At 42.8% G+C, this 57,671-nt stretch carries 59 protein-coding genes; 51 read left to right on the forward strand and 8 right to left on the reverse strand.

All coding sequences use genetic code 11. From position 1 onward, the window contains the following. The first annotated feature begins 99 nt into the window (after window positions 1-99). The 12 genes from BLT18_RS09590 to BLT18_RS09645 all read left to right on the forward strand — a co-directional run bounded on the left by BLT18_RS09590 (window position 100) and on the right by BLT18_RS09645 (window position 14,571). Window positions 100-315, forward strand: a complete 216-nt coding sequence (locus BLT18_RS09590) for a hypothetical protein (RefSeq protein WP_091273430.1) — start codon at window positions 100-102, stop codon at window positions 313-315. Window positions 316-1,257: 942 nt separating this feature from the next. After that, complete coding sequence (tagD, locus tag BLT18_RS09595; protein ID WP_091273432.1) at window positions 1,258-1,656, forward strand: glycerol-3-phosphate cytidylyltransferase; 399 nt, start codon at window positions 1,258-1,260, stop codon at window positions 1,654-1,656. Window positions 1,657-1,765: 109 nt separating this feature from the next. Next, window positions 1,766-3,013 (forward strand): CDP-glycerol glycerophosphotransferase family protein, encoded by a 1,248-nt coding sequence (locus BLT18_RS09600; protein WP_245705233.1) that lies wholly within the window; start codon window positions 1,766-1,768, stop codon window positions 3,011-3,013. A 14-nt stretch (window positions 3,014-3,027) separates the two neighbouring features. After that, on the forward strand, window positions 3,028-3,834 hold the full coding sequence (locus tag BLT18_RS09605) for an ABC transporter permease (RefSeq protein ID WP_091273434.1): 807 nt from the start codon (window positions 3,028-3,030) through the stop codon (window positions 3,832-3,834). Window positions 3,835-3,881: 47 nt separating this feature from the next. Beyond that, window positions 3,882-4,685: a teichoic acids export ABC transporter ATP-binding subunit TagH gene (gene tagH, locus BLT18_RS09610; RefSeq protein ID WP_091273435.1), complete on the forward strand. Its 804-nt coding sequence runs from the start codon at window positions 3,882-3,884 to the stop codon at window positions 4,683-4,685. 192 nt (window positions 4,686-4,877) lie between these two features. Continuing rightward, on the forward strand, window positions 4,878-5,459 hold the full coding sequence (locus BLT18_RS09615; protein ID WP_091273437.1) for a biotin transporter BioY: 582 nt from the start codon (window positions 4,878-4,880) through the stop codon (window positions 5,457-5,459). A gap of 16 nt (window positions 5,460-5,475) precedes the next feature. Beyond that, window positions 5,476-7,005 carry an AMP-binding protein gene (locus tag BLT18_RS09620; RefSeq protein WP_091273439.1) on the forward strand — a complete coding sequence of 510 codons (1,530 nt, stop codon included), beginning with the start codon at window positions 5,476-5,478 and terminating at the stop codon, window positions 7,003-7,005. Beyond that, entirely contained in the window at window positions 7,002-8,159 is a 1,158-nt protein-coding gene (locus BLT18_RS09625) for a thiolase family protein (RefSeq protein WP_091273440.1), read from the forward strand. Before BLT18_RS09620 ends, BLT18_RS09625 begins: the two co-directional genes overlap by 4 nt. 290 nt (window positions 8,160-8,449) lie before the next feature. Next, window positions 8,450-10,273 (forward strand): sigma 54-interacting transcriptional regulator, encoded by a 1,824-nt coding sequence (locus tag BLT18_RS09630; RefSeq protein ID WP_245705234.1) that lies wholly within the window; start codon window positions 8,450-8,452, stop codon window positions 10,271-10,273. A gap of 218 nt (window positions 10,274-10,491) precedes the next feature. Then, on the forward strand, window positions 10,492-11,688 hold the full coding sequence (locus BLT18_RS09635) for an iron-containing alcohol dehydrogenase (protein ID WP_091273442.1): 1,197 nt from the start codon (window positions 10,492-10,494) through the stop codon (window positions 11,686-11,688). A gap of 40 nt (window positions 11,689-11,728) precedes the next feature. Then, window positions 11,729-13,078, forward strand: a complete 1,350-nt coding sequence (locus tag BLT18_RS09640) for a GntP family permease (protein WP_175487454.1) — start codon at window positions 11,729-11,731, stop codon at window positions 13,076-13,078. 32 nt (window positions 13,079-13,110) lie between these two features. Further along, complete coding sequence (locus BLT18_RS09645; RefSeq protein WP_091273443.1) at window positions 13,111-14,571, forward strand: CoA-acylating methylmalonate-semialdehyde dehydrogenase; 1,461 nt, start codon at window positions 13,111-13,113, stop codon at window positions 14,569-14,571. 179 nt (window positions 14,572-14,750) lie between these two features. On the opposite strand, the gene BLT18_RS09650 is transcribed toward BLT18_RS09645, so the two are convergent. Then, on the reverse strand, window positions 14,751-16,343 hold the full coding sequence (locus BLT18_RS09650) for a C69 family dipeptidase (protein WP_091273444.1): 1,593 nt from the start codon (window positions 16,341-16,343) through the stop codon (window positions 14,751-14,753). A 329-nt stretch (window positions 16,344-16,672) separates the two neighbouring features. Between BLT18_RS09650 and BLT18_RS09655 the strand changes: the two genes are divergently transcribed. The 10 genes from BLT18_RS09655 (at window position 16,673) to BLT18_RS09695 (ending at window position 23,226) form a co-directional block, all read left to right on the forward strand. Beyond that, window positions 16,673-17,122: a MarR family winged helix-turn-helix transcriptional regulator gene (locus BLT18_RS09655; RefSeq protein ID WP_175487455.1), complete on the forward strand. Its 450-nt coding sequence runs from the start codon at window positions 16,673-16,675 to the stop codon at window positions 17,120-17,122. A 66-nt stretch (window positions 17,123-17,188) separates the two neighbouring features. Further along, window positions 17,189-18,118, forward strand: coding sequence for a ring-cleaving dioxygenase (locus tag BLT18_RS09660; RefSeq protein WP_091273446.1), 930 nt, complete (start codon window positions 17,189-17,191; stop codon window positions 18,116-18,118). A gap of 12 nt (window positions 18,119-18,130) precedes the next feature. Next, window positions 18,131-18,736: an alpha/beta hydrolase gene (locus BLT18_RS09665; RefSeq protein ID WP_091273447.1), complete on the forward strand. Its 606-nt coding sequence runs from the start codon at window positions 18,131-18,133 to the stop codon at window positions 18,734-18,736. A gap of 189 nt (window positions 18,737-18,925) precedes the next feature. Next, a complete protein-coding gene (gene wrbA, locus BLT18_RS09670; RefSeq protein ID WP_091273449.1) occupies window positions 18,926-19,537 on the forward strand; it encodes an NAD(P)H:quinone oxidoreductase in 612 nt (203 codons plus the stop codon). A 198-nt stretch (window positions 19,538-19,735) separates the two neighbouring features. Next, a complete protein-coding gene (locus BLT18_RS09675) occupies window positions 19,736-19,954 on the forward strand; it encodes a hypothetical protein (protein ID WP_091273450.1) in 219 nt (72 codons plus the stop codon). A gap of 377 nt (window positions 19,955-20,331) precedes the next feature. Further along, window positions 20,332-20,928, forward strand: coding sequence for a YdcF family protein (locus BLT18_RS09680; protein ID WP_091273540.1), 597 nt, complete (start codon window positions 20,332-20,334; stop codon window positions 20,926-20,928). A 27-nt stretch (window positions 20,929-20,955) separates the two neighbouring features. Next, entirely contained in the window at window positions 20,956-21,531 is a 576-nt protein-coding gene (locus BLT18_RS09685) for a hypothetical protein (protein WP_091273452.1), read from the forward strand. 66 nt (window positions 21,532-21,597) lie between these two features. After that, window positions 21,598-21,834: a hypothetical protein gene (locus BLT18_RS18200; protein ID WP_175487456.1), complete on the forward strand. Its 237-nt coding sequence runs from the start codon at window positions 21,598-21,600 to the stop codon at window positions 21,832-21,834. A 310-nt stretch (window positions 21,835-22,144) separates the two neighbouring features. Continuing rightward, complete coding sequence (locus BLT18_RS09690; RefSeq protein ID WP_091273454.1) at window positions 22,145-22,474, forward strand: DUF4870 domain-containing protein; 330 nt, start codon at window positions 22,145-22,147, stop codon at window positions 22,472-22,474. Between the two features lie 14 nt (window positions 22,475-22,488). Then, on the forward strand, window positions 22,489-23,226 hold the full coding sequence (locus BLT18_RS09695) for a MerR family transcriptional regulator (RefSeq protein WP_091273456.1): 738 nt from the start codon (window positions 22,489-22,491) through the stop codon (window positions 23,224-23,226). Window positions 23,227-23,615: 389 nt separating this feature from the next. Here BLT18_RS09695 and BLT18_RS09700 read toward each other — a convergent pair whose 3' ends face one another. Next, on the reverse strand, window positions 23,616-24,104 hold the full coding sequence (locus BLT18_RS09700) for a small multi-drug export protein (protein WP_175487457.1): 489 nt from the start codon (window positions 24,102-24,104) through the stop codon (window positions 23,616-23,618). A gap of 509 nt (window positions 24,105-24,613) precedes the next feature. Between BLT18_RS09700 and BLT18_RS09705 the strand changes: the two genes are divergently transcribed. After that, the gene (locus BLT18_RS09705; protein WP_091273460.1) at window positions 24,614-25,678 is read left to right on the forward strand and encodes a beta propeller repeat protein; all 1,065 of its coding nucleotides are present in this window, start codon (window positions 24,614-24,616) and stop codon (window positions 25,676-25,678) included. Between the two features lie 113 nt (window positions 25,679-25,791). Here BLT18_RS09705 and BLT18_RS09710 read toward each other — a convergent pair whose 3' ends face one another. From BLT18_RS09710 to BLT18_RS18780, 3 genes are all read right to left on the reverse strand, one after another. Beyond that, on the reverse strand, window positions 25,792-27,057 hold the full coding sequence (locus BLT18_RS09710) for an S-layer homology domain-containing protein (RefSeq protein ID WP_091273462.1): 1,266 nt from the start codon (window positions 27,055-27,057) through the stop codon (window positions 25,792-25,794). A gap of 444 nt (window positions 27,058-27,501) precedes the next feature. Beyond that, on the reverse strand, window positions 27,502-28,659 hold the full coding sequence (locus BLT18_RS09720) for a Glu/Leu/Phe/Val dehydrogenase dimerization domain-containing protein (RefSeq protein ID WP_091273467.1): 1,158 nt from the start codon (window positions 28,657-28,659) through the stop codon (window positions 27,502-27,504). A gap of 199 nt (window positions 28,660-28,858) precedes the next feature. Next, the gene (locus BLT18_RS18780) at window positions 28,859-29,275 is read right to left on the reverse strand and encodes a DUF1450 domain-containing protein (protein ID WP_091273471.1); all 417 of its coding nucleotides are present in this window, start codon (window positions 29,273-29,275) and stop codon (window positions 28,859-28,861) included. Window positions 29,276-29,409: 134 nt separating this feature from the next. Here BLT18_RS18780 and hppD point away from each other — a divergent pair, with 134 nt between their 5' ends. From hppD to BLT18_RS09765, 9 genes are all read left to right on the forward strand, one after another. Next, window positions 29,410-30,531: a 4-hydroxyphenylpyruvate dioxygenase gene (gene hppD, locus BLT18_RS09730; RefSeq protein ID WP_091273473.1), complete on the forward strand. Its 1,122-nt coding sequence runs from the start codon at window positions 29,410-29,412 to the stop codon at window positions 30,529-30,531. A 35-nt stretch (window positions 30,532-30,566) separates the two neighbouring features. Continuing rightward, window positions 30,567-31,547, forward strand: coding sequence for a hypothetical protein (locus tag BLT18_RS09735; protein ID WP_091273475.1), 981 nt, complete (start codon window positions 30,567-30,569; stop codon window positions 31,545-31,547). A 25-nt stretch (window positions 31,548-31,572) separates the two neighbouring features. Then, the gene (gene fahA, locus BLT18_RS09740; protein WP_091273477.1) at window positions 31,573-32,841 is read left to right on the forward strand and encodes a fumarylacetoacetase; all 1,269 of its coding nucleotides are present in this window, start codon (window positions 31,573-31,575) and stop codon (window positions 32,839-32,841) included. 24 nt (window positions 32,842-32,865) lie between these two features. After that, complete coding sequence (locus tag BLT18_RS09745; protein WP_091273480.1) at window positions 32,866-34,017, forward strand: homogentisate 1,2-dioxygenase; 1,152 nt, start codon at window positions 32,866-32,868, stop codon at window positions 34,015-34,017. Between the two features lie 137 nt (window positions 34,018-34,154). Then, entirely contained in the window at window positions 34,155-35,552 is a 1,398-nt protein-coding gene (locus BLT18_RS09750) for a Glu/Leu/Phe/Val dehydrogenase dimerization domain-containing protein (RefSeq protein ID WP_091273482.1), read from the forward strand. 140 nt (window positions 35,553-35,692) lie between these two features. Continuing rightward, on the forward strand, window positions 35,693-37,138 hold the full coding sequence (gene nhaC / locus BLT18_RS09755) for a Na+/H+ antiporter NhaC (protein WP_091273484.1): 1,446 nt from the start codon (window positions 35,693-35,695) through the stop codon (window positions 37,136-37,138). A 293-nt stretch (window positions 37,139-37,431) separates the two neighbouring features. Further along, window positions 37,432-37,734 carry a YerC/YecD family TrpR-related protein gene (locus BLT18_RS09760; RefSeq protein WP_091273486.1) on the forward strand — a complete coding sequence of 101 codons (303 nt, stop codon included), beginning with the start codon at window positions 37,432-37,434 and terminating at the stop codon, window positions 37,732-37,734. Between the two features lie 155 nt (window positions 37,735-37,889). Further along, window positions 37,890-38,021 carry a hypothetical protein gene (locus tag BLT18_RS18670; RefSeq protein WP_281242351.1) on the forward strand — a complete coding sequence of 44 codons (132 nt, stop codon included), beginning with the start codon at window positions 37,890-37,892 and terminating at the stop codon, window positions 38,019-38,021. Window positions 38,022-38,057: 36 nt separating this feature from the next. Then, on the forward strand, window positions 38,058-38,345 hold the full coding sequence (locus tag BLT18_RS09765; RefSeq protein ID WP_091273488.1) for a DUF1871 family protein: 288 nt from the start codon (window positions 38,058-38,060) through the stop codon (window positions 38,343-38,345). 338 nt (window positions 38,346-38,683) lie between these two features. Here the strand turns inward: BLT18_RS09765 and BLT18_RS09770 are convergent, their stop codons facing one another. Together BLT18_RS09770 and BLT18_RS09775 are read right to left on the reverse strand one after the other, a co-directional pair. Beyond that, complete coding sequence (locus BLT18_RS09770; protein ID WP_091273542.1) at window positions 38,684-39,979, reverse strand: hemolysin family protein; 1,296 nt, start codon at window positions 39,977-39,979, stop codon at window positions 38,684-38,686. 379 nt (window positions 39,980-40,358) lie between these two features. Further along, window positions 40,359-41,609: an NAD-dependent epimerase/dehydratase family protein gene (locus BLT18_RS09775; protein ID WP_245705235.1), complete on the reverse strand. Its 1,251-nt coding sequence runs from the start codon at window positions 41,607-41,609 to the stop codon at window positions 40,359-40,361. Window positions 41,610-42,025: 416 nt separating this feature from the next. On the opposite strand from BLT18_RS09775, the gene BLT18_RS18210 reads away from it, so the two are divergent. Continuing rightward, a complete protein-coding gene (locus BLT18_RS18210; protein ID WP_175487459.1) occupies window positions 42,026-42,184 on the forward strand; it encodes a hypothetical protein in 159 nt (52 codons plus the stop codon). 250 nt (window positions 42,185-42,434) lie between these two features. Here BLT18_RS18210 and BLT18_RS09785 read toward each other — a convergent pair whose 3' ends face one another. Continuing rightward, the gene (locus BLT18_RS09785; RefSeq protein ID WP_091273494.1) at window positions 42,435-43,172 is read right to left on the reverse strand and encodes an NADPH-dependent oxidoreductase; all 738 of its coding nucleotides are present in this window, start codon (window positions 43,170-43,172) and stop codon (window positions 42,435-42,437) included. A gap of 390 nt (window positions 43,173-43,562) precedes the next feature. Here BLT18_RS09785 and BLT18_RS09790 point away from each other — a divergent pair, with 390 nt between their 5' ends. From BLT18_RS09790 to BLT18_RS09875, 18 genes are all read left to right on the forward strand, one after another. Next, a complete protein-coding gene (locus BLT18_RS09790) occupies window positions 43,563-44,093 on the forward strand; it encodes a DUF1648 domain-containing protein (protein ID WP_091273496.1) in 531 nt (176 codons plus the stop codon). Between the two features lie 154 nt (window positions 44,094-44,247). Continuing rightward, the gene (locus tag BLT18_RS09795) at window positions 44,248-45,012 is read left to right on the forward strand and encodes a hypothetical protein (protein WP_091273498.1); all 765 of its coding nucleotides are present in this window, start codon (window positions 44,248-44,250) and stop codon (window positions 45,010-45,012) included. 3 nt (window positions 45,013-45,015) lie between these two features. After that, window positions 45,016-45,393: a GntR family transcriptional regulator gene (locus BLT18_RS09800; RefSeq protein WP_091273543.1), complete on the forward strand. Its 378-nt coding sequence runs from the start codon at window positions 45,016-45,018 to the stop codon at window positions 45,391-45,393. Further along, entirely contained in the window at window positions 45,390-46,088 is a 699-nt protein-coding gene (locus BLT18_RS09805) for an ABC transporter ATP-binding protein (protein WP_091273499.1), read from the forward strand. Before BLT18_RS09800 ends, BLT18_RS09805 begins: the two co-directional genes overlap by 4 nt. Before the next feature lie 76 nt (window positions 46,089-46,164). Next, the gene (locus BLT18_RS09810; protein ID WP_091273501.1) at window positions 46,165-46,506 is read left to right on the forward strand and encodes a hypothetical protein; all 342 of its coding nucleotides are present in this window, start codon (window positions 46,165-46,167) and stop codon (window positions 46,504-46,506) included. A 584-nt stretch (window positions 46,507-47,090) separates the two neighbouring features. Continuing rightward, on the forward strand, window positions 47,091-47,408 hold the full coding sequence (locus BLT18_RS09815; RefSeq protein ID WP_091273503.1) for a helix-turn-helix domain-containing protein: 318 nt from the start codon (window positions 47,091-47,093) through the stop codon (window positions 47,406-47,408). Between the two features lie 767 nt (window positions 47,409-48,175). Next, complete coding sequence (locus BLT18_RS09820) at window positions 48,176-48,967, forward strand: hypothetical protein (protein ID WP_091273504.1); 792 nt, start codon at window positions 48,176-48,178, stop codon at window positions 48,965-48,967. Between the two features lie 17 nt (window positions 48,968-48,984). Beyond that, window positions 48,985-49,767 (forward strand): Flp pilus assembly protein CpaB, encoded by a 783-nt coding sequence (gene cpaB / locus BLT18_RS09825; protein WP_091273506.1) that lies wholly within the window; start codon window positions 48,985-48,987, stop codon window positions 49,765-49,767. A 20-nt stretch (window positions 49,768-49,787) separates the two neighbouring features. Then, window positions 49,788-50,912: an AAA family ATPase gene (locus BLT18_RS09830; RefSeq protein WP_091273508.1), complete on the forward strand. Its 1,125-nt coding sequence runs from the start codon at window positions 49,788-49,790 to the stop codon at window positions 50,910-50,912. 5 nt (window positions 50,913-50,917) lie between these two features. After that, entirely contained in the window at window positions 50,918-52,261 is a 1,344-nt protein-coding gene (locus BLT18_RS09835; protein ID WP_245705236.1) for a CpaF family protein, read from the forward strand. After that, the gene (locus tag BLT18_RS09840) at window positions 52,258-53,190 is read left to right on the forward strand and encodes a type II secretion system F family protein (RefSeq protein ID WP_091273509.1); all 933 of its coding nucleotides are present in this window, start codon (window positions 52,258-52,260) and stop codon (window positions 53,188-53,190) included. Before BLT18_RS09835 ends, BLT18_RS09840 begins: the two co-directional genes overlap by 4 nt. Before the next feature lie 3 nt (window positions 53,191-53,193). Continuing rightward, the gene (locus BLT18_RS09845; RefSeq protein ID WP_091273511.1) at window positions 53,194-54,135 is read left to right on the forward strand and encodes a type II secretion system F family protein; all 942 of its coding nucleotides are present in this window, start codon (window positions 53,194-53,196) and stop codon (window positions 54,133-54,135) included. 57 nt (window positions 54,136-54,192) lie between these two features. Continuing rightward, window positions 54,193-54,372, forward strand: coding sequence for a hypothetical protein (locus tag BLT18_RS09850; RefSeq protein ID WP_091273513.1), 180 nt, complete (start codon window positions 54,193-54,195; stop codon window positions 54,370-54,372). A gap of 7 nt (window positions 54,373-54,379) precedes the next feature. Next, window positions 54,380-54,598: a hypothetical protein gene (locus tag BLT18_RS09855; protein ID WP_091273515.1), complete on the forward strand. Its 219-nt coding sequence runs from the start codon at window positions 54,380-54,382 to the stop codon at window positions 54,596-54,598. A 3-nt stretch (window positions 54,599-54,601) separates the two neighbouring features. Continuing rightward, window positions 54,602-55,033, forward strand: coding sequence for a TadE/TadG family type IV pilus assembly protein (locus BLT18_RS09860; protein WP_091273516.1), 432 nt, complete (start codon window positions 54,602-54,604; stop codon window positions 55,031-55,033). A gap of 40 nt (window positions 55,034-55,073) precedes the next feature. Then, a complete protein-coding gene (locus BLT18_RS09865; protein ID WP_175487460.1) occupies window positions 55,074-55,796 on the forward strand; it encodes a pilus assembly protein TadG-related protein in 723 nt (240 codons plus the stop codon). A gap of 20 nt (window positions 55,797-55,816) precedes the next feature. Beyond that, complete coding sequence (locus BLT18_RS09870) at window positions 55,817-57,346, forward strand: hypothetical protein (protein WP_091273519.1); 1,530 nt, start codon at window positions 55,817-55,819, stop codon at window positions 57,344-57,346. Window positions 57,347-57,364: 18 nt separating this feature from the next. Continuing rightward, window positions 57,365-57,670, forward strand: a complete 306-nt coding sequence (locus BLT18_RS09875; RefSeq protein WP_091273521.1) for a hypothetical protein — start codon at window positions 57,365-57,367, stop codon at window positions 57,668-57,670. Window position 57,671: the final 1 nt, after the last annotated feature.

A 57,671-nucleotide genomic window follows, 5' to 3' on the forward strand; every position in this document is an offset into this window, starting at 1 on the left:
ACGAATAGAAATAGAGGATGTTATCCTTTCATGGATAATACAGATTGACAGCCGCTGTATAAGGGGCATTACTTCATTGTGTTGGAAAGGAAGGTTGTTATGGCACAGACCACATCCAAACCAGCCTTAGGTTTTATCGGTTCTCTTTTGTTATTTATTTGGGGGATCTATCGTTTGTCGACCATTACCTATGATTCCTATGTGTGGCTCATTCCGCTTCTATTTACCGCTGCAGGTGCAATAGGCATTGTGTCCAATACCATCTATTACCGGCGTGCCAAACGGTCAAAGGCATTTGAGGCTCCGCCGAAATAAATATGTCATGCGAGGCTGGCCCAAATCTAAAACAGGTTACTCCAAAGCCAGACAACAAGATTTGAAAGTATAGGCCAAGCGTCATCAACATACGGAGACTCCCTGCAGGACGTCGGCTGAGACCAGCCGCATCGTGCGCCGATGCCGACACTAGCACGTCCTGTGCGTCAAAGCACGAGCTGAAGGTTCGCTTGGTAATGGGATTTTCTTTACCAAGTTAAAGCTGTGCCTGCGGAACGCGCAGGATGTTGACGGAGCTATGATAGAAATGGCTAGGATAGACAAATAATCCGAACTGATTTTGATAAATCGTTCGGATTCTTTCGTCGTTCGTATTCTTATGTCCCAGCTTTTTTTAATAGAAAAGTGTACATATTTGGAGGTTTTATTGTCTGGCACAAACGCCTGCTTGCTTGAGGTTCCTGCGGTTCATCCTTGAAGGGCGTGTATGCTTTTTGAAAAATTAATAATAAATATAGAGTTTAACAATATATTAATACGGATAAATAGAAAAAGAATCGACTGGAGACATTCGGATTGTGTTCGGCATGGCAGGTGCACGACACCATCTCTGTGATAATATCGGTCACATAAGAAAAGGATGAAAGCAGAGCACAAGGAAAAAGATACAGGCATCCTTGTCAATTTTGTGACAACGGTGCCTTTTTCCACGTGCGAGCAACAGGATGAAAAGCTTGATTTTTGCGTTGTTCATTGGAATGTACTTCCAGTAACCTAGAGATTTTCCCATACTTTTTTACACAAATGTAGTGATATTTCATGAAAGGTATATAGTGAACTGGTGGCGGTTGTGATATAATTCTGGAAGTCAACTAAATAAAGGTGTTTTTTCTGTAATTTTTATTTTAAGAAAGTAAATAGAAGGTAAACAAGTATAAAGAAAGATGTTCTAGTTTCGTTAGTAGCTAGGAGGGCTTGAACATGAAAAAAGTCATTACGTATGGAACATTTGATTTACTGCATTGGGGTCATATTAATATATTAAAGCGCGCGAAAGCGTTAGGAGATTATCTCATTGTGGCGATCTCCACTGATGAATTTAACGAACTAAAAAATAAAAAAGCATATTATCCTTATGAGCAACGAAAAATGATTTTAGAAGCGGTTCGCTATGTAGATGAAGTAATACCAGAGAAAAAGTGGGAACAGAAAGTGGAAGATATTGTTCACCACAATGTGGACACGCTCGTCATGGGAGATGACTGGGAAGGCAAGTTTGATTACTTGAAGCCGTACTGTGAAGTCGTTTATCTGCCGAGAACGGCAAATATCTCCACGACAAAAATAAAGCAAGAACTGCTTCTTGCCAATGCGTATTAAAGAAAAGAGGGTGCTGCTCTCTTTTTCTTTTTTGTTTCTCGGAAAAAAAACGTATATAATAGACCAAGCAGTATTGCTGTTACGATTCTCTATAGCAGAAGGGTATTGAATGTATATGCTGAAACGTTGGAAAAAATGGAAAAAGAAATGGAAGAAAAGAACGAAAAAAAAATGGAATAAGCTAAGGAAATCGAAAAAAATGCGCCGTTTTTACCGTAATATCTCTATGATCGCCGGGCGTTTGCCAAAAAAGAAAAATATTATTGTGTTTGAGAGTTTTTTGGGCAAACAATACAGCTGCAACCCGCGGGCTGTTTATGAAACGCTAAAACAACAAGATAGAAATTATATTTACTACTGGAGCATTGACCACCGCTTTAAATCACGTTTTGATGAGCACGGTGTACAAACCATTACCCGGTTTACGCTGAAATGGTTTATTGTCATGATGCGGGCGAAATACTGGGTGTTTAACAGCCGGCTGCCAAAATGGATCGCCAAGCCGAATGACACCGTGTATTTACAGACATGGCACGGTACACCGCTCAAAAAACTGGCGCTTGATATGGATGAAGTGTATATGCCGGGAACGACAACTGATATGTATAAGCGCAATTTTGTAGCAGAAGCGAGCCGCTGGGATTATCTCGTATCACCAAACCACTATTCATCGGAGATATTTGAACGGGCATTTGATTTTAATCAGCAGCTTTTAGAGACGGGATATCCGAGAAATGATTATTTGTTTCATTATACAGAGGAAGATGCGGCAAGAATAAAAGAGAGGCTCGGTATTCCGGAAGGCAAAAAAGTGGTGCTGTATGCGCCGACTTGGCGTGACAATGAGTATCACTTTATTGGAAAATATAAATTTGCCGTACAGATGGATATGGACAAAATGTATCAAGAGCTCGGAGATGACTATGTGGTTGTGTTCCGTCTCCATTATCTTGTTTCTGATAAATTGGATTTAAGCGGATATGAAGGGTTTGCAGTGGATGGCTCGAATTATCCTGATATCCGGGATTTATATATTATCGGTGATATATTAATGACTGATTATTCGTCGGTCATGTTTGACTACGGTGTTCTCAAGCGCCCAATGATTTTTTATGTCTATGATATCGAAAACTACCGCGACCAGCTGAGAGGCTTTTATTTTGATTTTGAAAAGGAAGCACCAGGTCCGCTGGTAACGACAACGGACGAAATCATTCAAGAAATCAAACAAGCCGATACAATTCGAAGCCGCTACAAAGACCACATTGACTGGTTTGAACAAACATTTCATTCTTTAGAGGATGGAAAGGCCTCAGAACGTGTGATCAGCCGCGTGTTTGACAGGACGGAAGCATAAAAGAAGGTATAACAATGAAATCTGTTGTAACGATAATCAAAGAATTATGGGAGAGCATGTATTTAATTAACCGCCTTGCTCTGTATGAAATAAAAATAAAACACAATAACAATTATTTGGGGCCGTTGTGGGAACTGATTACACCAGTGTTTTTCATTGCGATTTATTGGTTTGTTTTTGGATATGGAATCCGTGATAACGAAGCAGTGGATGGTGTGCCATTTTTCAGTTGGATGACAGCAGGAATTACGATCTGGTTTTTTGTCCAGCCTGCTGTCACACAAGGGTCCAAAGCTATCTATACGAAAGTGCGCATGGTATCGAAAATGAGCTTTCCAACGAGTGTCATTCCGGCCTACGTTGTCATATCGAAATTGTACCCGCATTTGTTTTTATTGTTTATTATTATGATTTATATGCAATTTGCTGGTCACCCGGTGAATATGTATTATGTACAGTTTCCGTATTTTATTTTCAGCATGATTATGCTTGTGATTGCATTTGTGCTGATTTCTTCCACCATCACAACAGTTATTCGTGATGCACAGATGTTTATTCAGTCAACAATACGTGTATTCTTATATTTAACACCGTTTTTATGGGTAACAAATGTATTGCCGGAGCGCATCCACGCATTGATGCAGCTAAACCCGTTATATTATTTAGTAGAAGGCTACCGAGCTGCCTTTTTTGGAGAGTCATGGTATTTGCTCGAACACGGGTGGTATACGCTCTATTTTTGGGGGCTTGTCGGTGTGCTGTTTGTAATCGGATCCGTACTGCATGTGCGCTTTCGCCGTCACTTTATTGACTTTTTATAATGATGTATCACTTTTTCCGGGCGTAAATTAAAAACGGATGTGATAAAATGCCTAAAGCAATTATTGCAAAAAATGTAACGAAAAAGTTTAAACTGTATCACAACCAGTCAGAACGTCTAAAAGACTTGCTGCTTCCCAAAAGTTTCGGCGAGGAATTCTATGCGCTGCGCGATGTCTCGTTTGAAGCGGAAAAAGGGGATATTATCGGGCTGGTAGGAGTAAATGGTTCGGGGAAATCAACATTGTCTAATATCCTGAGCGGTATCGTCCCGCAAACGAGTGGCGATATTATCATTAATGGTGAAACAGCAATTATTGATGTTTCCGCTGGTTTAAACAACAAGCTGACAGGGCGGGAAAATATTGAATTAAAATGTTTAATGCTCGGATTTACCAAAAGACAAATCCGTGATATGGAACAAGATATCATTGAATTTGCGGAGTTGGAAAAATTTATTGACCAGCCGGTAAAGTCCTACTCCAAAGGGATGAAATCACGGCTTGGTTTTGCCATCAGTGTGAACATCGACCCTGATATTTTTATTGTTGATGAAGCATTATCGGTTGGTGACAAAGCGTTTGCTAAAAAATGTTTGGAAAAAATGAAAGAGTTCAAGCAGCGCGGCAAAACGATGTTTTTTGTCAGCCACTCAATTGCCCAAATGCGCGAGTTCTGCAATAAAATTTTGTGGCTTGAATTTGGAGAAACCAAAGCATTTGGCAATACTGATAAAGTGCTTGGTGAATACGAAGCGTTTTTAAAGAAATATAATAAATGGTCAAAAAAAGAACGGCAAGCTTTCCGACAAAAAGGGTTTGCCAAGCAAAGCAAAGAAAAAGCACTGGTATAGCCAGTTAGAACAGGCTGCTGAAGGGTTTCCCTTTAGCAGCTTTTTTTGTGCGGAGCGGCAGCGGCTTTGTTCCAAATACGGCAAGAGAATGTGTGCTGCGAATAATGTAAACTTATATAATGTGTAAGTTGACATATTTTTAGAATTCGTTTACATTTTCTATAGACATCAAACAAGGGGGGAGCTTTGATCATGAAAACCACATCGATGCTCTATGCAGCAATGTTTGCTGCTGTTATTGGCGTATTAGGGCTGATGCCGCCGATACCACTTCCATTTACACCGGTTCCAGTTACGGCACAAACTCTTGGTGTCATGCTTGCCGGTTCATTGCTCGGGGCAAAGCTAGGTGGAGGAAGTGTGCTGCTGTTTGTGGCGCTTGTTGCTGTCGGAATGCCGCTGTTGGCCGGTGGACGCGGCGGATTAGGCATCTTATTAGGGCCAAGCGGCGGATATGTTTTATCATGGCCGATTGCTGCATTTGTGATTGGCTGGCTGATAGAAAAAACAAAGCCCGCTTTGTATGCGTGGAAAGCTGTTGCGGTTAATTGCATCGGGGGAATACTGATTATTCATAGTATTGGCATTATTTATTTAGCTTTTGTAGCAAACCTTCCCCTATATCAAGCGGCGCTTTCTTCATTAGGTTTTTTACCTGGTGATACAGCCAAAGCAGTTGGATCGGGCTTGCTTACGGTCAAGTTGGCGCGCAGCCATCCGTTTTTAGTAAAAAGTCAGCAATCACGTTTAGAAAAGACAAAACGAGCAGGATAGAAAGGGAGGCGGTAACATGTCAGTTGCCGATTCATTCACAAAACGTGCGAACGCGCATCCGAAGAAAACCGCGCTGATAACAGCGGCAGAAACTGTTACATATGGCGAGCTGCATCAATACACTAGTGATATTGCAGCAGCATTGCTGCAGGAAAGAAAACCACAACAAGCACAAACATATTATCCTCCGAAAGCAGCTCTTCTTTTGCCAAACGGAGTAGAGTTTGTTTCATTGGCAGTTGGGGCTGCGAAAGCAGGATGGCTGACTGTGACGCTTGATAGAAAATGGTCGTTGAAAGAATGTCAGGCGATATTGCAGCAAACACAGCCAGATATCCTGTTTGTGGACAAAGCATGGGAAGCGTTAAAAGATACAAGCGCGGCAGAAAAAGTTATTGTAGTCGAGAACCGCGCGTCTTTGGACCAGTGGCTTTTAACATGTGAAGACAGTGATGCAGCATTTCCGGAAGTGAGCGATGATACACTGTTTTATATGGGGTTTACTTCAGGCACAACCGGTTTGCCGAAAGGATTTCTCCGCCATCACTTGTCATGGAAAGAAAGCTTTCGGGAAGCGGATAAAGAGCTGGAGCTTACAGCCGAAGACGTTATTGCTGTGCCGGGGCCGCTCGTACATTCTCTGTTTCTATTTGCTGTGTTTCATGCACTGCACGTTGGTGCGGTGTGCATTCTTGAAGAACGTTTCAGTGCGAAAGCGGTATTGCAGCGTACGTCCAAACAATACATAACAGTGTTATACGGTGTGCCGACGATGTTTGAAGCAATGGCAAGACAGACAAGTGAACATGATTACAGCCATTCGCTTCGCATGTGTATTATTTCAGGAGCGAAAATGAGAGGTGCACGCAAAACCGTGTTTCAGCAAGTTTGGCCTCATGCAGAGTGGAAAGAATTTTACGGCAGCTCGGAGCTGAGCTTTATTAGCATTTTGCATGAAAAAGACCAGCATAAAAGCAGTACTGCACTCGGTTATCCATTTTCTAATGTTGATGTGCTGGTTCAAAATGAAGCAGGCGAACAGGCACAGCCAGGAGAAATTGGCGAGTTGTATGTGAAAAGTCCGATGGTGTTTTCAGGTTATTACCAACATCCATTTACGGAAAAAGAAGCATTTGTGCCATCAGGAGATCTTGTAAAGCAGGACAAAGATGGATTTTTGCATCTTGCCGGGCGCAAAAAAAACATGATCGTAACCGGCGGTTTAAATGTGTATCCCGAAGAAGTAGAAAATGTGTTAAAAAAGCATCCATTGCTCGTAGATGTATGTGTTGCAGGGGTGGAAAACGATTATTGGGGAGAAGCTTGCGCAGCGATGATGGTTGTCAAACAAGATGCGGCACGTTCGAACGATGACATCAAGCGTGACGTACAAACGTTTTGCAAACGTGAACTTGCCGCCTATAAATGTCCTCGCCACTTTGTTATCACAGATGCATTGCCGCTGACCACAAGTGGAAAACCGAAAAGAAAAATCATTCAAGAACAGTTGAAAGCCTGTGTAGAAAGGCAGGGACAGCCGTCATGAATACACCTTTTATCGTATGGGCAAAACGAACCCCTGTCGGGAAAATCGATGGCATCTTAAAGCAGACTGCCCCAGAATCGATGGCAGCTGTACTGATGAAGCAATTAATAGAAGACTCAAAGATTGAACCTGCAGATATTGATGATGTGATTTTGGGAAACGTGGTGGGTCCAGGAGGAAACATAGCCAGGCTTTCGTTATTAACAGCTGGCATTCCAGTGTCTGTCCCAGGAGTAACCGTGGACAGGCAGTGCGGTTCAGGACTTGAAGCAATTCATCTGGCAGCACGGATGATTCAAGCGGGAGCGGGAGATATCTATATTGCAGGCGGCACAGAGAGCACAAGTTTGGCACCGTGGAAAATGGAAAAACCAAAAAACCTGCACAAAGGCACGCCTAAACTCTATGAACGAGCGCGTTTTTCTCCAGATTTTATTGGAGATCCGAGCATGGGAGAAGCGGCGGAAAATGTCGCACAGCAATACGGCATCACACGCAAAGAACAAGATCAGTTTGCAGTGGACAGCCACAGGAAAGCTGCTGCTGCGGAGGAACAAGGCGTATTTGCCGGAGAAATAGCAGCGGTGCCTGGTGTCAAAAGCGACCGCGATGAATGTGTGCGAAAACGGACAACCATGAAGTTGCTGCAGCGCCTGCCTGCTTTATTTAGAGAAGACGGCACCGTCACAGCAGGTAACTCTTGCCCGGTGAATGACGGTGCATCCGTCGTTTTGATGATGTCAAAACAAAAAGCAGAGCGGCTAGGCTTGAAACCTATCGCAGAAGTGGTCGATACGGCTATTGCCGGAGTAGACCCTAATATATTAGGCATTGGTCCCGTGCCGGCGGTGCAAACGTGTTTAAGAAGAAACGGTTTAACGATGGATGACATCGACGTAATGGAATTTAATGAAGCATTTGCTTCGCAAGTACTTGCTTCGTTATATGAATTACGTATGCCGCTTGCTAAAGTAAACGTCAGCGGGGGAGGCATTGCCCTTGGCCATCCGTACGGAGCAAGCGGTGCCATCATCACAACACGATTGATGACAGAAATGGTGCATCGCTGCGCAACATGGGGGATAGCGACAATGGGGATTGGCGGCGGAATGGGGATTGCTGTTCTTTTTAAACGTATTGCTCACGATGGATAGGAATATTCATCATCTTTTCATCCGTGTGAGCCACCTGTCTTCTTACAAATAGAGAACAGGCGGCTTTTTGTTTTTCAGCATAGACAAAAATAAAGGTATAAATAAAATGTTGACGCCTATGACCAGAAATTCACAGCAATCTGAGTTTTTTCTAATACGAGTAAAAGTCTGGGCAGTTATATGACATATCGTGAAAAGAACAAACCCTCTTACCTGCTGTTTCTTCAGAAAAGCATGTTATGATAATTGCATAATAATAAATATACATCAATGAAAAGGGAGGGAGAAGCTTGCTGCCGCCGTTTGCTGTCGATGATTTAAAAACGGGAACAACAGATAGGCTGAAAATAAAAAACTGGATGATAGAAAATCCCAGTTTTGTCTATCCTGATCAAACTTTTGCGCAAGCAGCCCGGCTGATAGAAAAATTACATGCCAGCTGCTTACCTGTTGTGAGCGAGGGAATGAAACCAGTAGGGCTTGTAACACCTTCATTGTTGATGCGCAGTCTGTTGCATGGAAAACAAGATGAGCTGATTTTAAAAAGCATGACAAAAGAGAACTTTTCGATTATTTCATCTCACGATTCTTTGATGGATTTGCACGCTTTACCATTCGACTATTTTCTCGTTGCCGATGAAGATAACCAATTAATTGGGTTGATTACACAAACCGAAATCTTGCACGGCATTTCTTACTATATCCAAGAATTCCATCTATTTGAACATTCACCAGAAATTATTAATATCATTTTAGAAAGCGCTTATGAAGGGGTGGCAGTGGTAGATGAGCAGGCACGGGTTGTGGCTGTGAATGATGCGTACACCCGGTTTATCGGAATTGATAAATCAGATGCAATGGGAAAGCATGTGACAGATGTGATTGAAAATACAAATCTGCATAATACGGTACAAACAGGGCTGCCAGAGCGTGGTGCCATTCAGTATATTCAAGGACAGCCGATGGTTGTTCACCGGATACCGATATGGAAAAACGACCGGGTTGCAGGGGCCATTGGCATGCTGATTTTTGAAGGATTGACAGAACTTTATGAAATCTATGAACGCATGCAGAAAAATAGTGAACGCACCCCGGCTCCAAAACGAAGTGTTTTTCCCAATACTTTAGAAGGAAGAAGGATCACAACACTTGAACAGATTATTGGAGACAGCAAAAGCACAGCTGAATCAAAATCCATCGCACGAAAGGTTGCTAAAAAAAACGTGACCACATTAATTACTGGAGAGAGCGGTACCGGTAAAGAGATGTATGCGCAAGGCATCCATCATTTAAGCCCTTTTACAAATGGGCGTTTTGTTAGTGTGAACTGCGGTGCTATTCCAGCCTCGCTTGTTGAAGCGGAATTGTTTGGTTACGAAGAAGGAGCATTTACCGATGCTAAAAAAGGAGGAAAGCCTGGGAAATGTGAACTTGCTCAGAATGGAACACTCTTTCTGGATGAAATCGGTGAGATGCCAGTCGATATGCAGACAAAATTGCTGAGAGTTTTGCAGGAAAAAGAATTTGAACGTGTTGGAGGAACGAAGCGATACCCGCTGCATACACGAATCATTGCCGCTACAAATAAAAATCTATCTCGTTTAGTGAAAGAAGGAACATTTCGAGAAGATCTCTATTACCGGCTTCATGTGATTGAGATACCGATCGCGCCGCTGCGGGAACGCAAAGAAGATATCCCGCCGCTTGTGTCGCATTATTTAACGGTACTTTCCAAAAAGCATGAAACAGCTGTCAAAACACTTACACCAGAAGCAATGAACATGTTTGTTCAATATCCTTGGCCCGGCAATATAAGAGAGTTAACTAATGTTATCGAGAGACTGGTTGTGTTAATAGAAAACCAAACAATTGATCGAAAGCACTTGCCGGATTTTCTTTCAAACGAAACATCTGCCTTCAGGGACAACGCCCCCTCTGTCCAGCCGCTTCCATCGTCTGTTCGTGATGTGAAACAAGAAGAGGAGAGGCGAGAAAAAGAAATGATTGCTGCTGCCTTAAAACAAAATAACGGCAATAAATCAAAAACGGCGAAAACATTAGGTATTCACCGCACGACTCTTTATCAGAAACTTAGAAAATATCAGATTGATTGAATGTAGATATATCACTACACAATCAACGTTTTGTAGTGACATCCCTACATTTTTAAGCTGCAGCAGCATTCCTCTTTGTTAACGGATGAAAGAATGAGAAAAGCGGCGCTTTCACTATAAGAACTCGGCGGCAAGCCGAGTTTTTCTTATTTTATGCGCATGCTGGCACACGTATTGCATTGATATAGAGTGACCACGTAAAGAAAGGGGAGATACTGATGAATCACTATGCTTCCTTTCTCACACCGCCAACAATAAGATATGGACGGCATGCGTTTGAGAAAGTAGGGGAAGAAGCGGCGAAAAAAGGGGAACACGTGTTATTAATTAGTGATGATGTGATGAAAGATATCGGCTATGTCGCCCAGTGCCAGAAAAGTCTTGCCAAACAGCGTGTGAAAAGCACAGTCTATACGGGGGTAGGGACAGAACCAACGGATACTTACGTTCAAGAGGCATTAACACTGTTGGAGCAAGAAAAATGTGATGTTATTGTTTCGCTTGGCGGGGGCAGCTGCATCGATACAGCAAAGTCCGCCGCCGTCATTGCTGGCAATGGAGGCTACATCGGCGATTATATGGGCGGTAAAAAGGCAGCATTACAAAAGCCGCTTCCGCATATTGCCGTTCCAACAACCGCAGGTACAGGTTCTGAAGCAACGGATGTGACGGTTATTACAAATACGGCAAATGATGTGAAAATGATGATTAAACAGCCTGCATTTTTACCAGAAGCAGCTATTGTAGACCCGTTACTAACAAAGTCAGCGCCTAAGCCGGTCAAAGCAGCAACGGGGGTGGATGCATTAAGCCACGCCATTGAAAGCTATCTTTCTACTCTTGCTCACCCAATGACAGACATGATGGCTCTTTCTGCGATGGAACGTATTGTTCATAACATTATGCCGGCTTATGACAATGCGGAAAATACAGACGCTTTAGAAGAAATGTCTATCGGGGCGATGCAAGCTGGACTAGCGTTTTCTAATGCATCCGTCTGCTTAGTACATGGTATGTCCCGTCCTATTGGCGCTCTTTTTCACGTGCCGCACGGTTTTTCCAATGCGATGCTGCTGCCGGCTGTATTGGAATATACCAAGGATGCTGCGGTTGAGCGCCTTGCTGACTTAGGGAGAATTTTTGACCCAGAAGCAAAGGGAAAACCTGATAAAACCGCTGCTGACATTGCTGTGGCTTCGGTAAAAGAACTGTGTTCACGCTTGAATATTCCTAATTTAAAAGGATGGGGAATCGATGAGAATGATTTTGTAAGCGCTGTCGATAAAATGGCAGATGATGCTTTAGCAAGCGGCAGTCCCGCCAAAAATCCTAAAGTTCCCAATAAAAAAGAGATAAAAGATTTATATCATATTTGCTACGACTATGATTTTTCCGCAAATATTAATGTGAACTAAAAGAAGGAGTATGCAAGGGAAAAGAGGAGGGGGAAGGGACATGGATATAGTAGGCACCGCGGGGCTTATCATATCCCTGGCACTACTGATATATCTCACCATGAAAGGTGTTAACATCGTCATTGCTGCTCTTATCTGTTCTGTTTTGACAGCGGTTACAGGGGGGCTTAACCTGCAGACGGCAATGATGGAAAATTACATGAATGGATTTACTGATTACTTTGCTTCATGGTTTTTAGTATTTTTACTTGGTGCCATTTTCGGCAAAGTGATGCAAGTAACAAAATCGGCAGAAGCGATTGCCCAATGGATTCAGCGGACACTTGGGACGAAACGTGCTGTTTTTGCGGTTGTAGCGGCAGCTGCCATCATGACGTACGGCGGTGTGAGTTTATTTGTGGTTGGCTTTGCCGTCTACCCGATTGCTGTCTCCTTATTTCGAGCAGCCAACTTGCCGCATCGATTTATTCCAGCAGCACTTGTGTTCGGTTCCATTTCTTTTACGATGACAGCTCCTGGCTCTCCAGAAATTCAAAACATTATTCCGACCGAACATTTTGGTACGACGCCGGCGGCTGGAGGATGGATTGGTGTTGTTAGTGCACTGCTTATTATGGTGGCTGGCGGGCTATGGCTAAGTCTTTTAGTAAAAAAAGCAGTCAAAAATGGTGAAACATTTGAACTGCCAGGCGAGAACTCCTCTCGAAACGAAATGGCAGCCGCTGTAGAAAAAGCAGAGGAACCAGAGCAGACACCAGATAGAAAACAAGAGCTGCCAAATGTGTTTGCTGCGCTATTGCCATTACTTGTTGTTATTGGTGCGTTGAATATTTTATCGATGTTTATGAATCCAACAGCTGCTTTACTGGTTGCACTAGTAGCAGGAATTACATTGGTTTGTACGCTGATGTTTCGATTTTTGCATGCATTTTGGGATTCGATGGCTTCAGGAACCCAAAACGCGTTAGTAGCTTTAGCAAATACATGTGCTGTTGTTGGTTTTGGCAGTGTCGCAGCACAAGTGTCGGCCTTCAGCCGCGTTGTAGACGGCTTGGTGAATATGCCGGGGCCGCCATTACTAGGTTTAGCGATTGGAGTCACTGTTATTTGCGGTATTACCGGTTCTGCCTCTGGAGGTTTAGGGATTGCCTTGCCAATTTTGGCACCCATTTATCTTGGACAAGGCGTCCATCCAGGGGATATGCACCGGGTATCTGCTTTAGCCTCGGGCGGTATTGATTCCCTGCCGCATAACGGTTATGTCGTTACAACGATTCGGGTCATTTGCGGGGAATCTCATGCACGGGCTTATAAGCCAATTTTTCTCCTAAGTGTTGTCGTTCCGTGTATTGTCTTATTCTTAGCTGTTTTCTTATATACCATTTTCTAACATTTACTGAATAAATAGAAGGAGGAAGAATGATGATTGAACATTCCGTAAAAACATTGAAAAATTACATTGGTGGACAGTGGGTAGATGCACAGTCTGATCAAACAGAAAAAGTCTATAATCCAGCAACCGAAGAAGTCATTGCACATGTTCCGATTTCCTCGACAGAAGACGTAAATGGTGCAGTAGATACTGCTGCACAGGCTTTTAAAATGTGGAAAGATGAGCCAGTTCCAAAACGTGCCCGAATGATGTTTACACTTCAGCAGCTGCTCGTGAAGTATTGGGATGAATTAGCGGAAATTATTACAATTGAAAACGGGAAAAACTTTACCGAAGCTCAAGGAGAAGTACAGCGCGGGATTGAATGTGTTGAATTTGCAGCGGGAGCCCCTTCACTGATGAAAGGAGAGCAGCTGTCTTCCATCGCGACTGACTTGGAAAGTGGAATGTATCGTTACCCAATTGGAGTGATTGGAGGAATTACACCGTTTAACTTCCCAATGATGGTGCCGTGCTGGATGTTTCCGATGGCGCTTGCAACCGGGAACACTTTCGTTATGAAACCATCCGAGCGCACACCTTTACTGGCAAATCGTTTGGCAGAAATCGTGGAAGAAGCCGGCTTTCCAAAAGGCGTGTTTAACATTGTTCACGGTGCACATGACGCGGTAAATGGTTTGTTAGACCATAAAGATGTGGCCGCTATTTCATTTGTCGGCTCGCAGCCTGTGGCTGAATACGTGTATAAGCGCGGTACGGACAATTTAAAACGTGTGCAAGCACTGGCTGGTGCGAAAAACCATTCGATTGTGTTAAAAGATGCGAATCTGGATAATGCATCAACGCAGATTTTAAACGCGGCGTTTGGTTCTGCAGGTGAAAGATGCATGGCTGCTTCGGTGGTAGCGGTAGAAGATGATGTAGCAGATGAGTTTATCGCACAGCTTGTTGATAAAGCCAATAATGTGGGCATTGGGAATGGATTAGAAGATGATATCTTCCTCGGTCCAGTCATTCGCAAGCAGCATAAAGAGCGTACGCTGCAATATATTGAAACCGGGGAAAAAGAAGGGGCTGTGCTGGTACGTGATGGCCGCGAAGATAAAGAAGTCCGGGAAAAAGGCTACTTTGTCGGCCCGACCATTTTTGATCACGTCAGCGAAGAAATGAGCATCTGGCAAGACGAAATCTTTGCACCAGTCCTTTCGATTGTACGTGTAAAAAATTTAGATGACGCTGTTCAGACAACGAATCGTTCGCCATTTGCAAACGGGGCATGCCTGTTTACAAGAGATGGAGGGAACGTCCGCCAATTCCGTGAAAATATTGATGCAGGCATGCTTGGGGTGAACATTGGTGTTCCTGCACCGATGGCATTTTTCCCATTTTCCGGTTGGAAGCATTCTTTCTATGGCGATCTTCATGCAAACGGAACAGACAGCGTTGAATTTTATACACGGAAAAAAGTGCTTACCGCACGCTGGGTATAGAGAGGAAACGTGAGAGGAACCAATCGCTGGATTGGTTCCTTTTTTTTGCACTGATTAGAAAAAGGAACATGTCACGAGGAAATGAACCGTCGATGTGATTAACAATGATTGTTTCTACGATAGAAATATAGAAAACCTTGCCGGCCTGTTACATGGTCCAGCAAGGTATAACTATCATATTATGAAAACATTTGTCCGGTATGCATGGAAGGATAGTATCCACAGACGGCGTACTGATTGTAGTATCCGTGCGGACGCGGATAAATATCAAGTCTCGGGTCGTAACAAGTCACCATCTCGTCAATTGTTTCTGCAATCATTTCCTGGCTCCATGGCGGCGTTGTTTCTCCCGGTTTCTTGTTGTCTTCTGGCATGCGAATCCCAAACAAACGCCGTGTTTCCATTTCTACTGTATTGGTCAGCTGCATGCCAAGACAGAGGCTTTCAAACAGGCGCTGATGGACGTTGGCAGATATGAGCTGAATGGCTGCATCTTGCTGGCCGCTTTGCATAAGGGAGAGGAAAGCTTCTTCTATTGCTCGTCTTTCTGCAATCAGCATTTGTTCAAAGCACTCCATCATTCCCGTGACGTAGGGCAAAAAATATACAGGATGCTCGCTTGTAAAATACATGAGTCGTTTGAATTCCCGTGTTGCATAGCGTGTGGCTTCCTGCGGTGCATAATTGGAACTTAAAAATTCTGAGTCGGCGTATTTTGTCATATAACGGTGCTGTACGAACTCAGGCGGCACAGCACAGGGGTCTGCTGCGATGGGAATTGGAACATAGGGTGTCGTGACAGCGCCGGTAACAGCAAGCCACAATGTTTGGAGGCTATTTGGCACATGGGGACGAAGGTGGGCTACTTGGCCGTAGCCGGACCGGTCATTGGACCAGCGCGGGTCGCGGACAAGCGCGAGCATGTCTTCGAGACTGACAGGTGCCATAGCTTTCAGTTCTTCTTCTCTTTCTGGAGGAACGCGCACTGCTGTGAAATGATCGTCTGCTTTATCAACTCCTTCTCCTGGAAACGGTTCTCCATAGACATCTTGTAAGTTCATATAGTCAGGGTGGTCCGTGTCAGGGTTCCACCATCCTTGTTCCCTGGCAAATTCGATGATGTTATCTGACCCCATATAGTTATCGTTGTTTTGAAAATCGACAGGAAAATGATGGATGTAACCAGGATAAGAGACACGAACATCGTCCGGTCCGAGACGTTCTGCTGCCCATAAGCCCTGTCCACCCGCGTATTCAATCATGACCCAGCCTTCATCTTTATCAGCAAAGAGATGGGAGTTTCCTCCATATGTGGCAAAGCCATAGGTATTGATGAGCTCCCCCGTGATTTCCACCGCTTCGCGAGCTGTTGCCGCACGTTCCATGGCAATGCGGGCAAGATCGCTGTAATTCAGTCCGCGCTGGGGTTCAGGTGTCATTTCCACTAATTCGGAGCGTGAGGGCGACCAAATATCTCGTCCAGCCACGCCATGTTCGTTTAATCCGCCATTCGTTAAAGGAGGAGGGAAGCCTGCAAATTCGGAATACGTTGAACTAATGTACTTGTTTGTGTATGGAACTTGTGGAATATCAATCAATTCTCCAGGAAGATCGGCGTTCTCTGTGACCCCAACTTGAATCGTAGACCCCCTTGGATGCTGCTGGGCGGGTACGATATCTATCCAGTGGCTGGATGGTTCGTGTCCGAATCCTCCCAGCAGTGTAGAACCATCGCTTGTTAGATTTTTGCCAACAAAAAAACCAATACTCATTTCCTGCCACTCCTTTCCCCAACACTATTGATTTACTCTATGAACATGCGTGTTGCGTTATGACAACAAGCAGCAGATGCGATTGGCATGGCAGTCATGGTATCGGTGCTGTTTGCTTAACAATACCGTTTTTTGGCAGGTGGAGGCATCATCATAAAAAATATGCAAGAAACAAATGTTTAAACAACGATTAAAACGTGTATACATAACACAACAACCTAAAAGCACAAGCCTTTGATAAGGGCTGCGCTTTTCTGGTTGACATGTTCTGTTGATAAGGTGTATGATTATCTTGAATTCAAGATATTTAATTGAAGGACTTGATAGAAATGACACAATCAGATTACAGCCAAGAGGATTTGTCGTTAAAATCATTGATTGTTCTTTCTCGCGCTCATCACGCCGTCGAGGAGAAAATTAGAGAAGATATTACGAAACATGGATTAAATCCAACTGAATTTGCGGTTTTGGAATTGCTTTACCATAAAGGAGACCAGCCGATTCAGCGAATAGGAGAGAAAATTCTTCTTTCTAGCGGAAGCATCACATATGTGGTGGATAAGCTGGAGAAAAAAGAGTATTTACAGCGCAGACGCTGTCCAAATGACCGGCGTGTTATTTACGCTGCCATTACCGGTGAAGGCACCGAGTTAATGCGTCGTATTTTCCCGAAACACCAGCAAGCTGTACAGGAAATTTTCGGGGAATTAAATGAAGAAGAAAAACAAACATTTATTAGTTTGTTAAAAAGGGTGGGGCTTTCTTTAGAAAGCCGTTAATTTATCAACAATATCTTGAATTAAAGATAAATGAATTGAAGGGAAATAAGAAAGGAGTTATACAAATTGGCAAAAGCTACTGCCGGAATGCACCACATTACTGCTATTGCGGGAGATCCTCAAGTGAATCTGGATTTTTACAGCCGAGTGCTCGGGCTTAGGCTCGTCAAAACAACTGTCAATTTCGATGATCCAGGCACGTATCATTTATATTTCGGCAACGAAACAGGCGAGCCGGGAACGATTATGACATTTTTTCCTTGGGCAGGTGCTCCAAAGGGCCGGGTTGGAACGGGGCAAGTCGGTATTACGACGTTTGTCGTTCCAGAAAATACCCTGTCCTTTTGGGAAGAGCGGCTGCAGCAGTTCGATGTGAAGGTTACTAAAGCACAACGCTTTGAAGAGGAGTTTCTTCAATTTGAAGACCCGCATGGGCTGAGGCTTGAAATTGTCGCAAGAGAAGAAGGACCGAACAGTCAGTGGGAGCGGGAAGGCATCAAAAAAGAGCAGGCAATTAAAGGGTTTGGCGGAGCTGTTTTATATACAGGAGCTCCTAACAAAACCGCAAGTCTGCTTGAAGATGTTTTAGGATTAACATCAGCCGGCCAAGAAGATGAGTATTTGCGTTTTCGTTCGGACGGCGGGTTAGGAAATGTCGTGGATATCAAATTAACAGCAGAACCTAGAGGAGAAATGGGAGCAGGAACGGTTCACCATATTGCTTTTCGGGCAAAAGATATAAATGACCAAAAAGATTGGCAAAAGCATCTTGCAGACAGCGGGTACCACCCGACAGACATAAAAGACAGAGACTATTTTACGTCTGTATATTTCCGGGAATACGGCGGACTGCTGTTTGAAATCGCAACAGACCCGCCAGGATTTACACGCGATGAGTCATTGGAAGCATTAGGGCAAAATTTAAAGCTTCCAGAGTGGCTTGAAGTGCACCGAACACGAATTGAATCGATTTTACAGCCAATTGATAAAAATTAAAGGAGGCGAAGCATGAAACACATATTTGAAAAAGGCAGTGACGCACAAAAAAATACGTTTTTGCTGCTGCACGGAACCGGTGGGACCGAAACAGACCTCTTGCCAGTTGCGGGCATGATCGATGAATCAGCTTCAATTTTAGGTGTTCGCGGAAATGTCAGTGAACACGGGATGCCGCGTTTTTTCAAGAGGCTTGCAGAGGGTGTGTTTGATGAAGAAGATTTGATTGATAGAACGAAGGAGTTGTATGACTTTATTGACACAGCCGCTCATGACCATGCATTTAGCCGCGACCATGTTATAGCGGTTGGGTACTCAAATGGTGCCAATATCGCTGCAAGCTTATTGTTTCACTATCAACAACCATTAAAAGGAGCTGTTTTGTTTCATCCGATGGTGCCTAGAAGAGGAGTGGAACTGCCGGATTTAACAGGTCTGCCTGTCTTCATTGGAGCGGGCACTAATGATCCGATTTGCAAGCCTGAAGAAACAGAAGAATTAAGTAAATTGCTGCAGCAAGCCGGCGCCGCGGTTGATGTTCACTGGGAAAGCAACGGACACCAATTATCACGGAATGAAGTAGAAAAAGCAGCAGAATGGTATCGCAATCTGAAGTAGTAATATAAGGCTTTATCACCTTCATGAAAGGGGGGATAAAAAAGGAGCTGAGACATTTCTTTCCCCCTGAGATGAACAACCTGGCTCCGAAAAAGGAACGACCGTATACACGAAAAAGAAGAAATGGTGGTGTAGTGAGTGGGGATATTTGATTTTCTTAAAAAAGATAAACAAAGGAGCGATTCATCAATGGCAAATGTAAACGTAGCAATTATTTATTATAGTTCAACAGGAACCAACTACCAAATGGCACAGTGGGCAAAAGACGGAGCGGAAGCTTCAGGTGCCGAAGTGAAACTCGTGAAAGTACCCGAGATTGCACCACAGGCAGCTGTAGAGTCCAACCCAGCTTGGAAAGCGCATATAGAAGAAACGAAAGATGTGCCAGAAGCAGCATTAGACGATCTGGAATGGGCAGATGCGATCATCTTCAGCATGCCAACACGTTTTGGCAACTTGCCGGCGCAAATGAAGCAGTTTCTTGATACAACAGGGGGCTTGTGGGCAAACGGCAAGCTTATCAACAAAGTTGTAAGCGGCATGTCCTCTGCCAACAATCCACATGGCGGCCAAGAAGCTACGGTGCAAGCTCTTTATACAACGATGATGCACTGGGGAGCAATCATTGCTTCACCGGGTTATACTGATCCGGTGCAGTTTTCTTCCGGCGGCAACCCATACGGTGTCAGTGTAACAATTGACCAAGATGGCAACATGCAAGAAGATGTAGAAGAAGCTGTGAAACATCAAGCAAAACGTACGGCCGCTGTCGCTTCATGGGTCAAAAACGGCCAGCAATAAACAGGAGCATATGAAAAAGGTGGAGAGGTATTATCTCCGCCTTTTTTTACATGAATAGAAAAGGGGAAAAGACAGCGTTTTTAGTTATGTGCAGCGTAGAAACCAGACGTTGTTTTAAATCGCGCATGGAAGGGAGAAAAGAAATGTGAAACAATGAAAAAATAAAAATGGTAAAAGTGGTGAAAGAGGAGAAGATTTGTGTACACAGCATCAGCAATAAGTAACACATATGTTGGGGATATTCTGTTTTCCCCGTTTTCTTACGTCATCATACTTATAATCATCATTGGTATTATTTCTTTGTTTGTGTTTATTGTAAAAAGTGGAAGGCGGCAAAAACAGCAAAAGCGGCAAAAGCGGCAACTGCAGCGGATAGAAGAAAAATTAGATACGTTGTTGTTAGAAGAAGAACGGTAATTGTTTTAGGTCAAAAAGGCGCGTTTCTTAAGAAATGTGTCTTTTTCATATTTTAGGAACGTTTACCTTAGCAAAACGTCCCGCTTTCAAGACGCTTGCGCTTTTCTTTGTTCTATTTGAATTTTTTCTAGAAGGGAGAAATTGCTTTTTTGACATTTATTTGAAACTTTTTGCCATTTTTTTCGTCTTATATAATACTACTAGTTTTTTGAAAGGAGAAAGGCGGCGCTGAAATAAATGGGCGCATTTTTTCATTCGGCTGAAACGTTTGATGGCATCTGCTGATCAATAAGGTGGGACGATGGATCATGTTCTCGGCCGATGCATTTGGTATATGTAATAGAAACAGTACGATTTTAGCAAAGGGTTTGTGGGCGATGAAAAAAAAGGTATGGAAGAAAGCAGCGATAGACATTACAGCTGTTATTGTTGTATTAGTAGGCTATGCAGCATATAGTATTTGGTCTTTCAGCATGGACAATCAATTAGTGCGGTGTGATGCAGCGATTGTGCTCGGGGCAGCTGCAAAAGGTAATGAACCATCACCGGTATTTCGTGAAAGAATCAATCATTCTATTCGGCTTTATGAGGCAGGTTATGTCGATAAAATAATATTTACAGGCGGGAAAAGCGATGGCAGTACATACGCGGAAGCAGAAGCAGCGAGGAAGTATGCGGTGGAACGTAACGTGCATTCGGATGATATTTACATTGAAACCCAATCAACGATAACAGAAGAGAATCTAGAATATGCGGATGATATCGCTTCGGAGCATAACTTGGATACATTTCTTATTGTCAGTGATCCGCTGCATATGAAACGTGCAATCACGATGGCAGACCATATGGGAATGACGGCTTATTCCTCTCCAACACAAAGTTCGGCTTATGAGACATTGCAGACGAAAATACCGTTTTTCTTTCGAGAATTATTTTTTTACATAGGGTATCTGTTAAGTCTGCCATTTCGGTAAAAAAGCAGGAAGGGGGGAAGTGGTTGCATGATAAGGCCATGGGGAATGTTTTGTATCAGTCTCATAAACACGCTGATTATCGTGTCTCCTTTATTTACTTCGGTGACGGTGGGAAATAAAGGAGACTTAGAACATGCTGCGTTTGGCTGGCCGTTTCCATTTGTTATGCAGGATCTTTCGATGTATGACCCGCCGTATCCGTATAATATGACGTTCGCAACTCCATGGGAAACCCCTACGTCTATTCACCCGTTTTTTTTCATTGCTTCTTTTGTTGTTGTCAATGCTTTCATCTTCGTGGTGATGAAAATATGGTTGAAACGACAGAAGCGAGAAGCGGTGCTTTCGTGGTGGGAAGACATCCGCAAGGAAGGGAAAGCATCGTTTATATGGAACAACACTGCTGCATGCAGTGTACCTATCGGTGTGTTGATTGCTTTTCTTTTATTTTTATCTCAAAAGCTTTTCCTGTGGATGGAAATCATATTATGTGCAATGTTGTTTAGCTTGATTGGCGGATGTTTCGGTCTTCTGTTAGGAGGTATGGCCTGGATCATCAACGAAAGGAAATACCAACGGACAGAAGCTGTGGACCAGCTGTAGACCCAGCTTCTTTCATTGAGGCTAAAAGCGCATAGAAGGGACACAGGGAATAAGGAGAGTTTTGTTGTGGGAAAACATGTTCATTTGAAAGAAACAGGGCGCAGCATGGATAATGTCATTCATAACAATGAACAAAATAATCAAATCATGTTTTGTTTACTGGCGTTGATTTTCACCTCCTTAATGTATATTACTTTAATATACATAAGTTGTATCATATATCACTTTAATACACACGGAGTAATGCATGATGTCTTAAGTTTTAAATTTGCGTTATCCGAAAGAATTATTGAAGCGTATTGATGAATTTAAAGAGAAAAAGGGCTTTACAACCCGTACTCAAACTATTATTTACCTCATTCGATATGCGCTTGAATAGTTGGACAATCGAGATGACAGGTAAGCCATCCCTTGTCCGAAGGCGATTCATTCCCCTGCTTTACACTTCGTAGGAAGTGAGGGGGAGTCTCACCTAAAAAAGATAAAAGCAGCCGATACTTGGAGGAAGAAAGGAAGTGCCAGTTGATGTAAAAATTATTGCTTTATTAGTTGAACCTTCCCGTACGTCACCCTTTAAAATGATAACGAAATGATGGTAAAGGGGACGATACTTATGGACAGAACAAGAAAAGAAACATTTGCCGTTCAATTCATGCTGGGTGTTTCTATTATTCTAGGCTTTATTCCACCGTTGATTATGTATATATTCACGAGGCAACAGAATCGGTTTTATCGTGAATCGAGCCGCAGAGCATTAAATTTTCACCTAACCATCTTTCCGTTCTTTGCGATAACGTATGTTCTCCCTTCTTCTTATGTATATCTAGCTTTTATTGTATTACTTGTTGAAGTGATTGTTATCGTCTATGCGATGATTCGGATTGCTATGAAGAAAGCGTACCGCTATCCGGCCGTTCCTTTTATTCGTGAAATAAAACACTAAAAAGAGGTGCTCTTATGACCAATAACCTTCAGACTATTGGCGAATTAGCCCGAAAAACGGGAGAAACGATTCGAACTCTCAGGTATTATGATGAAATTGGTTTGTTAAAGCCGACACAATATAAAGATGGGGGACACAGACTGTATGGTGATGCTGCTCTTCATCGGTTACAGGAGATACAGTCGCTGAAGTTTATTGGCTTTTCACTTAAAGACATTGCTGATATATTGAAACAACAGTACACACCTAAAAATCAGCTTCATGAGGCCATTACGATAAAAAAAGAGAAGTTAATCCAGCAAATGAATGACATCGAGCGAACGATTCAGCAGCTTGATCATATGACATCCATCATGGGAGAAGAGGATGTTATTGACATAAGAGTTTTCTGTTTTATCATTCACTCCTTTGTTTGGGAGCATGAGCACAATCAAGAATATTTACTGAAACATAAATATACCATTCCTGCTGTGGAACGTCGTCGGCTTGACCAACAATATTATCAATTATTTACGGCCTTGAAAAAATTGGCTGCTGATGGTGCCTCGCCTTCAGATTCTCGATGTCTGGGGATAATGGAGGATATTTTGCTGCTGCATAAAAAATTGATTGCTGCACTGGATGAAGAAACTTGGCAAGCATTGAAACAAGAAGCAGGCTCATCCAACATTCTAAGTCCTTTGGCTGCACAGGAATGGAATTTTTTTGAGAACGTTTATATAGAATACCGAAAATGTCTAACGAACGTGTAAATGTTGTGATAAGGTATACGAGAAACAATCACCCTCCTGAGATTAAAGCTGTAATAGAAGTGCAGGGGAGGGTTGTTTTTGTTTTTAATGGATGATGATGTTTGAGTAAATGTTGATTGATTTTAAGCAGCCATTGACGTGAAGTTAAGGCGGATGTCATTTTTTAAGTTATCTAATAGAGTAGAAACACCATGACTCCGGAAGAACAATACCGGAGTCATTTCATGATACAAACGGTGAGATTTGCTAAACACATAGAGCGGTTGATACAGGATCAGAACGTTGTGTTCAAGTGTAAGCACGCGGCAGGATGAAGTTTACCTCGTTTTGTACATTCATTCTGTCAGAAAAAAGCGGCAGTGATGTTGAAAATATTATTATTCTCTTATTTAGGAGGAGAGCCACTGGTATACGTCCACACCGTATAAAATAAGAATTCCCATTGCGATTCCCCACAGTAAAATGCTGATTGTCTGCCAGATAATGATGTTTCGCTGCCCGGATCTGGCCAAAAGACAAACAATGGCGCTAATATGGTTAGAGCCTATGATTGGTCCAGCTAACGATAATCCCGGCACCCCATATTTATTAAAATATTGCTGGGCTTTTTGCATACGCCGATTTATAAAGGAACCATTGGACTTTTTACGCTTGGAAATAACAGAGGTAATGAAAGATGAAAAGAAAAGCAAGAGTACAATAGACAGCCAATTACCAATTAAACCTAATAAAACGGTTGGAACAAACGGTAAATCAACCACTAATCCTATAGGAATAGCAACAAATGCCTCAATAAAGGGAATAAAGCCCAGCACAAATATAGCTGCAAGCTGGTAAACGATGTGTACTCCCTGAATCCACTGATAAATTTCTTCCATAACCGACATTCTCCTTTGCTCATTTTGCTGTGATGCTGCTTTTTATGACGATAAGGTTAATGTAAAGGATGACGTAAGGGAAGATTCAAGAGCGAGAGATAAAATAACGTAGTGAAAAAGTGAACAATGATAAAGCAATTTGGTACCTTTTAAAAAATTTCTTATTTTTGGTTTTTTACCACTTTTGTCCAATTTACGATATCCAAAAAAGAATCATACAATCAGGACGGGGATGTCTCAAAAGGGTCGTTTACGATGTGGAAATTTATCTAGCTACTGGAATATGCGAGAATCCTGCGGGAAAAGCGAAAGTGTGAAGATCCCTCAATGAGCGATTTTTGCTCACGAGGAGGCTGAACTGCCGCCCACAGAAAGCGAGTATAATTCCAGTTATTTTACCAAAAAAATTGATTGATAGGACAACCCCTGTTTTTTTGTACACAGCAAGAAGAAACTGCTTCGTTTCATTAGAAAATTGCTATTTTTAAAAACGATAGGGAGGGCTGCTCGTGAAAAAGTTTTTTCTAGGAATGGAAAGTGAACTATATATCATAGAAGAGACAGCAAAAGGGTATGTTGGCACATCTCATTTAGAAGGTACGCAGCCTGTACGCGTGGCCGTCGACCCTCAAAACCAAGACCGTATATATTGTGCGACATATGGCCACGGGCTGTGGAAGAGTGAAGATGGGGGAGCGCATTGGAAGGCAATTGGCAAAGTATCTCCCTATCATGAAGCGCCGGCAGGTGACGGCATTCGTTCGGCTCATTTGACATTTGTGGCTGTTCATCCATATAGAAAACGAAATGGAAATTCTGTTGTGTATGCGGGGACTGAACCAGCCGCTCTTTATTGCTCGGAAGACAATGGTGAACACTGGAAGGAGTTTAAAGATATTCAGACTCTTCCTTCTAAAAACAATTGGCAGTTTCCACCGCGCCCTTATACCCATCATATTCGCTGGGTAACTCCTAGCTATGCTGATGAAAATAAGCTTGGTGTATCAGTTGAATTTGGGGCATTTATCCGGACGGAAGACCATGGAGCAACCTGGCAGGACCGTCCGTTTCAAAGTCCGTTAGATACTCATGTTCTGCTTGCTCATCCTCACGCACCTGGACGTTTGTATGCAGCATGTGGAGATGGACTGATATCCCAAGGAAATTCGTATGCCGAAAGTAACGACGATGGGGAGACGTGGGAATATAAAAGCGAAGGATTAGAAGCACACCCTTATCTGTATAACATGACTTTGCATCCGGAAGATTCGAATGATCGCTTGGCAGCTGCTTCTAAACATGCACGCGAAGCGCACCATTCTTCGCTTTACTCAACGATATATCGGAAACAAGGCAGCGAACCTTGGCGGGAATTATCGGAAGGACTGCCGTGTGAAGGTGCCTTTATTCATGTATTAGCCGCAGATCCCATCGAGGCGGGAACGTTCTATGCAATGAATAACTATGGGCTTTATCAATGGAAAAAAGGCACGTCTAAGTGGAAGAAAATAGAAGTGAACTGGAAAGAAAAGTTTTTAAACGAACATCCTTCTGCTCTTGTTATAAGGGGATAGCACGTTACTATGCAGACAATAAAAGCGTATTGAAAGTGTCTCTCTTGATTTCTTCACCATTATGTCAAAACATATAAGACCAGCAATAAGACAAGAGCTTATAAGCTCTTGTCTTATCGTTCAAGAAACCCTAAAATTTCACCATCAGCCGACCTGATTGTTAAGCCTTCCACGCTTTCTTCAAAAGTAGTATCTGATGTGGAATCAAATTGTCCTTCCTTCAGTGCATCACTCATAAACCTTGGCTTCACTGCCCGGTATTTGTTATCTGTCGTATAGACGATTCTGCCGTTAAACACGGTTAAGTCGTGATAAGCATCTAAAAAGATGAGGCCGGTACCGTGACCCGTCAAATCCTCATAGGATCTGCCGTTAACCAATTTCGTTCCGATAAATCCTGCTACTTCCTCACCATTGATGGAGTCAACAAACTCTTCGGTTTGATCATTTTTTTTGTAGATAAAACTATCCATTATATAATACATGGTATCGTTGATGAAATACCAATGTTGTGGAGCGTTCTCTTGAACCAATGCAAAGGTTCCTTCCTGAAAAGAATATAAGTTATCCTTGCCAGATTCATGGACCGAAACGTAGATGCTGTCCCCGACAACTTGCATCGCATCATTGAACGTACCGCCTTCTTTTGTGTAACTGGCAACTTGTTTAAAGTCACCGTTCTGCCTTTCATAAGCGACAAGTTTATCTCCTTCTGCTCCGTATGTTAAACCGTCTTTCACGACATATTTACCGTAGTCTCCAGCAATCGGCTCGGGCGGTGTTCTTTCAGCGTCCTCATCTAAAGCGCGGTGAAGAAATGTAACAAATTGAGCTCTTGATGTAGACTCTGAAGGGGCGAAAGTACCGTCGCCTTTACCGCCTGTAATACCGCTGTTGGCAAGTGCGCTAATGTCAGCGAAATTCCAGTAATACGGTTGAATGTCTGTAAAGAAATAATCTTTGTTTTCTTCAAGGTCCAGTGCTCGGTTCATAAGCGTGGCCATTTGCGCCCGTGTCAGCGGTTCATACGGTCTGAAATGCCCATTAGATCCTCGTAAAATCCCTGTTTCGTCCATAATGTCCACAACGTCCATGTCATGGAAGTCATCAGGAAGATCTTTAAAGTCAGGCGTTTTTGTGTCCTGTCTTTCTAATCCAAGTGCATTTACGAGCATAGAAGCTGCCTGAATGCGTAAGACTGGTTTATTCGGGCGGAATGTACCGTCGGGATAGCCGCCCATCACACCTTGTTCTGCCAGCTCTTCAATTTCATCTTTTGCCCAAAAGTCCTCTGCTACATCAGAAAAGGAGGCAGCGGAGGCAGTGGCAGGGACAGCGAGTACCCCTGCTGCCATCAATGTACTTATCAGCTTTTTCATGATTATCCCCCTTATGTAAATTACCAATATTATACTATTATACTATGAAGGGCAATTCTTTGAAACTGCGATTTTATAACATCGCAATGAAAAGAGTGAAACAGCAGAGAAAGTGACAAGCAGAACAGCTTTCAGACAGAAAAGGATGTACCCGCTTCTTTGTCGATTAAAATAAAGAAGCGGGTATGGCATATACATATTCATGCACCTATGTGCTGGGTAAAGCGCGGGATAACCATTCTGACATGCAGGATAACAAGTACCGCAACATAACAAAACACAATAAAACCATTTCTGCACAAATAAATGCATTGTTAAAAATCAAACAGCCTTCTTGCTGTTCAATCCGTTTTACATCAAGCGAGCAAGCAAGTACACAAAACCATGATTCATAGATTTCGCATGGTGTGTGGTGAAAAAATTCTCCCTCTGATTGCCATTTTTTTAGAAACGCACTTGCCATTTGGGGCGTTTTTTTGGGGAGAAAAAACTATTTCTATTTTTTCTTCCTTCTATTCTATTTTCACAGATAAGATTGGCAGCGTCCGTCGTTGTTACGTTGTCCGATTGAGCTTGATGAAGTACGTCCAACAGTGTATGATAAATAGTTTTTGTTTTTTGAAGAACGCGTTGTTGATTAGGGCCGTATAGTTCATCCGACACTTGAATGACTCCGCCGCTGTTTACCATGTAATCTGGTGCGTATAGTATGCCTTTTTCCTTCAACAAAGCAGCACAACTGTCATCAGAAAGCTGATTGTTTGCAGCTCCAGCAATCGCCTTTACTTTTAGTTGTTCAATGGTTTTAGGGTTGACGGTTCCTCCAACAGCACATGGAACAAACACATCTGCGTCCACTTGGTAAATGTCGTCCCCTGTGACAGCTGTTACGTGATGTCCTTTCTTTTCTCCTAGTTCAACTATCTGGTTAACCAGCCCAGCATCGATATCGGTTACATATAGATTAGCTCCTTCATGTAACAAATGCTCTGCCACTTTAAACCCAACTTTTCCCAATCCTTGAATAGAGAACGATTTACCGGATACATTTTCATCTTCCCACAATAACCTGGCCACTGCTTTGATGCTGTACAAGACACCAAGTGCTGTCGGAATCGATGTTTCACCCCCGCCGTTATACTCTTTTGGCAAACCTGCGATACAACCTGTTTCCATAGAAGCATGAACAAAATCTTCTAACGTAGTGCCCATGTCTGTTCCGGTATAGAACCTGCCATTTAATGATTCGATAAACTGCCCGTATGCACGGAACAATTCCGGGGTTTTATCTTTGGCTGGGTCCCCGATGATAACCCCTTTCGCCCCTCCAAAATTTATATCAGCGGCAGCATTTTTATATGTCATTCCCTTGGATAATTTCAACGCATCTTCCAGCGCATCGTCAACTGTCTCGTATTCTCTCATTCTAGTACCGCCAAGTCCTGGTCCGAGCGTGGTGTCATGGATTGCAATAATTGCTTTTAATCCGGTTGCTGGATCATTACAAAATAATACTTGTTCATGTTCTTGTATCTTTTCGAACAAATCCCATTGTGCAGGTGTACTATATGTTTTTTCCTCTACTAGCAGTGATTGATTCATTATTTCTCTTCCTCCTCGACAAATCATAAAATGTGTGGTGTGAAACCGTGTACTCATAGGTGGTTCCTTACGCGATAAACAGCGGCGCCGGCATAACCATTCTTTTTTACGTTTGGTTTTACGTGTTAATAGGCATGAAGGCAAAGACTGCGGCATGACGTGTCATAGAAATAGAGATGAAGCGTTTTCAGTATTGCGTTTAGTGAAAGCTTTTATTTTCATGGGTGGAACAAGAAGATGGGGCAGTCTCTAGATGCTTCATGATACTGAGATAGAGATCTTTTGCGGTACTGCTCGTAACGTTTTTTCCGTTAACAAGTGAAAAGGGCTGTTCAATGCATTGACCGCAAAAGTTTAGACACTGATTTTCTAAAATATCGACTTGAGAAAGTCTTTTTACATGACTTTTTAGCTCATGTAATTCTCTTTCAAAATTATTTGGACAAAATTTCACGGTATGTTTCAGTTTCGACACTCCTTTCTGTGTGTTGTGTGTTTGTGTAGTGATTATAGTGACAGACAGAAATAGGCACAAGCGTGCAAGTGAAAGCAAAAACGCTTTGCAGTAGTAAAGTTTTGTTTTTTTTGTTTGAAGAATTTTCTCCCATTCCCGCATATAACAAAGATTCTTTATTCAGTTGAAGTGTTTATGTATTAACGTGAGTGTTTGCGGCCTTTTAATTTCTATAATACGATTCCAAATACAAGATGATTAAATTTTCAGTCAGTTAATAAAGGGGAGGTTTTTTTATGAATCAACATGCATCGAAAGCAGAAGAGAAACATACAAAGGACATATTTCCTGTAGAAAATTTTCACCACTTGGAATTATATGTTGGAAACGCCAAACAGGCAGCTTATTATTTTTCCAAAGCATTCGGATTTGAAGCAAAAGCCTATCGAGGCCTGGAAACAGGATGTCGAGACAGAGTTTCATATGTTCTGCAGCAAGGAGCTATTCATTTGGTTATTACGGGGTCTCTTACAGAAGACAGTGATATTTCTTCGTTTGTAAAGTTACATGGAGAAGGTGTCAAAGATATCGCATTAAAAGTCACGGATGTGGACGAAGCCTATTATGGATCTGTGAAACGAGGCGGAGTGGGACTAAAAGAACCTTGGACGGAACAAGACGAAAATGGTGTGGTGAAAAAAGCCATTATCGGAACATACGGGGATACGGTTCACACGTTAATTGAACACGTTGATTATAAGGGAAGTTTTTTACCAGGATTTCAACCTTATGAAAATCCTTTTCCATCGGTGTCGACAGGAATTGTCGGTTTTGATCACGTCGTGGGAAATGTAGAGGTAATGGATGAGTGGACGACGTACTACGAAAAAGTATTTGGGTTTAATGTGTTAAGGCATTTTAACGACGATGATATCTCTACCGAATATTCAGCGTTGATGTCGAAAGTAATGACCAATGGTACAGGACGTATTAAGTTCCCCATTAATGAGCCTGCTGAAGGGAAGCGGAAGTCGCAAATTGAAGAATATTTAGAATTTAATAATGGTCCAGGTGTTCAACATCTAGCTTTACTGACCAATGACATTATTTCAACGGTTCGTGCGTTAAGAGAAAATGGTGTCGAATTTCTCAGCACACCAGATACGTACTATGAAGAACTCACAAGCAGAGTAGGAAACATTGATGAAGATGTAAAGAAGCTGCAAGAACTGGGGATTTTAGTGGACCGGGATGATGAAGGGTACTTGCTGCAAATCTTTACAAAGCCTATTGTCGATCGGCCGACGGTATTTATTGAAATCATCCAGCGTAAAGGGGCGAGAGGGTTTGGAGAAGGGAACTTTAAAGCCCTGTTTGAATCGATCGAACGCGAACAAGAGCGGCGCGGCAATATTTAATGTCGCTCAGCAAAAGACAGGAGGGAGAAACTTACATGGAAGAAAGACACACGTTAGAGAGAACGGATACAGCAAACGCGAGTGTTCATTCCTATTTATCACACGTAATTGATTATGCCGGCCTGTTTCCGCCAGCTCAATTACCATTAGAGCCAGCTGTTCACAACTATGCCTCTTACTTGTCATGCGATGATTCGTGGATGCTGGGACGTTTTATCATTCCTGCATTTCGATTGAATGAGCTTTACTCTTATGTTTCGCTTTTTTCCAAAGAAAAACCTTTGACGATATCAGCTGTCGGACAGAAGAGTGAAGATGAAGAGAAATATAAAGAATTATTATATACCGATCTAGCAAGAGTCCGCACGTTTTGTGAGGATCACAAAGGGGTGGCGGGCGCTGAAGTATTTGAGGCGCCCCTCCCTGCTTCTCCCCCAAGCAGCGATTTGCTTCAAACCATTGCGGAAGCGACAAAAAAGCATGGTTTAGACACATTTTGTGAAGTGACGATCTCTCTTAAACAGCCGGATTGGGAGAATCAGATGCTTAAAACCCTTGATGAAATAGCGGCACACAATCTCAAGGGAGGACCGAAGCTTGGGATGAAGCTGCGTATGGGGGGCGTAACATCTGATGCTTTTCCATCACCAGAGCAGGTGGCAGCTGTACTTGCAGGGACAGGTGAACGGGGGATTCCTGTGAAATTTACAGCAGGTCTGCATCATCCCATTCGAATGTTCCGAAATGAAGCAGACACCCGCATGCATGGTTTCTTGAATGTTTTTACTGCTGGGATGCTAGTTCGCAGTCATGGTTTAGATGTTTCCACAGCAGCCCGTATTCTTGCCGATGAAAATCCAAACCATTTTTCTTTTACAAAGGACGGATTGCAGTGGCAGGATTACATGCTCTCCGTTTCCGATATATTGCTCATGCGTAAAACATCGCTTCGCTCTTTTGGAAGCTGCAGTTTTAATGAGCCTCGTGAAGATTTGCGGGCATTAGGTATTCTCTAAGAAGGAAAGGAGCCAAAGGGATACGATGAAATCATTTATACACACAGACCCACAATCACATTTTCCCATCCAAAACCTGCCCTACGGTGTGTTTCGGCCCATTCATGGCGGCAGCCCCCGAATTGGTGCAGCGATAGGAGAGTATGTGTTAGATTTGTCCGTTATAGATAAAGCTGGAAAGTTATCAGGAACAGGCGCAGAGGGAAAAGGAGTATTTCAGCAGCCTTCACTGAACATGTTTATGAGTCTGGGGCGCGGCACGTGGAAGAGAGTACGTTCACAAATTCAGGATTTGTTAAAAGAAGAAGAACCTGAACTGCGGGACAACCAAACTCTTCGGGAAGCTTCGTTGCTGCACCGCCGGGATGTTGAAATGCTTTTGCCAGCACAAATAGGGGATTACACGGATTTCTACGCATCAAAAGAACATGCTTCGAATGTTGGAACCATGTTTCGTGGAAAAGAAAATGCACTGATGCCAAATTGGACTCATATTCCGATTGGCTATCATGGAAGATCCAGCTCTGTTGTATTAAGCGGTACGGATGTTTACCGCCCTCAAGGACAGAAGAAGCCGCCGGAACAAGAAGTTCCTGTGTTTGGCCCAAGTAAACGGCTGGATATTGAACTGGAAATGGGATGGTTTATAGGACCTGGCAATGAACGAGGCAAGCCAATTTCGATTGCTGATGCCGAAGATCACATTTTCGGTTTGGTGTTGGTGAATGATTGGAGTGCACGGGATATACAGGCGTGGGAGTACCAGCCGCTCGGGCCGTTTTTATCAAAAAGCTTTGCGACGTCTATTTCGCCTTGGGTCGTGCCATTTGAAGCTTTGGAGCCGTTCCGCACTGATGGTCCCGCTCAAGATCCTGAGCCGCTGCCTTATCTCCAACAAGATGGAGCTGGCTCTTTTGATATTGAACTAGAGGTATATTTAAAAGGAAAGGAAATGGAAAAGCCTCAAAACATTGTCTCGACGAATTTTAAGTACCTGTATTGGAGCATGGCTCAGCAGATTAGTCACCATACAGTGGCTGGGTGCAATTTGCGTCCTGGAGACTTGCACGCATCTGGAACTATTAGCGGACCTGAAAAACAACAGCGCGGCAGCCTGCTGGAGTTGACATGGGCAGGGAAAGACCCCATTCAGATGAGTAATGGCGAGGAAAGAGTATGGTTAGAAGACGAAGATGAGATTACAATGACTGGCTGGTGTCAAGGAGACGGCTACCGGATTGGGTTTGGCGAAGTGACTGGGCGTATTCTGCCTTCTATAGATTACTCTTCCTAACAATGAGAGAAGGAGGTTTTGTTCATGCCGTTTTATAAAAAAATGGGAGAAGTTCCTCGAAAAAGACATACGATCTTTCGGAAAGAAGATGGTTCGCTATATCGCGAACAAGTGATGGGAACCAAAGGGTTTTCAGGTATTCAGTCAATTTTATATCACCACAGCCCTCCAACAAGCATTACGAAATCCGAATTGTTACAGGACTGCAGAGTGCAGTATGAAAACCAAGCGGACCTTTCTCATCGGCATTTTCACTCACACGAATATACAGAAGGCAGCGATGCTGTTATGGGCAGACAGTATTTACTGGGAAATGAAGATGTCTTAATTGGTGTTGTAAACCCTTCAAAACCGATGGACTTTTTCTATCGAAATGGGGATGGCGATGAGGTGTTGTTTGTTCATTATGGTTCGGGAAAGGTAGAATCCACGTTTGGAACTCTTCATTATAAGCCAGGGGATTATATTGTCATTCCGATTGGCACTATCTATCGCGTGATACCGGATACCGGCGAGTCAAAATTTTTAGTGATAGAAACAAATAGCTGGATTACCACACCGAAACGTTACCGTAATGAGCATGGACAGCTTCTTGAACATAGTCCATTTTGTGAGCGGGATTTTCACGGGCCAGAAAAATTAGAAACCCACGTGGATCATCGTGAATACGAAGTGAGGACGAAATCTAGAGGATTCATGCACTCACATACTTACAATCACCACCCGTTAGACGTTGTTGGATGGGACGGATATCTTTTCCCTTACACTTTTAATGTAGATGATTTTGAACCGATTACTGGACGCATTCATATGCCGCCGCCTATTCATCAAACCTTTGAAGCGAACAATTTTGTCATTTGTTCTTTTGTTCCGCGTCTGTATGATTATCATCCAGATGCTGTTCCAACTCCTTATTTTCACAGCAACGTTGACAGTGATGAAGTTCTCTATTACGTTGAAGGGAATTTTATGAGCCGAAAAGGGATAAATGAAGGGTCGCTGACGCTGCATCCGTCCGGCATTCCTCATGGACCTCATCCGGGCAAGATTGAAGCAAGCATTGGCAAAAAAGAGACAGCTGAATTAGCTGTGATGATTGACACATTTCGACCGCTTCGTGTGGTTAAACAAGCGCGCAGGTTTGAAGATCCGGAATACAAATACAGCTGGGTGTAAGGTCAAAAAGCATCAAAAGGCTGAACAAACAATGATGAACATGGAGAAGACACAAATAAAACATGGGACCGGGATTATAAATAAGTTATCCCGGTTCTGGCATCAACACGGGAGAAATGATGTCATGACAGTAACATTTGCGGAGCAGAAAATGGCTGCAGGAAAGGGAAGAAATCAATGACAAATACAGCCGTAAAAAAAGTATTTTAAGCGTTTTGCATGAAGAGAAGCTCACTGCGTTAAACATTTCTTTGGGTGCGAAAAAAGATATCGTTGCGGTGGAAACAGCCCGAGAATGGGATGAAGATGTGAATTGGCCAGACTACAATAAGACGTTCAGTTATGAAACACGATTGGCTGAAGAAACAAAACGTTTCGGAAAAGAAGAAAGCTTGTCATTATTTCGAAAGTATGAATTGGAGGAATATCTGCTGGATATTATTGATTCTATGAAACAAAGCAGACACATGGGATTAGAATACTTATACTTTCGAGATAAAGGTATAGCTTTTATTCATTTTAAGCATACTAACCGGCTTGGCATAAGTAATGGTTATCACGCTGTCCGTATGGGAGGAATCAGAAGACATGATCCTCATACAGAGGAGCATGCAGTAATGACAGACGGTTTAAATTTGTCACGAGCAATGAGCTATAAAAACGCCGCAGCGCAAATTCCGTTTGGAGGATCCAAGTTCATTGTCATATCAGATGAGATTTCTGTGGATGATAAAGAATCTCTTGGGTTTTTGGCTTACTGTATTGATAGAAGCCGGTCCTTTACTGGTCCTGATATGGGGTTTACGCCTGCGCATGCCGATGCGATTCGAAAAGAGTTCACACAAAACATGACAAATGGTAATGACAGCAATATCGGCCCAACAGCCGTGCCCACAGCTGAAGGAACATTTTCTGCGCTGCAAGAAGCTGCAAAGGTGAAGTGGGGATCTGAAAATCTAGAAAATAAAACAGCGGCTATTCAAGGATTAGGAGCCGTAGGGAAGTGTTTAGCTGAGCTGCTGCTGGATGCCGGGGCTTCGCTAATCGTAACAGAAGCTGACTCCACTGTGCTGGAACAATTTCTTGAACAGAACGAAGGAAAGCCCATTCAGGTGGAGTCAGGTGATATTCGATTCGTTGAGGCGGATATTTTTTGTCCGTGTGCTATTGGCGGTATTATAACAGCGGGCATTATTCCACAGCTAACGTTTGATATTGTGATGGGAGCAGCTAACAATCAATTAAAAGCAATCTCTGCGGAACAGGAAATACAACTGGCAGAAAAGCTTGAAAAACACGGAATCTTGTTTCAAGTGGAATGGATGCACAATACAGCCGGCGTGATTGCAGGATGTGAAGAAGGCATTCATCAGGGAAATGCTTCGTTAGATAGAGTGAGAAGACATAGCTTACAAGTATGCAGGGAAGGGACAAAAAGAAATTTATATGAAAGCCGGCAGCGCGGAATAACACCGACAGAGAATGCTTACGTAAATGCACAGCATGAAATATTTTGGCAGCGAAGATTGGATTGAAATAAATGGTCTCATTTTTTAAGAAAAATAGAAAATGACAACGTGGTGGCATAACAGGCTGGCCTTTTTTCGTCGGTCTAGTCTGTTTTGTTTCTTTTCATCTTTTTGTAAACGCATACAATAAGTTTTGGAGGTTAAATATGAAATATCGCAGCCCTTCTTTTTTTATGTCTATATGCTTGATTCTTGTCATTACCACCGTATTAGGAGTCAGCATTTTACGTTTTGAAACGTCGCCGCAAGTTCCGATTGTCATTGCCGCTATCATTGTAGCAGTATATGGCTATACACTTGGTTATAAATGGAAAGATTTAGAGAAAGCAATGGTGAAAGGTATATCAGCAGGGATACCCCCAATTTTAATATTATGCATGATTGGGATTATTATTGGGATATGGACGATGAACGGCACTGTTCCAACGATGGCTTATTATGGATTAAATCTGTTATCTCCTCAGTTTTTCCTTGTTTCGTCGGTCATTCTTTGTATTATTGTTTCTGTCATGACAGGAAGCTCTTGGAGTGCAATAAGTACAATAGGAGTTGCATTAATGGGAGTTTCTTACGGAATGGATATTTCTCCGGCGATGACAGCTGGAGCTATTGTTTGCGGGGCAGTATTTGGGGACAAGCTTTCTCCGCTTTCTGATACAACCAATCTAGCGTCTGCAATAGGAAAGGTTGACATTTTTGAGCACATTCGCCACATGTTATGGACGACTATCCCGGCTCTAATCATTACATTAGGTATTTTTACAGTCATTGGTTTTAACTCACAGCTCGTTAATCCGGCAGGAAGCCAGATTGAAGAAATGATTCAGACGCTGCATGCCAATTTCTCGATTACAATGATTACATTACTGTCTCCTCTTACCATCGTTGTGATGGCCTTAAAGAAATTCCCGCCGATACCGACATTAGTAGTCAGTTTATGTATTGCAGTGTTAACCTCTTTTTACACCGTATCAGAAGTCTCGCTCAGTGAATTAATGGCAACTGCTCAAAATGGATATGCAGCTGATACTGGGGTTGCATCTATTGACAGTCTCTTGTCAATTGGCGGCTTATCCAACATGATGTTTGGGGTATCCATTATTTTAATGGCACTGGCATTTGGTGGTCTTGTTCAGCAGATAGGGTTTCAACAAGCTGTCATTGAAGGGATTGCTCGTTTTTTAAAGCGAAAAGGAAATGTTATTTTAACTACGGTATTATCTTGCATTGGCGTGAATGTTACAATTGGAGAAGCATATTTATCCGTTGTTTTACCTGGACAGATGCTTGAATCAACATATCAACAAGCTGGTCTTCATCGAAAAAATTTATCAAGAACACTTGAAGATGCGGGAACAGTCGTTCATCCCATTATTCCGTGGGGTGTGTCGGGAGCATTTATTATGACTACACTAAATATTGGCATGGAATATATACTATTTTCTTTTATATGTTTTATTACACCTGTTATTGCGATTATTTACGGATATACTGGTTTTTCACTGGTGCATACGGAGGTAAACCCAGTACAGCTGGAGAAGTGGGAAGAACAGGAAGAAAATTTATCGAAACCGGCGAACATATCATCTTAATATTTCAAATAATTTGCTATTTTTTAATGGAGTGCAGGGAATCAGGCTGGAATAATTAAACAAATGATTCCATGATGTTTCTTAAACAAAGGTTCTAGTGACTTTTTTGTGATGACACTGCCGGCGGACGTTTGTCGCAAAGCATGGCCTTATTTTTTAAAAGCTGACAGACAGCTAGCCTCGCGTGGTGTTTGGCTGCTGTGTCCGCAGGCGTTGCCATCTGTTAAACATTCATGTGTGTGTAAAAGTGCATAGAACCCAGCCTGAATAAAAAGTGTAAGAGGGAGAGTCAGATGAATACAGAGAAAAGGATAAGGGACCAGGAACAATTTTTTAAAGCAGTGCTGTCATTAAAAAATGTTGAAGAGACTGTTGATTTTTTTGAAGATTTGTGCAGCATGAAGGAGCTAGAAGCGTTTATACAACGGTTTGTCGTAGCAGAAAGGCTGCTGCAAGGGGAAACATATGAAACAATTCAATTAGAAACCAACGCGCGAACCAGCCTCATATTTCGGGTGAAGAAAAGTCTCGAGAGGGAAAATAGTTGTTTAAGAAAAGTGTTAGAGCGGCTGGGAGAAGAGGAAGTGCATCATTAACGTATAACAAAGACAGAATGTGTCTATAGCGGCAGCCCTGTGATCTTGTTATGTAAGAACATCACAGGGCCTTTCTTCCGCTTTGTCATTTTTCATTCAGGACATAGCTTACCATAGCGGACGCCTGGCAAAACGGGTAAGAAAGAAGTGAGTGAATGGGCGGGGGACAACAAGCTGATATACTAGGGGAAGGCGGGAAAACAGTGGATATTATCTCTTTGTTAATGGGAGTCGGTGTCGTATTTTTCTTGATTTTTATCCTTGCTGTTATTGCGTCCAAGAAGTAATAATCCATCAAACATCCGGATGGAAGGAGGAGGAAGATGGAAACGAAAAAAGCGTGTAATGTGGTAAAAAAGCATATTGATGAATGGGATGCGATGAATTTGTTAGCCGGTGGCGCTCCACTGGATGAATATGATATAGAAACGAAACAAATTGTCGAGGCCTTGCCTGAGATAAAACATTTCTCTGAATTAGCGGAGAAAATAAAAGAAATATTTGATAACATGTTTGACGAGGAACATAACAATGATGATTGTCTCCACGTGGCTCACTGCATTTGGATGGAACTTAGGAGGGAAGAGGACTCTGTTTTCTTTAGCGAATGAGCACGTGACTTCAGCGAAGGAGAGGGTTTTGCCTCTTCTAAAGATAAAAACAACTGTCTGAAGGCTGGTTGTCTTAGACCGTTGCGGAGCCGCGTGATGCATTGATGAAAAGAAGACAGCTGGCTGACCGGCGTCTCATTCGTTTTTCTTGACACAATCCTTTTCTATGGTGTGAACAGCCATACAATACTTAGTCATCACCTCTCATGACAGAACTTTTGTTTCAAAAGAAAGAAAAGCCCTTTTTCCATTTGCCGGTAAAGGGGCTTTAAAGCGAGAATCTTTATATGATCGACGTTGTATGAAAGAGGAATGGTCACGTATCAATGGAAGAATACTCATTCTGCTGCTTTTTTTGATGTGACTTCAATCGATTTGATTTGGTGTCCTTCAACGTCTATTGCCTGAAACTGATAGCTGCCATATTCAATCGTCGTCCCGGTTGTCGCTTCTACATGCTGGGCAAGGAACCAGCCGCCAATTGTATCGAGCTCGTCGTCATCAATATTTGTACCAAGCAGTTCGTTTGTTTCCGAAATAAGAAGTTTGCCGTTTAGAATGATAGTATCTGCATCTGTTTGTTGAAACATTGGCTTTTCATCAATGTCTAGTTCATCTTGAATTTCACCGAAAACTTCTTCGATAATGTCTTCGACCGTAATTAAACCAGCGGTGCCGCCATATTCATCGACAACAATTGCCATGTAGCTATGTTCTTTTTGCATGTTTGTTAATACTTCATTCACAGGGGTATGTTCGGTTACATGCAAAATCGGTTTCGTATAACTTTTTAAGTTTTTCTCTTTTTGATGGAGAAAGTCATGAAAAAACTCTTTCGTATTAACAACCCCGGTAATAGAATCTTTGTCGCCGTCTGCGACTGGATACCTCGTGTACTTTTCCTGTCTTAGAATGTCGAGATTTTCCTTATACGTATAGTCGTTATAGATACACACCATTTCTGTTCTTGGGACCATCACTTCTTTAGCTACTCGTTCGTCAAATTCAAACACATTATTCAGATAGCTCATTTCAGACGCATTAATTTCGCCGCTTTCATAGCTGGTTGATAAAATGGAACGAACTTCGTCTTCCGAATAAACTTCTCCGCTTTCTGTTGCAGGCGGCAATCCAAAAAAGCTCACCAATACGCGGGCAGCACCGTTTAACAGCCAAATAAACGGATACATCACTTTATAAAAAAGAACTAACAAAGGAGACAGCAATAAGCTGACTGCCTCTGTTTTTTGAATCGAGAACGATTTTGGGGCAAGTTCGCCGATGACAACGTGCAAAAACGTGATGATGCCAAAAGCAATAATAAAAGAGATTGTGGATACGAGTGCATCAGAAAGGCCGAGAGAGCCGATGACTGGATGAAGAAGGTGAGCAACTGCCGGCTCACCAAGCCACCCGATGCCAAGCGCTGTCACGGTAATTCCTAACTGACAGGCAGCTAAATAGCCATCTAAGTTGCTGGTTACTTTATCTACTGCTTTAGCCCCTGGTTTTCCTTGTTCTACTAACGTTTCCACGCGAGACTTTCTCATTTTAACGATCGCGAATTCCGATGCAACAAAAAAAGCAGTAAGTGCAATGAGAACAGCGACCATAAACAGGCTGAGTATTTCCATCTTCATCCCTACACCGCATGTTCGGGTAAGGTTCTCACCTCCAAATAAGAAAAGTTGATCGTCTGTGATGCAGCTTTGTCTTATTCAACGAACAGCATCCTGTTACTGGACTTACAAAGAGAGGTGCTGGTTTCTGCACAGCGGGCAGGGCGGACCTGCCTTTAGCAGAAGGGCACCACGAGCAACGACTTCTGTTTATTAAAGTGTTCCCATTTAACAGGAGGTTAAGAAGTATTTTTCAAAATAAAAAAGAAATGGGATATAAGCGATGGAAATTATCAGAACGAATCCTAGTTTTTAGGATGTCGAAAAAGTCTCGTGTATGCAAACTTTTCCTGGCTGTGGAACCCGGCAAGCATCAGATGGTATCAAAGGCAGTCTACGCGTCGTCAGCTGTCTCGTTTGTGTTTTGTTCCGGCATTCCCGGCTTCTGTTCTTTGGTCCACGTGCTTGTCGCAGGGATTTTGGACAAATCGGCCCGATATGCATATTCTCTTGCAATGTCGGTGACTTCTTGTAATAAGCCATTACTTAAAGTTATTGGCTCCAGCCCTTTTGATAGGAAAAGGTTATTTTCTACATGCAGTTCATTTTCTGCCGCTTCTTTTCGCGGGTTTGTCACATAAGCAATGTCTCCGTCTGTCATTTCGCTGACAAGCTCGGCCAAATCTTTGACGCGGTGAGTTTCTGTCATTTGGTTAAAAATCATGACGCGCTCGTCACGTGCCGGCGGGTTTTCAATCGCCAGCTGAATACAGCGCACGGTATCTTGGATGTGAATAAACGCACGTGTCTGACCGCCTGTACCGTGGACAGTAATAGGGTAACCTACTGCTGCTTGCATTAAAAAGCGGTTCAAGACGGTTCCATAATCGCCGTCATAATCGAAACGATTAATAAGCCTGTCATCGAGCTTTGTCTCTTTCGTATTGGTTCCCCAAACGATTCCTTGGTGAAGGTCTGTGATTCGTACATTGTCATTTTTGTTGTAGTAGAAAAACAACAATTGATCTTGTGACTTGGTCATGTGATAAATAGAACCTGGGTTCGTTGGATAAAGAATTTCTTGTTCGATTCTTTCACCCTGTTCTGTTTTTACTTCTACATTCAGATATCCCTCAGGAATTTTCATCCCAGCTGTGCCATAACCGTATACGCCCATTGTTCCGAGGTGGACAAGATGAATATCCCGGCCGGATTCTACAATCGCGCATAAAACGTTATGGGTCGCATTAATGTTATTATTGACTGTATAGCGCTTATGTTGCGGTGATTTCATCGAATAAGGTGCGGCGCGCTGTTCTGCAAAGTGTACGATAACGTCAGGCTGTTCTTCGTTGATGACTTGCAGCAATTTTTCATATTCATCTGCGATATCGATATTGCAGAATCGAATTTTCTTTCCTGACACTTCTTCCCATGCTTGTAACCTGGTGCCCATTGGCTGAATAGGAGTTAATGATTCAGCTTCTAGTTCGTTATCAATATTTCGTCTTGATAAATTGTCAATAATCGTTACATCATGTCCGACATTGGATAAGTGAAGAGAAGTGGGCCAGCCACAAAATCCGTCTCCACCCAATACGATAATTTTCTTATGTGATTCTGATTGATTATTTTTCCAATCCAAAGTATCACCTTTCATTTTTTATATTAGGAAAGAAAATGCAGGCACCTTTTATTCATGAACATATTGTAACAAAGTATAAGTGTAAACTGGATATATGTCTATTATAAGTCAAGGCTTCCTGCTCATTCTCCCAATAGTCATTATACCGCTCATTTCTACTTTATGAATAGTAAAGTAACCAAACTATTGCCGTAAAAGCCCATGGAAGGAATACGATACAAAGAAGCAGGGCTGTGATCGTGGAAAAGAAGCAGCAAAAAACTAGTACTATATATAACAAATTTTCATGTTTGAAAAAAGTGGAAAAAGAACATTTTCAAAAGAAAAGCCAGCAGCCTGGCTGCATGAGAACTTGTAGAACAAGTCTGATATATTGGATAATGGTGAATACAAAAGGAAAACGAGGAGGAGTCATGGTGGAAGTGATGGTAATGGGTGTGCTGTTTTATATTGTTTTGTTTTTAGCCCTCATCGCATTTATTAATAATCGGATTCGTCCAATTCGTCAGAATAAGAAAAAAATCGAGGAGTTGGAAACGCGGATAGCTCAATTAGAACATGAACGAAAAAAATGATATATAAGCACGGCACTAAAAAGAAAGGCATATAAAGCCAAGAGAGGAAACGGTGAAAGCATTATTTCTAATGTTGTTGTTCTGAGCCTGATTTTTGCTTTTATTTAACGTTTAGTACGGGGAAGTGGGAATAGGTCTTTCTTCACAATATAACACGCCCTGTGGGGAGAAGCCTTCACAGAGCGTGTTTGTACGGCAGGAATATGTAACATGATGAAATGAAACTGCTGCTTTCTAAGGGATAATCGGTTTATCCTCCGGGAAACTTCTGTTTTCTTAACATTTCTTCAATGCCTTGGTAATAAGGTTTGCTGAAGAAAGTAGAGACAAATTCTGTCCACGTCCCAAAACGACTGTTGGTTGATCGTTCCTGAAGGTAGCGGGAATATGTGTCATTATACTGCTCTAAAAGCGGCTGTACGTTATGATTGTAGCGCTCTTCATGATAAACCGCTTCTTTTGGAAGACGCGGCTTTTGGCCGTCATCTCTTCCTGGATGTCCAATACAAAGGCCTGATACCGGAATGACGTATTCTGGCAGGTCCAACATATCGATAACATCAAGTGCTTGTTTGCGAATGCCGCCAATGGCCACTGTTCCAAGGCCAAATGATTCCGCTGCTGCAACAGCTGTACCAAGCGCAATGCCGACATCGGTGACGCTGACAATCAAGGAGTCGATGTCGTTTAGCGTTTCTAACGTTTTTCCTTCCATTTCACTCGCCACATATGTTCGATAAAAATCTGCACAGAAGATGAGGAAAACGGGTGCTTCCTCGATATGTTTTTGATTTCCGCACAGCTCTGCCAATTTCTTTTTACGTTTCTCATCCTTTACAGCGATAATGGAATACTGTTGGCCATTAATCCAGTTTGGAGAAGCTTGGACGGACTGAATAATCTCATTCAATTGTTCCTCATCGACTGCCTTGTCTTGATACGAACGAAAAGAGCGATGAGCCTGCAGTGATTCTATTACTTCATTCATCGTCTGAAACCTCCTATGCTGCCGGTGTTCAGTGGAATTATATCAGAACTTCTGGTTCAAAAGAAAATGGAGTGCTCGCCAGCTGTTGCAAAATAGAAAATGGTCCTGTGTCGTTTAGACCTGGTGACAGGAGGTTAGTATGTTATTTTGTGAAAAGGCAGACACCATTTCCACGGAAATAAAATTGCTTTGATATCTCTATGTGAAAATCTTTACATAAGAAGGAGTGATGCCGCATAAAAAGAAGTGGGGAAGGGCATACAAAATCATGTCGTGAAGGTCATGAAGCATGAACACACAACTTGAATGGCGCAGCGCATGGTTGAAAATGGATCACGGAAAAATCATGAACAAACAACGCCTTGAGGGAAAAAGAAACGAGGGGAAAGTATGTGGAAAAAAATCAAAAAATATTATTCCCCTGTGCTCGATGTATTAACATTTTTGATACTTATTTTGACGATTCTCTATGTAGTATATCATTATCGCTATCTGCCTGCTGAAATCCCGCGACACTTTAACTTTGCCGGCGAACCTGACGCTTGGAGCTCAAAGACGATGATCATAGGACTTGGTGTTCTCTATATCTTCATTATAGTGCAGTGTTTTATACTTAACTATTTTTTGATTATGCGGCCAAAAAATCCACAAAACGTGCTGCATGTTATCAATCTTCCGTTTATGAAGAAAGATGAACTTTCTAACCACCAGGCAATGGATATTCGAACACATACCGCAAGGATGATTGCTGTACTGAATCTGCTTGTCAGCATTTTGTTTAGTGCGATTCATTACGGAATGATTCAAACAGCATATGCAAATCAAGAAGGTCTTGGTATCGTCGTTCCCATCATCACAGTGATTCTTCTCCTTTTGCCGATTTTGTATATATGGAGAATCTATCGCGAAATAAAACACTGATACGTTGCATCGAAAGGACGTTTTCCTATACACAGGAAAGCGTCTTTTGCTGTTTTAAAAAAATTTCACAAAAAAACATTGCAATTTTTTGTGTGATGTCATAGTGTATTAATTAAGTAGTACACTAATACAATATGACAATGGAGGAAAAAGAATGAACAGTTGGAGTGCACTTATAAAGAAGGAGTTTAAGTTAACAAAGGACATTTTTTTTGTTGGTATTGCACTGATTTTTCTTGTCTGGGGTGGAACGTTTCTCATCGAACAGGCAGCAGATGCCAGTCAGGGAGTGATGTTAGCAGGGATGACTGCCGGTGTGTTCATGCACTTTTTGTATGTGCCGGTTTATTTGTTCATCAGCATGCAAAAAGAAATGAGCACGCTGCCTCTTTGGCTGCATAATCCCCAGCCGATGTATCGGTTGGTGTCAGCGAAAGTGGCAAGCGGTGTTCTTTGCATGATTGTCTCTTTACTCGTAAATGGTGTGATTGTTTTATTTTTAATCGGAACAACAGCGCCGCTTGTGGAATGGCCAAGTGTGTGGGAAACAACGCTGTTCAGCGGGATTGGCGGGACGATGCTGATTACGTATTCTCTCTATTTGTCTCTTTATATTTTGTTGTTTTTTGCGATTTATCTAGTGATTCGCAACATCTTCAACAAATGGACGTGGCTTGTCATGGTAGTTCTGTTTTTGGGGGTAAACTGGATCATTGGAAAAGTGTCTGATTCATCCATTTATGCGTTTTTAACGCAATGGGGAGAGTTTACAATCACCTTTCAAACGGGTGTGCTGTCTCAAATGGGAGACATGTTTCCAGCTCATTTCTATGCAGGTACTGCTGTGTTTCATGTTGTCGTGATGGTATTGGTATTTACTATATCAACGTTATTGATTGATAGAAAAGCTGAGGTGTAGATGGTGGCTGATTCTTTTGATACTTCAAAACCAATTTACAGGCAGCTCGCCGATCAGATGAGCTGGCGCATTATACGAGGAGAGTTAAAAACAGGTGAAAAACTGCCGTCTGTGCGTGAAACAGCAGTGGAGTTTGGCGTAAATCCGAATACGGTATCAAGAACATACAGCGAAATGGAGAGAGATGGTGTGGTAGAAACAAAACGCGGGCAAGGAACGTTTGTGACAGACAATCAAGCAGTTTTGGACGAATTAAGAGAAAGGATGAAACAACTGCACATTGAACAATTTGTGCGGGAAATGGAAGCGATGGGATTTTCGGCAGAAGACATGACAGCTGGTTTACAACAATATATAGAAAAGAGGGGGAGCATGCAATGATTTCAGTCAATCAAGTCAGCAAGCGTTATGGAACAAAAACAGCGTTGCAAGATGTATCGATAGACCTGCCTCCAGGCGGCATTACGGGTTTAGTCGGCGAGAATGGAAGCGGCAAGTCGACATTATTAAAAACGCTGGCCGGCCTTGTGCGGCCGTCAAGGGGTTCTGTTCAGATTGACGGGACCAGGGTGACGCGTCGTATTGCTTCGAAAGTTGCGTATTTATCGGAATTAGATGCGTATTACAGTTTTTATACCGTAGGAGATATGGTTAACTTTCAGGCTTCGCAATTCCGTGACTTTAACCGTGAAAAAGCTCAGGAAATGCTGGCCTTTATGAACCTTGATCCATCCGTAAAGCTAAAAACATTATCGAAAGGCAACCGCGGCCGGGTTAAAATCGTGTTGACGCTCTCACGAGATGCACCAGTCATTTTAATGGATGAGCCGCTTTCAGGATTAGACCCAATGGTGCGCGAGTCCATCGTGAAAAGCCTTATTTCTTTTATTGACGTCGACAAACAAACCGTCATCATTACGACACATGAAATCAAAGAGATGGAAGCGTTATTTGATCGAGTGATCGCCATCAAAGGCGGCAGAATTTTAGATGTGGCAGATACAGAAGACATCAGAGACCGGCAGGGGTTAAGCGTTGTAGAGTGGATGACACAGCACTATTCTCTGCCATCATAACAAGTGTGATAGTTTTCAGATATTCAAAAATGTTCCATGGTAGATGAAACAAATACGCTGCAGGGATGATGAAAAGATGAGTTGTGCCATAAAATATCTCGCCTTTTTCACGTTCATATTTTATGCCCTTGTGCCTGGCCATTATGGAGTAATACCAAGCTCGGATGCATGGCAGCCAATGATTGTCATAGCAGCCGATGAAAACAGCTATGACCGGCACGGGTTTACAGACGGCGACAACCATTCGTTTGCTTTGTTGCTTTGGGACTGGCCGCTATTTGTTTTCATTATCGTTTTCGGAGCTGCGTCTTTTTTCATCATCCCAACTTGGTATTACAAAAAAATATTATCAGCTCTTACTCCTATGTTTTATGGGGCTGATTATGTAATTCGTTCTTCCTCGTCTATCAACCAATGAATCTTTGAATGACAGGAGGGAGATCAATGATGTGGCTCCGATTTATTATGATAGGTGTATTTGCTTTTACAGCTATTAATCTCTTTGCGTACCAAGGGGTTGGAATAACTTATGCTATCACTGATTTAACAAAGAATAAATAAGCTGGAGAAAAAGTACCTGATACATCAGGAGGGGCTGTCTGTATAAAGGCAGTCCTTTTTATATGCAGTATTTGCGGGGGAGATAAAGTTGTTGGGGGTATCTTCTTACTAGGGGGCAGTTTGGGATTGCTTGCTGCGGACAGCGCTTCCTCTTTTCCCAAAGTTTTTCGCACCTTCGGAATTTTCAACTGCTGCTTAGTCCACAGGTGCCTCCCTTCATTGCTGTCAACGAGGAAACAGAGACATATCGCTTTGTGCAAATATCAATGTATTAGAAAATGGAACATATGGAGGCAAGGCAGGGTGTTTTTGGATAGATGAGAAAATGTCACCTTTTTTTCATACATGTTTTTCCGTGTTTGCCATTGATAAATTGGTTCTTTTTAACTATAATTTCTTGTGTGTTCACAAATATTCGACAATTTTAGAGGTGTCTTTTGTATGATTGGTCAAAGAATAATGCATTATCGCTATGTCCGTGATATGTCCCTGCAGGAATTGGCAAACAAGGCTGAAATGTCGCTTTTGTATTTGCAGAGAGTCGAACAAAACATCTACCCGTACTTATCTGTTCAATATGTAGAACGTGTTGCTGAAGTGCTTCAAATCCCTGTCGAGAATCTCATCAACACCCCCAGTCATGACACCTTAGAAAGTGAATGGATGGACGTGGTGATAGAAGCGATGGAATCCGGTATTTCAAAAGAATCCTTTCGACAATTTATTCAAGAAAACAAAGAAAAAAACAACGAGATATAAACTTCCGTCATCGAATAGAAAGGGGAGTTATGTGTTGGTAGTACCAGGTATTATCTATATGAGTGTATTTATTTTTATGATTGCGGGTTTTTTTTACTTGTACATCAGTTGAAAAAGCAGTGCATACATAAGAGGAAGCGTGCACATAAAGAAGCTGTCTCAAGCCTTCATGTGCAGGCAGCCTCACTGCACGTATACGGATTGCTTCCATATGTTGACAATGCTGATGTTTTCCCCGCGTTAACATGTGATTCTTTTCTATCAGGATAAGAAAGACACATGACTTTTTAATCAATGGAAAACAGCCCGAAAGAGCAAGGCGCGCTGCGTCTTGCTTTTTTTATGTGATATATCGGGACATTGGGGGGATTATATTTCTTTTGAAGGACAGAAATCCAAAAGAGGTAATAAGTCTTAAATACAAAAAGCGACAATGGTCCTTGTTGATGCTTTATATTCAAGCTTCAGGCATTCCATTATCTTGATTTCAAGGTATTTGCAAAAATGGACAAATACAAGAACATACAGCAATGAAGATTCCTTGAGAAAAAAGACGCAATGCCGTATAGGATCAAATAGAAAAATGAAAGAGTTAAACATCATCTGCTTTTTTATTTCTTTTAGCACAAGTCTAATGTCTTGTTTCTATCATCATGCATCTTTTTCACATAAGAGTACATTTGTAGGAAACTATTTCCTATGATAAAAATATTTACTAGAATGTGACAATTTTGTTAGAAGCATCTGCATAAACGAGGATGATACACATGCTTATTGTATTAGATGAGACGATTGGGTTTAGCTCCTCCCCGTTCTTAGCTGGCCATGACACTCCCTATGTCATAAAGCCTGCCAAAACGAAAAAGCAAAATCAGACTTTTGACGAATATATACACACGCAGTCTTCTGCTGTTCTTCCTAAGACGCTGCGTCTTGGCTCGTATTCTATGGAAAGCGAAATTGAGTTCTTTTCCAACATCTTTCAGCGTTATGCGACCGCCGGCCCGATGATTTATTTTTATGACCCAGCGTATACCGACCATCCGGTGATACGCCGTGTGCAAAATGTTTTTCAGCCGGACAAAAAGCTGTACCCGCTGCCTGCTGCGCTGAACCGGGCCGAGACACTGTTTATTATCAACCGGCTGGCAGATATGAAAGATTGGTTTTCAACAAACGGGCTGACGTACCAGGAGCTTAGACAGCGCATTAAATCATGGACAGCTGGTGCATCGGGCTGGGTGTTGACCCCAAACACCAAGTCAATCTTTAAAAAGCGGACGCTGCATAAAGTCTATCGAAAGAAAAAGTGGGATGCGTATACGCAAGTCCGCATTCATGATTCTGGTAAATTGGAGTCTCGGAAAAAAGACACATTGCATGCGATTTGGGAAGACGTGAAGGGCGAGGCGGTCCAAAGAGATGCTTGGGTGGTAACAAAAGGTACGGAACTGTCTTCAGCAGATGTGCCCACCTATGCGTTAAAAGACGAGGCCTTTCCGATCAACATACCGTATGTGCAAGTGTTCGAACCTGCTGTACGGCATCAATCAACATGAATGGGAGATGAAAAACCATGCTGGATGCAAAAAGAAAGGCAATGATTTTTCTTGCTGCCGCTTTTATACTGGCTGTTTTAGCAACAGCTCTTATTCTAAATGAAATGAGAAACGTTCAAGCGTCTCTGGGGGAAACGATTGAGGTAGCAGTGGCAGATGAGAATATTCCAACGTATACAGAAATTAACGAAGAGATGATTTCTTGGGAAGAAGTGCCTGCTTCGACGGAAATTTCATCGTATGTACGAGAATCGTCGGAATTAGAAGGGTCCATCAGCATTGTTCCAGTGCAGCAAGGAGATTTAATGACAAAAAACATTTTGCGCTCGAGTGTTGATGTGCCGGACGATCACCGCGTCGTGTGGCTGAATGCCACAAATAATGTCGTGATGGACCAAGCGGTTGCAGAAGGAGATCAAGTCGATATTATCGTTTCTTACTCGTCATCGAATGCTGATCAGCGTACGAGAAGGCTGTTTACTTCAGTAGACGTTGTACAGCGAACAGAATCAGAGGAAGAGGAGGACATACCAGCAAGTATTAAAGTATCGCTGCCGATAGACGAAGCAGAAGATTTGATTCACTACCAGAACACAGCTGATCAAATTCGGGTGCTTCTTGTCAATCAGGTGCAGACAAACCCGAATGAAGATCCTCAAGCTCCAAGTGGAAACGAAGAAGAGGCAAGTGAAGGTCAGGAAGAAGCAAATGAAGATCAAGACGCAGCGAATGAAGAGGAAGAAGCAGTCAATGAAACAGAAAATGAAGATGGAACAAATGACGAAGACAGCGAGCAGTAGGTAGAAAGGAAGGCAGAATCGTGAGCACGTATAGAGCCGCAATCATAACAAATAATGACCAAATCAAACAGCCGCTCAAAGAACAATTGGAAAACAAAGGTATGGACGTTGATGCAGGAGGGACTGCCATTGATGAGTCCTCTTTTTATCACTTTTTATTTGTGGGAGAAGATGTGTTTGACCGGCAAAGTCCCAACATGTTTCAACGGGCCTCGGTATGTATTGGGCTGCTTCAAGAACGTTCATTTGAAAATGTAAGGAACTGGATGAAACAAGGCGCAGAAGATGTTGTCCTTATTCCCGATGAGTGGGATCGGCTGGATGAGTTGATTGAATACGGGCTGGAAAAAATCGAACGAGCGACAACTATTTCCAGCGGAAGTTCCATAGGGGGCGAGGTGCTGGCGTTTTACAGCGCCAAAGGAGGCAGCGGCAAAACGCTGCTTGCGGCTATGCTTAGTCAATGTCTTAAAACCCAGTATGACAAAAAAGTTCTTTTTCTAGATTTAAATGCTCAGTTTGGCGGTGCAGAAGGATTAATGGCCCTAGAACCTGTTCGGAATTACAGTGACCTGCTGCCTGTGCTGAATGAACTTTCCATTCATCATGTCCACAACGTGACAACTGAACAGGAACAAACGGAGCTTGAGGTACTGAGCGGCCCGTCTCATCCTGAAAAGGCAGAAGAAGTCACCGAAGAGCTGGTCCAAAAGCTTATTCGGCTTTGTAAAGAGCACTATGACTATGTAATTGTTGATGTTCCTTCTTTCTTTCAAACGATTACATATACTGCGCTCACCGAAGCAACAAAGATTTATTATCCGCTGACTCCTGATACGATGGCGATTCGCACGTTTAAACAAACGAAAGCCTTGCTTGACCGGCTGCAGCTTACATCCAAGGACAAGTTTCAATTAATCATCAATAAAACAGAGACGAAAAATGAGATTACAGAAAAAGATATTAAGAATATTGTCGGTATAGAAGCTGTTGGAAAAGTGAGAGCGGACTTTTATGGCATTCAGCCGTTCATTAATATGGGACTTCCTTTTTACACGAAAAAAGGCAAGGTCAATCAAACGAAACCAACCGCAGACATTAACCGTTTCGTTCAAAAGAATCTGGTGAAGATGAAAGGAAAGTGATTGCTGTGTCTTGGCTGGAAAAAGTTCAACAACCTTCGTCTTCAAGGGAATGGACGAAAACAGACAAAGGTATGATTAAAGACACAAATGTGGACCGCTGGGTGAGGCACTACAAAGACAGGCTTATTAAAGAAGCGAATTTAGAAGAGATTATTACGCTTCCTCCACTGGAAAAAAAGCAGAGTATTGAGCGTCTCGTGTCACAAATGATTGATGAAGAAAAAGTCATTATTCCAAGTCACGACATGAACGAGATCATCCAGCAGCTTATTCATGATTCGGTCGGCTTTGGACCATTGGAGTCTCTGTTAGAAAGAGATGACATTACAGAAATCATGGTGAATAGTCCTGATGATATTTACATCGAACGGCAAGGAAAACTAGAGAAAACATCGGTCCGCTTTAAAAATGAGGAACATATCCGGCATATCATTGATCGGATTATCGCACCAATTGGAAGAAGAATTGACGAAAGTTCCCCCATGGTCGATGCGCGTCTTCCAGATGGAAGCCGGGTGAATGCGGCGATTCCTCCTGTCAGCATCGACGGCCCTATCATTTCCATTCGTAAATTTAATAAAGATCCGTTTTCTTTGGAGGATTTAATTAGTTTTGGAACGTTAACAGAAACAATGGGCGAGTTTTTAGAAGCACTCGTAAAAGCAAAAACCAATATACTCGTCTCCGGTGGAACTGGCAGCGGGAAGACAACACTTTTAAACGTTCTGTCCGGTTCGATACCACAAGGCGAGCGGATTGTCACGATCGAAGACATGGCGGAGCTGCGTTTTAGCTATGACAACCTTGTCCGCATGGAAGCACGTCCGGCCAACATGGAAGGAGAAGGTGAAATTACCATTAATCATTTGGTAAAAAATGCGCTTCGCATGAGACCGGATCGTGTGATTGTCGGGGAAGTCCGAAGTTCGGAGGCACTGGACATGCTGCAAGCCATGAACACAGGCCATGAAGGGTCACTGACGACTGTTCACGCCAACTCTCCGAAAGACGCACTCGGACGTTTAGAGGCGATGGTGATTATGTCCGGACTTCCGCTGACAGTGGATGTTATTCGCGGTTATTTTGTCGGTGCTCTTGATGTGATTGTGCAGACAGAGCGGTTGATGGATGGAACGCGCCGAATTGTCGCTATTGCGGAAGTATTTGAAGAAAATGGAGAAATCCGTATTCAAGATATCTTTCGTTTTAAACAGATGGGTTTTTCTGAGCAAGGAAGCATTACAGGTGCTTTTGAGGCGACTGGTTATGTTCCGAAAATCTCGGAACGGCTGCGCGCCTATGGACAAGCCTTGCCAGACGTGTTTTTTAAAGAAGGTGAATTGGCATGACAGCTTTATATCTTGTGCTGACGCTTTCCCTGTTTTCGTTTATGATTTTTCTTTACTATATCGTAAAAATGTATCGAATGGCTAAGCCCCGCAGGCGGGTCCAGACATGGTTTAAAACACAGGATGAAGAAAAACGGCGCAGTTTTATTTTTCTATTAGGAGATCAGTTTGATGAGTCATTAATGGCAGAGGAATTAGACAAGAAATTAAAACAAGGAGCAATCCCGATGAAGCCTTCCGAATACGCTGCCATTTGTATCGGATTGTTCCTCGTGCTGTGGCTGATCAGCCGTGTCATATTAGAGCTTATGTTCCCGATTGATCTTGTTGTTGCTTATGTAATCGTAAAAATTGGTTCCAATGTGTACTTGAAAACAAAGCGGGAAAAGCGGTCCGAAGCATTTAATCAGCAGCTTCCAGACGTCTGCCGGATGCTTGGCAACACGGTGAAAGCAGGACTGACTTTACAGCAAGGGATTACTATGGCGGGAAAAGAATTAAAAGCTCCCGCTGGGCCGGAATTTGCGAAAATGTCCAGACAGCTCAGTCTAGGCGATAGTTTCGAGCGTGTCGTCTACCGCTTTATCGAACAAGTAGACAGCCGTGAAGTAAAAGTAATGATGAATACGGTGCTTATTCAACGCCGGATTGGCGGGAATTTAGCAGAAGTGATGGAGATGATGGCAGGAACGCTCGAAGAAAGAGGAAGAGTTCACAAAGAAATGAGTGCTGTGACAGCGGAATCGAAGTACGTGGCGTTCATTTTACCGATATTGCCGATTGCTACAGCCATTATGCTGAACTTGTTTATTCCCGGCTTTTTAAATCCGTTGTTTACCCCGCTCGGCCTTATTTTGATAGCTGTTTTTGTCGTCGTCTTAGTAATTAGTTCTTACGCAATTAAAAAGGTCACAGACATAAGGGTGTAGCCAATGAATGATGTAATAGTAAGTTTTGCCTTTTTGCTGATTGCCGGAGTGCTGCTTTTCTTATTCATCGGTTTTATTTATATATGGATGGCGGTTGCTAAAAAACAGCAGTTTTACAGCTATGTAGGAACAAAAGCAAAAAAGAAGAAGCAAAAAAAGCCGTGGAAGGAAACAATGATGGCACCTGTGGTGAAAGGGGCGGTCTACCTTGGTCCGACCGCCGTCAAGTATCCGCTGTTCGGGAAACACGAACAGTATGAGCGCTTGCTTAGTAAAGCGGGTAGCCCATTTCAGCTGAGGCTTCAAGATTTTTATGGCATGCGCTATATTCTCGGAATTTCTGCTTATGTTTTTGGCTGGGTTTATTTTGTGCTGGGTTTTCCTTTTGCTCTGTATGTACTAATTCTGCTGCCTGTGGCGATGTTTTTCGCTCCAGATATTTGGCTGCGTATGAAAGCAAAAGAAAGACAGGAAACGATCAGTTTAGAAATTCCGGACTTTCTTGATGTGGTGAGTGTGTCGCTGCAAGCAGGTGCATCACTGGATGGAGCGATGCAGCAAGTAGCCAGGCAAATGGGGGGTCCGCTTGGGGAAGAGATCGAACGTCTCGGCCGTGAAATTAACCTTGGTGTACCCCGGGTGAGAGCTTACGAAAATCTGCTGTATCGAAATGATGCGCAAGAGCTGGAGATGCTCATTCAATCATTAATTCAGGGAGGTGAACTTGGGGTTCCGGTGTCTCGCACATTCCGTGTGCAGGCAGACGACCTAAGAAGCACAAGAGGTTTCCGAGCAAAAGAAAAGGCAGCAAAGGCCAGTCCGAAAGTGACAGTTATTACGACGTTAACCATTGTTCCTTCTGTATTTATACTCGTTCTTGGTTTGCTTTTGTTAAACTTCCTGTATAATCCTGAGGCATTTGGTCTTGATATTTTCTTAAACTAAATCTTATGTGAAGGAAAAAGCGGTTCATGTAAACATGGGAATGAGAGAAGGCTGTTTATGGGACGAGCATCAGGGGGCAGCTGCCTGTGGAAAGAAAACAAGCTGCACACACATGAAGCGGCGGACGAGCCGCGCTTTAAAAAAGCAGAGAGTGGTGTGCTGCGGTACGTATCTATCGGCAGCGCAGTATGTCACAGAAACGACATGAAAGATGAAAATGAAAACAACGAGGAGTGAATGCAATATGGCAAACATGTATGGAAAAGCACAACAATGGTTCAGAAAGTATCTGGATAATGAAAAAGGTTCGGTATCGATGGAGTGGATCATGCTGGGACTTCTAGGAGTAGCATTGGTTGGGATTGTTGTTACAGCTTTAGGGGAGTCAGACGGCAGCACCATTGCATCAGCAATTACCGAAAAGATTGCAGAATTTATTAATGGTATCGGCTCCGAAGGGTAAAAGGTGAAAGAAAAACATGGAGGCGGAGATGGGATGCGGCATCTATTAAAATATGTAAAAAACGAACGAGGCTCTCAGCTCATTGAATTCGTCGCTGTATTTCCTTTAATCATCTTTGCCTTCTTATTTGTTTGGCAAATGGCGCTGGTAGCCTATACCGTCGTAGTCGCCGAAGGGGCAGCACGAGATGGAGCAAGAGTTGCTGCTGTAGCTGGTATTGAAGATCCAGCCGTTGATACAGCGGTGCACAATTCGGCACGAGGACTTGATGTTCTCGATATTCCTAAGAATGTAACCGCTAGTTCATACGGCGAAGAAGTCAGCGTTAATGTGGATGTTGCACTAAAAACGATCAATGTACCATTTGTAGGTGAGTTGGATTATGAAATTACGGGAAGCGCCACGATGCCTTATGAATCTGAAGAAGATGATTAAATCACAGCTTTCTTATGCGCGAAATGAGCGAGGAAATGCAATGATGATCTCACTCATTGTTGTGGTTTGCTTTATTTTTCTTGCTTTTGTATTTTTTGATATCTTTTCTACTTATGCCTATAAAAATGCCAGTCAAAATGCAGCAGATGCTGCAGCAGTTGCCGCTGCCAGTGAAGCAAAAGATATTTATGAAGAAGAGTTGGCAGAACGTCTGGAACAAGAATTTGCCCCTTTTGCCACAAGAATAAGAGACGCGATACGAAATGATGAAGAAGACGATGACGACGATGATGAGGCCGAGGCAAATGCTGTTGAGGAAGGCAGCGAAGAAGAACCCGAAGAAGATGCTCCATCAGAAGACGAACAGCTTCGAGAGGAAGCAGAGAATCGAGATGCACCGGACGAAGTGATAGATAAAATCATTGATGCCACTGTTCCATTAACGAATGAAGCACTTTTTTTCTTTTTTACTGATGAGGAAATAACCAGCATGATGTGTGGCGCTATTAAAAATAATTGGTCTGATATTGAAGACAAAGCAAATTATTTCGCCCAGAAAAATGGAGCGGAGGAAGTAGCAGAAATGGAATTTCCATACGGTGGGTCTTTTGAAATATTTGTATCGGTCGACACCGAAACGACATTTATTACCGTGCCTGATGAAGCATTTGCTCCAGGGGAAAGAGATATGCGTACAGAAGCGTCTGCTGGCATTCCTATTTTGGAAGGCGTTCAATTTCAATCTGGTTCGTGTAATGAATGATATGGGACAGGAGGGATGACATGACCGTTCTACATAAAACAGCAGCTATCCTCATGGTATTATGTATTGTCTTTCCTCTTGCCATTCCTGTCAATACAACCGCTGCGTCTGACATCAATTTTGATTATGGCGAGGATGAGCCAACATTAACTCAGACAGAGGGACAGGGAAGAGATACTGGCTCTTCTGGGGGCAATAGCGGCGGTGGAGATATACCTGGCGGCACTCCAAAAGAAAACTCCCCAGGTTTTTGGGGAAGCATCTGGAACTGGGGGAAAGAAGTCGTTCAAGAAGCAGGCAGCACCGTTGCGGAATTTATGGGTGATGCAGGTGAGTCACTGGGAGATGCCGTATCAAGTGTGGCTCCCAATCTAGGCGAGAAAATAAAAGAATACAGCAATCAGCTGGAAGATATCATCAAAGGGTTAACCAATCCTGCCTCGGCGGGAGAGTTTTTCCGTTCGCTTGGAAAAGGGATGTTTGCCCTTTCTCCGATTGGCGGGGGAATGGTTCTTGCTGACTTGTTATCAAGCGGAGCGGTGGACGCGTGGAATGCGATGCCTGATTGGGCTCAAGGATTGCTTAAAGGACTCGCGGTTGGAGTGGGCATTGCGGCTGCGATTATTGGCGGTGCGTTTCTGCTCGCTGGATTAGGAGTTATTGCAGCCGGCACGCTTCTCACTGCAGCGGTTTTGGCAGGAATTGGTGCTCTGGGTGCTGCGATTTACGGAGCCATTGCCGGCGGAGAGAATTTTAGCGCACTGACGGCCAGTGGAATTGTATTAGGAACTGTCTTCATTCCGCTGTCTGGAAAAATAGCCGGGGCGGTACTTAGTACACGCATGGCCCTTATGCTGGGCGCACGGGCGCATCTGGCGTTTGGCAGTTTTTCCGGCTGGGCGATGACAAAGCTGTCAGCCGGCTGGGCAAGCATTTCAGGATTTCTTGCTGCCAATAAAATGGGGTTTCTCATCGGGGGAGGCATCCCCTTTGCTCAACATGTAATGGTGCTGTGGGATGATCCTTCAGCTTTTGACATGAAAATGGCACTGGTGGACATCGCTGCAGGTACTTTGACCGGTGGACTCTTAGCTGGGCTGGGCAGCGGGTTTATGGCTCTTGCTCGAGCGGATAAATGGAAAAGGGTGCTGGCTGCTTCCGGGATAGGAGGAAGTGCTGCTGCGCTTAGTGACTGGGTACTTGGCAATGGTTTGGCTCTCTCTTCCTTTCTTACAGGTGCATTGATTACATCTATCTTCTTCCCAATGGGAGCTCATTCGATGACGATGGCCAATCAAACCATTGGTAAAGCACTGAATCCAAAGCAAAAAACAACGATGAATCAAGTCATCAATGTGATCAACGGAGTCAAACAGACGGTGTTTACAAATCACTTCAAAAAACCGATAACAGATGGGTTTCATAAACTAGGAGAGATGTTTTCCAATGGCTGGAACCGTTTGACAGAAGGAAATTTAAGCAACGTAGAACATGTCGATACGGAACAGCTTCAACATAACATCGATGAAAAAACAAACAGTCGTTCATGAGGATAGTGAGGAATACGTATGTTAGTGAAGTTATTAAATGTAAGTGTTGTATTGTTTTTTGGTATAGGAATTGCTTCCTTTGTTGTATTTGGCATCAGCCCGGAGGCAGCAGAAGAGATTTTCACCATTCCATGGCTGAGTGTCTCTGTGAGGCTGTTGATGTTTGTGTTATTGATTGCTGCAATGACCAATTTCTTTCGTATGCATGCAAAAGAAAAACAAGTAAGATCCGCTCATCTTCGAAATGGTCTATTGGTATCCATATTCGGCGTGTTATTAGTTGACTGGAAAAATGGATGGCCGATTATCAGCTCGTTGTTCTAGT

The sequence above is a fragment of the Alteribacillus persepolensis genome, assembly GCF_900099605.1.
Classification (GTDB): Bacteria; Bacillota; Bacilli; order Bacillales; family Marinococcaceae; genus Alteribacillus; species Alteribacillus persepolensis.

Excerpts from the sequence above, each read along its gene's own strand:
- BLT18_RS09590 (WP_091273430.1), top strand. The coding sequence starts at position 100 with ATGGCACAGACCACATCCAAACCAGCCTTAGGTTTTATCGGTTCTCTT.
- tagD (WP_091273432.1), top strand. The coding sequence starts at position 1,258 with ATGAAAAAAGTCATTACGTATGGAACATTTGATTTACTGCATTGGGGT.
- BLT18_RS09600 (WP_245705233.1), top strand. The coding sequence starts at position 1,766 with ATGTATATGCTGAAACGTTGGAAAAAATGGAAAAAGAAATGGAAGAAA.
- BLT18_RS09605 (WP_091273434.1), top strand. The coding sequence starts at position 3,028 with ATGAAATCTGTTGTAACGATAATCAAAGAATTATGGGAGAGCATGTAT.
- tagH (WP_091273435.1), top strand. The coding sequence starts at position 3,882 with ATGCCTAAAGCAATTATTGCAAAAAATGTAACGAAAAAGTTTAAACTG.
- BLT18_RS09615 (WP_091273437.1), top strand. The coding sequence starts at position 4,878 with ATGAAAACCACATCGATGCTCTATGCAGCAATGTTTGCTGCTGTTATT.
- BLT18_RS09620 (WP_091273439.1), top strand. The coding sequence starts at position 5,476 with ATGTCAGTTGCCGATTCATTCACAAAACGTGCGAACGCGCATCCGAAG.
- BLT18_RS09625 (WP_091273440.1), top strand. The coding sequence starts at position 7,002 with ATGAATACACCTTTTATCGTATGGGCAAAACGAACCCCTGTCGGGAAA.
- BLT18_RS09635 (WP_091273442.1), top strand. The coding sequence starts at position 10,492 with ATGAATCACTATGCTTCCTTTCTCACACCGCCAACAATAAGATATGGA.
- BLT18_RS09640 (WP_175487454.1), top strand. The coding sequence starts at position 11,729 with ATGGATATAGTAGGCACCGCGGGGCTTATCATATCCCTGGCACTACTG.
- BLT18_RS09645 (WP_091273443.1), top strand. The coding sequence starts at position 13,111 with ATGATTGAACATTCCGTAAAAACATTGAAAAATTACATTGGTGGACAG.
- BLT18_RS09650 (WP_091273444.1), bottom strand. The coding sequence starts at position 16,343 with ATGAGTATTGGTTTTTTTGTTGGCAAAAATCTAACAAGCGATGGTTCT.
- BLT18_RS09655 (WP_175487455.1), top strand. The coding sequence starts at position 16,673 with ATGACACAATCAGATTACAGCCAAGAGGATTTGTCGTTAAAATCATTG.
- BLT18_RS09665 (WP_091273447.1), top strand. The coding sequence starts at position 18,131 with ATGAAACACATATTTGAAAAAGGCAGTGACGCACAAAAAAATACGTTT.
- wrbA (WP_091273449.1), top strand. The coding sequence starts at position 18,926 with ATGGCAAATGTAAACGTAGCAATTATTTATTATAGTTCAACAGGAACC.
- BLT18_RS09680 (WP_091273540.1), top strand. The coding sequence starts at position 20,332 with ATGAAAAAAAAGGTATGGAAGAAAGCAGCGATAGACATTACAGCTGTT.
- BLT18_RS09685 (WP_091273452.1), top strand. The coding sequence starts at position 20,956 with ATGATAAGGCCATGGGGAATGTTTTGTATCAGTCTCATAAACACGCTG.
- BLT18_RS09690 (WP_091273454.1), top strand. The coding sequence starts at position 22,145 with ATGGACAGAACAAGAAAAGAAACATTTGCCGTTCAATTCATGCTGGGT.
- BLT18_RS09695 (WP_091273456.1), top strand. The coding sequence starts at position 22,489 with ATGACCAATAACCTTCAGACTATTGGCGAATTAGCCCGAAAAACGGGA.
- BLT18_RS09700 (WP_175487457.1), bottom strand. The coding sequence starts at position 24,104 with ATGGAAGAAATTTATCAGTGGATTCAGGGAGTACACATCGTTTACCAG.
- BLT18_RS09710 (WP_091273462.1), bottom strand. The coding sequence starts at position 27,057 with ATGAAAAAGCTGATAAGTACATTGATGGCAGCAGGGGTACTCGCTGTC.
- BLT18_RS09720 (WP_091273467.1), bottom strand. The coding sequence starts at position 28,659 with ATGAATCAATCACTGCTAGTAGAGGAAAAAACATATAGTACACCTGCA.
- BLT18_RS18780 (WP_091273471.1), bottom strand. The coding sequence starts at position 29,275 with ATGCGGGAATGGGAGAAAATTCTTCAAACAAAAAAAACAAAACTTTAC.
- hppD (WP_091273473.1), top strand. The coding sequence starts at position 29,410 with ATGAATCAACATGCATCGAAAGCAGAAGAGAAACATACAAAGGACATA.
- BLT18_RS09735 (WP_091273475.1), top strand. The coding sequence starts at position 30,567 with ATGGAAGAAAGACACACGTTAGAGAGAACGGATACAGCAAACGCGAGT.
- fahA (WP_091273477.1), top strand. The coding sequence starts at position 31,573 with ATGAAATCATTTATACACACAGACCCACAATCACATTTTCCCATCCAA.
- BLT18_RS09745 (WP_091273480.1), top strand. The coding sequence starts at position 32,866 with ATGCCGTTTTATAAAAAAATGGGAGAAGTTCCTCGAAAAAGACATACG.
- nhaC (WP_091273484.1), top strand. The coding sequence starts at position 35,693 with ATGAAATATCGCAGCCCTTCTTTTTTTATGTCTATATGCTTGATTCTT.
- BLT18_RS09760 (WP_091273486.1), top strand. The coding sequence starts at position 37,432 with ATGAATACAGAGAAAAGGATAAGGGACCAGGAACAATTTTTTAAAGCA.
- BLT18_RS18670 (WP_281242351.1), top strand. The coding sequence starts at position 37,890 with ATGGGCGGGGGACAACAAGCTGATATACTAGGGGAAGGCGGGAAAACA.
- BLT18_RS09765 (WP_091273488.1), top strand. The coding sequence starts at position 38,058 with ATGGAAACGAAAAAAGCGTGTAATGTGGTAAAAAAGCATATTGATGAA.
- BLT18_RS09770 (WP_091273542.1), bottom strand. The coding sequence starts at position 39,979 with ATGGAAATACTCAGCCTGTTTATGGTCGCTGTTCTCATTGCACTTACT.
- BLT18_RS09785 (WP_091273494.1), bottom strand. The coding sequence starts at position 43,172 with ATGAATGAAGTAATAGAATCACTGCAGGCTCATCGCTCTTTTCGTTCG.
- BLT18_RS09790 (WP_091273496.1), top strand. The coding sequence starts at position 43,563 with ATGTGGAAAAAAATCAAAAAATATTATTCCCCTGTGCTCGATGTATTA.
- BLT18_RS09795 (WP_091273498.1), top strand. The coding sequence starts at position 44,248 with ATGAACAGTTGGAGTGCACTTATAAAGAAGGAGTTTAAGTTAACAAAG.
- BLT18_RS09805 (WP_091273499.1), top strand. The coding sequence starts at position 45,390 with ATGATTTCAGTCAATCAAGTCAGCAAGCGTTATGGAACAAAAACAGCG.
- BLT18_RS09810 (WP_091273501.1), top strand. The coding sequence starts at position 46,165 with ATGAGTTGTGCCATAAAATATCTCGCCTTTTTCACGTTCATATTTTAT.
- BLT18_RS09815 (WP_091273503.1), top strand. The coding sequence starts at position 47,091 with ATGATTGGTCAAAGAATAATGCATTATCGCTATGTCCGTGATATGTCC.
- BLT18_RS09820 (WP_091273504.1), top strand. The coding sequence starts at position 48,176 with ATGCTTATTGTATTAGATGAGACGATTGGGTTTAGCTCCTCCCCGTTC.
- cpaB (WP_091273506.1), top strand. The coding sequence starts at position 48,985 with ATGCTGGATGCAAAAAGAAAGGCAATGATTTTTCTTGCTGCCGCTTTT.
- BLT18_RS09840 (WP_091273509.1), top strand. The coding sequence starts at position 52,258 with ATGACAGCTTTATATCTTGTGCTGACGCTTTCCCTGTTTTCGTTTATG.
- BLT18_RS09845 (WP_091273511.1), top strand. The coding sequence starts at position 53,194 with ATGAATGATGTAATAGTAAGTTTTGCCTTTTTGCTGATTGCCGGAGTG.
- BLT18_RS09850 (WP_091273513.1), top strand. The coding sequence starts at position 54,193 with ATGGGACGAGCATCAGGGGGCAGCTGCCTGTGGAAAGAAAACAAGCTG.
- BLT18_RS09855 (WP_091273515.1), top strand. The coding sequence starts at position 54,380 with ATGGCAAACATGTATGGAAAAGCACAACAATGGTTCAGAAAGTATCTG.
- BLT18_RS09865 (WP_175487460.1), top strand. The coding sequence starts at position 55,074 with ATGATGATCTCACTCATTGTTGTGGTTTGCTTTATTTTTCTTGCTTTT.
- BLT18_RS09870 (WP_091273519.1), top strand. The coding sequence starts at position 55,817 with ATGACCGTTCTACATAAAACAGCAGCTATCCTCATGGTATTATGTATT.
- BLT18_RS09875 (WP_091273521.1), top strand. The coding sequence starts at position 57,365 with ATGTTAGTGAAGTTATTAAATGTAAGTGTTGTATTGTTTTTTGGTATA.